This is a genomic window from Paenibacillus oryzisoli, assembly GCF_001653565.1.
In the GTDB taxonomy this organism is placed as follows: Bacteria; Bacillota; Bacilli; order Paenibacillales; family NBRC-103111; genus Paenibacillus_E; species Paenibacillus_E oryzisoli.
Genome location: NZ_LYPB01000047.1, coordinates 115344 through 172518, shown reverse-complemented (window position 1 = coordinate 172518; position 57175 = coordinate 115344). Strand labels below are relative to the sequence as shown.

Sequence of the window (57175 nt, the reverse complement as noted above, 5' to 3'; positions counted from 1 at the left end):
GCGCTGGAGGAGCCGAATGCGATGACCCGCACGTTCGGTTCTGTGAGAGGCCCATGCAACTATGCATGGGCCTACTCTATTCTTCTTGAGCACTAGTCTGTATGGTAAAATGGAGAAAGAAGAATGATTCCCACAAAGGAGTGGATGATATGCCACACACAAGACCTCCCTGTTAAGCCTTCATAATTAGCTGCTGTTCACGAGCACCTCCTTTCTTAGGTTGGAAACACGTCAATCTACGAAAAGAAAGAGGTTCTGAACATGAGTTTAATGGTAAATATACGGAAGTTATATGTGATTCAATTTTTCTCCCATCTCATTCCTGCGTATGTCATTGAGAGGCTCTATTGGGAAGAACGGGGCATGACCATTCAGATGGTTGTGTATGCGGAGATTATTTTCGCAATTACGATCGTTTTATTAGAGGTACCCACAGGTATTATCGCTGACAAATGGGGCAGAAAGCACATGCTCATCGTTGCGGCGCTCATGGGATGCTGCGAGTTTCTCATTCTCGTGTTCGCGACGGAATTCTGGCATTTTGCTCTTGTCGTATTTCTAGCGGCAGTGGGACACTCCGCGAGTAGCGGGGCAGAGCAAGCCCTACTGTATGACTCTCTTTTATCAGAGGGGAAAGAGGAATCGTTTGAGAAGATTCTAGGTCGGCTTAATGCGCTAGACATTGTCTCAATCATGATTGCTGCGCTTTGCGGAAGCTTTCTGGCAAGCCGCTTTAACTTTGAGCTGAATTACTGGATATCGCTAGGGAGCGCGGTGATTGCCCTGTGTCTCACGCTCACATTAGTTGAACCTCGTGTAGCCAATGGAAACGGAACGGATGAGCAGCCGATCCCCATTCGGACTTATATGACGGTTTCGATGCGCTTTTTCCGCGATCATCCTGGTGTGAGACTTGTGTTGTTATCTGGTATGGTGACGGGTGCTGCCATTAGCTTTATTGACGAGTTCTGGCAGACCTACTTGGATCGCTTAGGCATTCCTGTCTTCTACTTCGGGATGTTCTCTGCCGCCATTTTCGTGCTCCGTCTGCCTGGTAATCTTCTGGCTTACTGGGTCAAAGGATGGCTTAGCTACAAGTACTTGCTTACCAGTGCCATGCTGGTGTTAGCGACTAGTTTTCTGTATATTTCCCTAGTTAGAGACTATAGCGGGCTAGCCGTGATAGGTTTTATATGTTTGTTGGCAGGGGTATTGGAACCGCTAACCGCTGGATATCTGCATCATGGGATCGACTCGTCGATGCGAGCGACGCTGGGTTCTTATCAGTCACTGGGGGAGAATGCCGCGCTTAGTATGATCGGGTTGGGATTCGGTTATTTTTCTGCCAACATGGACATTTTCGGTGGGTTTGGATTTATTGCTGTGGTGATCTTTGTATTCTTGATCTATTTCTTATGGGCTACCAAAGGGAGGAACAGGAATTTGTAATAGCTGAAGGCAAAAACACCTTTCTTTGTTTGTTGGCATCATGGAGGTTACCAACAGCCGTGCAAACAAAGAAAGGTGTCGCACCTGACTTGATATTTAAGCGTATGACTCTTTAATGACAGGTTCAGTCAATTTATATCCGACGTTACGGATCGTCATGATATATTCAGGGTGACGTGCATTTTGCTCAATCTTGTCACGAAGATGAGAGATATGGACGTCAACGATGCGGGTGTCCCCGAGGAAGTGGTAGTCCCACACACCGTGAAGCAGTTGTTGTCGACTAAGTACTTTTCCACGATGTTTACAGAGGAAAAGTAGCAGTTCGAATTCTTTCGGTGTCAACTCGATTGGTGCGCCATTCATTGTTACTTCCCGTTGCTCGGCTTTGACAGAGATTTGACCGATTGCAATCGGTGCTTCTTCTGTCGTAGACGGCAAGGTCTGAATGCGGCGATGAATCGCTTGAATGCGAGAGACAAGCTCGAGCGGTGAGAAAGGCTTCGTCATGTAATCATCCGCACCATTGTCGAGTCCGGCTATTTTATCAGTAAGATCTTGCATGGCCGTTAACATAATAATCGGTACGAGGTTATTCTGGCTTCTCAACTTGCGGCATACTTGTAAGCCGTCCATTTTGGGCAGCATGAGATCGAGAACGATGAGGTCAGGACGAAATGATTGAATCGCACTGAAGACAGCTTCACCGTCGAATACGCAATGTACGTCAAAGCCGGCAAGCTTCAGGTTGAATTCAATGAGCATGGAGATGGAAGGTTCGTCATCAACAATTAATATCTTCTTTTTCATTGTTAGCAAGGCTCCTTTTAATGAAGGATAGCTCTAGTATGACGTACCTCTATCATCGTGATATTAAGATAAAGTTAACCCAGTGTTAAATTGCAATCGGGCGCAGGGTATAATAGGATAGAGAATGAGGTGAATGTATAGAGATGGCTTTTCATATTGTATTAGTAGAACCCGAAATTCCTGCGAACACAGGAAATATTTCACGCACTTGTGCGGCAACAGGTGCTCATCTTCATTTGGTGAGACCCCTTGGCTTTGACACCGATGATAAGACGCTGAAACGTGCTGGCTTAGATTATTGGCATTCAGTCAAAATTGATTATCACGATTCTTTCGATGAAGTGATGGCAGCGTACGAAGGTCATAGATTCTTCTTTGCGTCGACGAAAGCAAGCCTACGTTACTCTGATTTTGCCTTCCAAGATGGCGATTTCTTCGTGTTTGGTAAAGAGACCAAAGGGCTGCCAGAGGAACTGCTGCGTCAGCATCCGGATACTTTAATTCGGTTGCCCATGTCAGATAGCGTAAGATCATTGAATCTTTCTAACTCTGTGGCCATTATTCTATATGAAGGATTACGTCAAACGGGATTTGTAGGTCTAGAGTAGGGAGACTACAGACCTACAAATATTGGTAATTAACAGACAGGCATGACAAGAAAAGAAAGATTTTGCGGGATTCACAGAAGGAGTTTCATTATTCACGGCGAATAATATCCGTAAGCTCGATATTATAATGTTAGTCGATCTGAAATTGCCGGAATTGTAGAAGACGTCTGGGAAAAGAGAGGTGAAGTCCTATGATGAAGCCAGCTGGAGTCGTACGTAAAGTCGATCAATTGGGACGAATCGTATTACCCAAATCGTTACGTAAGCGATACCAAATGAATGAGGGAGATCCTGTCGAAATTCTAGTACAGGGAGACCATATCATTCTCGAGAGATATCGTCCGAAATGTGTGTTCTGCGGTAGCATGGAAAGTGTCAGTGAATTCAAAGAACGTTATATTTGCGGCGTTTGCGTAACTGAAATGAACCTGCTTAAGGCGAGAGCCTAGTAGTTAAAAAAAAGAAAAAGCATCGTCCTCTCCAAATGGAGAAGACGATGCTTTTTTCTTGGCTATTAAAGGCCTTTTGTTTTGTCCTCGTTATAGGAAGCCGTCAACATAGCGACGATGAATAATAGAAAAACGGAATTAACGAGCCAAAATGTGGTGGATAAACCGAACATTGCTGCACCTCCTAAAAGTTTCCGATAGAAAACTAACCTCGTAAGCGTTTCCTATACGGTTAAAGAACACTAAAGTACATAGTTAAGGCTTATTATACCCAACCATCCCCAAAAAAGAAACGAAAATTGTGTGAATAATTTGGGTCATTTGAAAAACAAGAAGTTCGTAGCAAGCGGTCGGAGTCTACCATCCGATGGGCGGTTAATGACGCTGCCACCCCAGACAAGCGTAGTTGAGCCACCGCCATCCAAGTTATAAGCATCCACAACACCTAGTTGCCCCAACTTGTCTTGCAGTTCAGCAAGCGTAGCTCCTGAATTACCGCTCTCGTCGTAGCCATCTGTGACTAGGAATAAGAGCTGGTCATGCTTGTAATTAGCCATAACGGTTCGCGCTGCGCGTGCTGGCGAGCTTTGCCACTGATACGGAATGGATGTCTTGCTGCCGTTTTTCATCAGAACAGGAACGAAGGTCGTACCCATCAGCGGGTTTAGCTTGTCGAGCTCCGACTGCGAGCTGAACTTGCCGCCGATTAACTTGCGGTCCTTGTTCAAACCGATAAAGGCTGTGTCATTGTTGGTAGGGAAGAAGCCGTTGAGATATTTTCCATTCATCACAGTCGTGTCGAGGGGATAGCGTTTGCCGCGATTATCGTCCGCGAAGCCGCCAGCGTTAATGCCAACAACAGCCCCATAGCGCGAAGCTGCGGCTAAAGTCGTTTCACTTGAGCCTAGCTTATCATTTCCCAATACGAGCTTGATCGCTTTATCACTCTTGAGGTTTACTTTAAGAGCATAACCTGAATAATGTTTTTCATTCAAAGCGAACAACTGTATATCGATATTGCCTGATGTGGCTTGGCGAATCGGACTGCCAAGCTTAGCTGTAATTCGTGCATCATAGATAAGTCCGGGTTTGGCGACTTGGGAAGCTGCGCTCTGGAGCATGGCGGTTACTTCTGCCGTGCTCTTCTCATACAGCTGGAAATATTGCTGAATAATAGTTTTCGTCTGGACCGCATCCGAATTCGCCTGCGTCAACAGGGTGTTTAACGTGGTCGTCTCTTGCGTTAGACTGATCGGTGTTGAAGCGGCCGGCGACTTAACTGGGATAGAAATATCCAGGGAGACGAAGAGCAACCAAATCAGCATACCTAGAAAGGGTGCGCAGGCCAGCAACATAACACGATTGATTTGCTGAATCGTACTCGCTGTCATTATTTCAACACATCCAGATTCTTGGTCAGCTCATCCAATTTCTTCTTGACGTCAGCGAGCTGTGTATACAGTTGATTACTGTTATCGGTCTTGCTGTTAGCGCTATCTTTGGTGAATGCCAGTAATTCATTCAATGAATCTACTTTGGCCTGCAAAGCCTTCATATCGGAGGACACACTGTCGTTCAATTGAGAGACTTGCTTCTGATAATCTTGTTGAATAACTTGTAATTGCTGCTGGGTTTGCTGTGCGATATCGGTTGATATTTGTTGCCGTAGATGTTCAGTGTACATCATCGTAGCTGTTACTCCGACTGCGATCAGCATGACCCAACCCACGAATAGGAAGACATACGTTTTCTTCTTGACCCTGGTTGCTTTCGACGTCCGGGGAAAAGAATTCGCCGTTGCGTTCTCAATGGGCATACTCATGAAAATCACCTCTTACGACTAGTATAGCATATTCCATTATTTTCTCGGAAGTTTAGATAGAATTCGCTGTTTTTCGATATTCTCCGGGGGTCATACCCGACATTTTTTTGAATACTTTACTAAAGTACTTCTCATCCTGATAACCAACCATCTCAGCAACTTGGGAAATGCGAAGATTGGGATTGCAAAGCAGCACCTTGGCCTTGCTCATCCGAATTTGTCCTAAATAATCAGAGAGGTTGACGGTAAACTCCTGTTTGAATTTGCGGGAGATATACTCACGGCTGAGATAGAAACGACTTGCGATATCCGCAAGTGAAATATCCTCATGATAATGCTTCTCTAGAAAGCTAGCGATTTCGAAAATCACATTGTTATCTTTGTGTTGACTCTCCAAATGGAGCTTGGAAACTTGAATGAGGCTGCGAGTCAACTCTTGCTGCCAGAGGGAAAGGGACAATAGGCCTTTCTCATCCAGCGTAATAATTGAGGCTGCATTATCCTCAAGAAGTAGTGACTGTATGTCTTCCTCACGGCTACCCGGTATCAATTGCTGGGTCCAGCGACGCATCATCACCCGATATTCGCCCCACCAATGTTCAAGCTGCGCGGGCGTAATGACATCACAGCTCTTGATGGCATCCATCCAGACCTGCACGATATCTTGAATCTGCTCGACATTTCCGCTGCGCAGCGCGAGATGGATTTGCTCCTCAAATTGGTGGAACGTGAGCGTTGACTGGGATCCCTTGCTCGGCAGCCAGTTGGTATGTATCCACGTTTCTTTGGTAGTCAGGTTACGCTGCCGCAAGGCATCTCGCGCTTCTTGATAGGATAGCTTCAATTGACTAGGAAAGTTATGGGAGCTGCCAATCCCGAAATCTACGCGGGCATGTAACGCGGTACGAATACCATCATTAATCGTTGCCAACAGTTCTTCAGCCTGGGATGGCGCCGACCATAAGAAGAGCACAATTTCATTCGGATTATGCAAGTGCCTGAAGGCAAAGCCGCGCTTATGTGGAACAAGAAATTCATTGCAAATATTGATCAGTGAAAAGAGGAGAAGATCGATATTTTGGCTGAATTTATTTTTGATACTAGCTTCCATCGTGTCTAAGGACAGAATAGCAACGCGGCAGGTTGCAACGCTTCTGGATAGGCGAAGTTCACGCTCCAACTGGTCAGCTACGGGCTCGTAGGTACCAGGTTCGGCAATTAATGCGGAAAGCAGCTTATCCCAGTAAATAGGTTTGAATTGGTTGACCTCGATATTCAGTTCCCGATTGGCATGTCGCATCTCCTCATCCTTGAGCCAAGTTTGAATCGCTTTGTCCAAAGCTTCATTTAATTGATCGGGATCAATCGGTTTCAAAATATAATCGGTTCCACCATACTTCACGGTGTGCCGCAATAACGAGAAGTCGTCGTGACCGCTGATGACGATGGTCTTAGCATCAGGCGCATGGCGATGCAGCCATTCCAGCAGCTTGACGCCGTTCATGATGGGCATCATCATGTCGGTCATAATAATCTCGGGATGCTCCTTGCTAACCAATGCTGTCGCAGCTTCCCCATCAGACGCTTCTAGTATGGTATCGATCCCATAGTGCTTCCAATTCACGAGTAATCGGATGGCATCGCGCACGTGTTTCTCATCATCAACGAGTAGTACTTTCATTTGGGGTAACTCCCTTTTTCATCGGAATATGGATAACGATCCGCACGCCTTGGGGATGGACATGGTCTATCTCCAAAGTGGCATTATCATTGAAATAGAGCTGGATGCGCGTCAGGACGTTGCGTAAACCGATAGAGGAATCATCGGAGGCGGATGAGGCTTTCAGTCGACTACGGACTTCATGAAGTCGTTGGTCTGTTATCCCGATTCCATTATCCGCCACAGTGAGCTTCAAAAAGTCTCCTTCTGAGGTAGCCAACTTCTCTGATTCGATGCGCAACAGACCGACCTCTTGCGAATAGCTAGGTTTAAAACCATGCTTGAAATAATTTTCGACAAGCGGTTGAAGAATCATTTTAGGAATAGAGATGGTTCCAGTTCCTTCTTCAATCTCATAAACAATATCAAATTGATGTTCAAAACGCTGCTTCTGCAGCTCCAAATACGCTTTAATATGATCAATTTCTTTGCGAAGAGGAACGACAGATTCGTTCGTGTTCATGCTGTAATGCATCATTTTAGCTAATGAATTAATAAGTGTATAAATCTTAGGGGCTTCATGCTGAAGAGCCAATGTCCCGATTGATTGCAGGGCATTATTCAGAAAATGCGGATTAATCTGCGCTTGCAGCGCCATAAGTTGATTCGATTTATTCGCTAGCTCTAACCGATATTCGCGCATCACCATGTGATTCAAATCTTGCATAAGTCCATGGAAGCGATTGGCGAGTATCCCCATCTCATCAGTTCTCGTTAACTCAATGTCGCTCTGATGATCGCCGAGTCCAGACTGGCCCGTTTGAATACGTGTGATGTAACGAATCAGTTGTTTAATCGGAGCTGTAAAACGTATGCTAATATAGACGGTACCTGCCATGACAATCAACATGGAGAACGAAAGGATAAGGGCGTTAATGAAAGTCAACTGGCGTGCGTTCTTGGTGAGCTGCTCATACGGAAGCCGCTTAACAATCGTCCAATTGAGATAGTCTGTACGCATTTTCTCATACATATTAATCCCGGCAAAAGCACCTTTCGACCATTCATAGCTGCCCTTGTCAAGGGTACTGTGAACGGCTTCCTCTCCCCAATGATCGTCTAATTGAAGTCCCCATTTACTTGGATCTGGACCGAATACGATACGTCCCGTTTCATCTAATATGTAGAGTTCCTCTTGATCATGAGTGAATAGGCCTTGCGAAATATCTGAAACGAGGTCCAAATTCAAATCAATAATAAGCTCACCAATCGATTGATTACTAGGCGAGTACATGACGTTGCGGTGCATAGAAATAACTGGCGATGGGGGAGAATAGGCAGAGAGTGACATGCCATACAAATTGTTCTGATGCTTGATTTCGAAATACACAAGCTTGCCCGCAGGGAACGGCTTCAGTCCCTCATATTTACCAACCGTGCTGACTTGAATGTCATTGTGGGTAAGAAAAGAACTGTTGCTAACGGAGGCATACAGGTAAATTTGCTTGATTTCTTTAACCGAATGTGACATGACCTGTAGACCACTCTTGATCACTTTATCGCTCTGATAGTTAATCTCGGGCTGCGTTTGAATGATCTCATAAAATTGGCCGAGCTCAGCAATATTCCTGCCTGTGTATATGGTAGAGGAGGCTTGAACCACTCCATCCAGATAGTTCACGAGATTCGTTTTACCTTGTGAAAGCAGAGCGGAATTGTTGGTCAATGTATCTTCTGTCACCTTCTGTTTGGTGAAGAAATAGGAGACGCCAAGGGAGGTAAGGAAAGGCACGAGAGTAGCAATCAGTAGAAATAAGATCAATTTATTACGAATACTGTGGCGTATCAGACATCATCATCTCGGTTTCTATAATGGGATTTTCCCCTACATTGTAGCAGGAGAGGTCAACAAATTCCACCTAATGGGTCACGATCGTCTGTGTTGTGGGGTACTGCGGCACTCTATACTTGGGGTATAGTAGCAGAATGGTAAGGGGGACTTCCCAATGAAAACAAAAAGAATGCTTTCCGGATGGCTTCAGCAATGGGTATTTATCGGGCCTGCGTTAGTCTTTTTTGGCATCGTGGTTTTGGTTCCATTTCTGATGAGCATCTATTACTCGTTTACCGAATGGAATGGCGTAACAACCAAAGTAACCTTCAATGGTCTTGAGAATTTCAAGCAAATCCTTTTCCATGATAAGGATTATCGCAATGCTTTTAACTTTACATCACGCTTGACTGTGACGAACGTGATTCTGACGAACCTTGTTGGCTTCCTACTCGCTTTACTGCTCACACAATCGCTGAAAACGAGAAATGTATTGCGTACAATCTTTTTTATGCCCAACGTCATTGGTGGGTTATTGCTCGGTTTTATCTGGCAGTTTATCTTTGTCAAAGGGTTTGCAACCCTAGGAGATCTTACGGGTATCGGTTTCTTCGAACTGCCTTGGTTAGGTGATTCACCGACAGCTTTCTGGGCAATCGTTATCGTTAGTGTGTGGCAGGGTGCTGGATATCTCATGATTATTTACATAGCTGCCTTGTCGAATGTTCCAAAGGATATGCTGGAAGCAGCTTACATTGATGGCGCATCCCGTTTGCAAGTACTAAGAAGCATCATCGTGCCGCTCATCATGCCAGCCGTCACTGTGTGCCTGTTCTTGACGATCTCGTGGTCATTCAAAATCTTTGACTTGAACTTCTCCTTAACCAAGGGCGGACCGTTCAATTCCACAGAGTCGGTGTCCATCAATATTTATCAAGAAGCATTCCGTAATAATCGGTATGGTCTAGGTACGGCCAAAGCGCTCGTATTCTTCATCGTGGTTGCCATCATTTCAACCGTCCAAGTGATGTACACCAAGCGCAAGGAGGTTGAGGTCTAATGGCTACTGTCAAAAAGTATACAGGTCGATTGTTCGCCCTTGAAGTTCTAGGCATACTAGTTGCCTTACTGTTCCTCATTCCGTTTTACTTTGTTATTGCAAATTCCTTAAAGACGTTTCCCGAATTAGCAGCAAATACAGCCAAATTGCCAAGCTCTCTTTACTTGGATAACTACACCAAGGTTTGGAGCATTATGAAGTTTCCTAAAGCGTTCTTCAACTCCTTATTCATTACCGTTTTGGCCAATGTAGGACTCGTGGTCATCTCTTCTATGGCAGCTTATCGCATGGTGAGAAAGGCAAGTCGATTCAATAACCTTGTTTTCTTAGCATTCGTTGCAGCGATGGTAATTCCATTTCAGTCAATCATGATTCCGTTAGTACGTGTTGCAAGCCAAGTGGGTTTCATGGATAGCAAGCTAGGATTAGTTGCGTGTTATTATGGATTTGGCGTTTCCTTAAATGTGTTCTTGTATCATGGCTTCATCAAATCCATTCCACTGGAAATTGAGGAGTCAGCCAAAGTTGATGGCAGCTCAGCATACGGTGTCTTTTGGAAAATTGTATTTCCACTGCTGAAGCCGATGTCGATTACCATCATCATTTTGAACAGCTTATGGATTTGGAATGACTATCTGCTTCCATCTCTCGTATTAGGTAACCCAGAGCTGCGGACTATTCCGCTTGCTACTTTCTCCTTCTTTGGACAATATACGAAACAATGGGATTTGGCGCTTGCAGGGCTAACACTCAGCGTATTGCCGATCGTCATTTTCTTCTTGTTCTTACAGAAACACATCGTAGAAGGGATTACAGCGGGTTCAGTAAAAGGATGACATAATTGCAAATATGTGCAAGATATTCCACCTTTATGTTCAATATACTCGGTGTTAAGCCAGGATGTAAGTGTTTACAATGAATCATGTAAGGAAGCAAGGCAAGAGCAAGTAAGCGAGATCACATGAAGATACAAGTTAAAGGGAGGCACTACCTACATGAAAAAATTAACGATGGTTTCAGTAGCAGCAGTATTATCTTTATCCGTACTAGCAGCTGGTTGCGGGAAAAAAGAAGAGACAGCAAGTCCTGCTCCAACGACAGGTGCATCAACTGCAACAACAACGCCTGCTGCTAGCGGCAAGCCAGTTACCATTAAAATGTTCCAATTTAAAGTAGAGATCGCAGATCAGCTTGGTAAAATGGTGCAAGAATATCAGAAGTTGAATCCGAATGTGAAAATCCAAGTCGACACTGTCGGCGGTGGAGCAGATTACGGTGCAGCGCTTCTTGCGAAGTTTAACGCAGGCGACAAACCGGACATCTTCAACAACGGTGGTTTCACGGATCTTGATAAATGGATCGATAACTTGGAAGATCTATCCGATCAACCTTGGGTGAAAGATCTTGTCGATGTTGCGAAAGAGCCAATGACAAAGGGTGGAAAACTATACGGTCAACCACTTAACCTTGAAGGATACGGCTTCCAATACAATAAAGATCTATTCGCCAAAGCAGGCATCACAGAGCTTCCAAAAACGTTCTCTCAATTAGAAGCAGCAGCTAAAAAGTTGAAAGATGCGGGAATTACTCCTTTTGAAACTGGCTATGCAGAGTGGTGGGTACTTGGTAACCATTTCGTGAACCTTCCATTTGCTTACCAGAAGGATCCGAATGCGTTCATCGATGGCCTAAACAAAGGTACAGCGAAAATTACAGGTAACGAAGTGTTCAACCAATGGGCGAAATTGTTCGACCTGCAATTGCAATATGGTAACAAAAACCCTCTACAAACGGACTACAACACACAAGTTACGGATTTCGCAACGGGTAAAGCGGCCATGACGCAACAAGGTAACTGGACACAAGTTCAAATTACCAAAACAAACCCAGACATCAAAATTGGTTTCTTGCCAATGCCGATCAGCGATGACGCAGCAGCGAACGACAAATTGTTCGTAGGCGTACCGAATAACTGGGTTGTTAACAAAAACTCTGCAGTTAAAGACGAAGCTAAGAAATTCCTGAACTGGATGGTTAGCTCGGATATCGGTAAGAAGTATATCACAGACGAATTCAAGTTTATCCCTGCTTTCAAAACCATTCCTGCTGACGAGAAAGTACTCGGACCATTAGCAGCAGACATTATCGCATACAGCAAAGCCGGTAAAACATTGAGCTGGAACTGGTTCAAATTCCCTGGTGGAGAAGCATCCAGCAAGAAGTTCGGCGATATTATGCAAGGTTATGTTGCGAAGAAGTATACGAAGGATCAAATGCTGGAAGAATTCCAGAAAACATGGGATAGCCTTAAGAAGTAACCCGAATCTAGACGTACATGAAGCCTCAGCTCCAATGCTGGGGCTTTTTGCCGTTTAACAGATATAATAATGGCTGTTACAATGAAGAGGACTGGGGGTTTACCATGAATTTAACTATCAGAGCTTGGCTGCAGAGCAGAGGGAATGCGCTTCCATTTGAGAAAAGATTATCACGCGAAGCTGTCATTTCGTTGCTTATTCATTCCATTTTTCAATTCGGAGCTTCCATGTCAGGGGTGTTTTTAAATTTATATTTGTGGCGGTTAACGCATAGTGTTGTCGTGAATGGAACCTACAGTATGATCGTGTACATTTTAACACCGATAGGGTTCGCCATTGGCGGGTATATGATTAAGAAGAAGGATCGTATGGTCGCATACCGGCTAGGTATCATATTGATTGGTCTCTTCTATTTAAGTGTGAGTATTGCTGGGGAGCGGTTGGTTGATTATTATGTGCTTTTTGCCGTATTCAATGGACTTGCTGGTGCGTTCTACTGGGTGGGCTATTTGACCCTGATGTATGATGTGTCGACGGAGCAGAACCGGATACGCTATCTCGCTTTCAATATGATGTTCTTCACAGCGGCTACGCTTGCCGGGCCAGCACTTGCAGGATTCATTATTCGAATGAAGGAAGGCTTAAGCGGATACACGATTGTCTTCTCCATTGCTTTCTTAATGTTCTTATTAGCCGCGATTATTTCACTGAAAATTAAAGCATCAGGCGGGCATCATCGTGTGTATTATTTGAAATACACCGGGCTTATTATGAAGAAAAAACAAGAGTGGTTGAAAGCGCTGCTTGGCTTCTTCGGTATGGGCTTGCTGCAGGGCACGATGTTGTTTCTACCGAACATTCTCCTATTCAAAGTACTGCCGCGCGAAGATTTAGTCGGCTATCTCGGCGTGCTCTATTCGAGTCTAAGTATCGTTATGGGGATCTTTATTTCCAAGTATGCAAACGCGGGCAGGGCTAGGCTGTATTTGACGATTTCGACGGTGGGTTATCTTGTGGGTATCTCGTGTATTTTGGGAAGCTTAAATGTATGGTCTGTGGTCGGTTTTATGATTCTATACTCGATCTTCGCACCACTGCAAGGGAATACGATGACAGGGTTCTACTACAGTCTCATCGCTAGACTACCTCTTAAGGGAGAATTGAAGGTAGAAAGCGTGGTTGTTCGGGAATTTTTCTTGAATGTGGGGCGGGTTATTTCCATTCTCATTCTCATTACCTTCGGGAGTGATTTGGATGGCGGACTTATTCCATGGATTCTACTGTTAGCCGCTTTGACGCAGTTTGGCTTGATTTGGTCGATTAAGAACCGATAGGGGTGCTCGTGTAGCACACGCATCGGGGAAACCAGAGGAGATTCTGGCCAGGCGAAGCGAATAACTGGATTGTCTGCAGCTAATTCAAGCGAAATCATCGTTTTTTCCCAAATAACTGGATTTCCTCCCGTTATTTCAGACCAATTCCGTCAAACGGGGCATTTTGAGTAAAATTAGATGTAGGAAATCCAGTTAAACTCGCTAAAGGTTGATTCTACTCGGAAATAGATGGAAAAATCCCGTTAATTTACCCCAAAGCCGGCTCTTGAGAAAGGTTACCGACCAAGAGGACGATGCAGACATTTGTCTTATTCAACTGCTAAAAGGATGATTCCCCCAGAATTCGGTTATCCTAGATGGTAGTGAATTGGAGAAGAGGGGAATTGTGCATATGGAGAAAGTAGATATTCTGATCGTCGGAGGAGGCATTGCTGGGCTTCAAGCGGCGATTCAATTAGGGAGATATGAGCATAAGGTACTTGTGGTTGACGCAGGTTACGGCCGATCCACACTATGCAAAAGCTATCATAATATACTAGGTTGGCCAGATGGGGTATCGGGGGATGAGCTGCGACGCGTTGGCAGGCTGCAAGCTGAGCGGCTAGGAGTAGCTTTTGTCCAGGATGAAATCGTCCAAGCTGTCGCCAAAGGAAGAATCGGTGACGGCTTCGAACTATGGGGAAAAAGCGGCCGGGGCTATGAAGCGAGGACGCTTCTGCTGGCAACAGGTTTAATAGATCGGATGCCTGAACTCCCGAACCTGAAGGAATGCTTAGGATTGACCGTATACGTGTGCCCCGATTGTGATGGATATGAGATCAAGGATCGCCATACAATTGTGATGGGCTCTGGTGATGCAGGAGCAGCAATGGCGATTAAGCTTCGTCATCGAACCGAGCAAATGACTTATGTGAATCACCAGCATCGGGCTGTGGGAAGTGAGCTCCTTATGGAAATGAAAAACAAAGGGATTACCTATTTGACGGAAGATCTTGCAGAGGTTGTTGTCGACACACCAGGGCAGTTCAAGGGAGTCGTGCTTCGAGATGGCACTCGTCTTCATGCGGAGCGGGGGTTTATTGCCTTCGGTGGGAATGAAGTGAAATCGGACCTCGCTCGTCAGCTTGGTGCAGAACGCATGGAGAATCGACATGTGATGACCGATCCGCGCAGTAAGATGACAAGTGTTCCATTCGTCTGGGCAGCTGGTGATATCGGCGTTCATGCGGAGCAAGTGACGATTGCGATGGGTGAAGGCTCACAAGCGGCCATTTGGATCAACAAGGCGTTGCTAAGAATGAGCGAAGAGGCGAACGTTCATCGCGTTGTAATTCGGTCCTAGTTGATGAGGGGGAAGTGATGAAGCGATAGGCGGTAGGAGAGTATACCACTATATCCGGTCATTTCGAGAATTAAGATGATCCCACAACTCTATTCGGAATAAATAAGGCTGATAATCGCTTAATTATTGTAAATAGCGTTGTGAGATAACTTTATTTTTCTCTAAATCCGATTCTGAAGGCTAGTAAGGTGATGGCACAACTCTATTATCATAACGTAGAAACTTTGGTTCAATTGGTCCAATCTATATAGATAATCAAGGTAAAGACGATGGGATCGTTACGCTCGGGAAAGCAGTAACTACGTGAGCATACTCGAGTAAGGCTTTCTCGCCCCCCGGGGTAAGATGGTAGATACCGCGGCTTTGGCGGATGAACCAACGATAGTAGTTTTGCTGCAGAAGTGAGCTCACATTCATGTTACTGGTCATTTCACGCAGTTTGCGCGGACTGAGAGGACCGTGCTGCTGCATCAAATAGGCACAATGTAGGGATTTCTCACGGTAAGCAGTCATAAGCTTCTGCTGAGAACTACCTCCGACATTGTAGTCCCCGCTGCGCTCATGAAATTCCGTCATTAACTTGCCGGAAGCTCTTTTGTTATGACGTAATGTATAAGGAGTAGGCTCACAGACGAGATCGACTGTGGGTTGTTTGCGTTTGTAGAATTGGACTGTCAGAACACCAAGTCCCAGCATGCGGCAAAGTCGACGAATATCCTCCCATTGTAAACGGTGGGGGGCTTTTCCTTTATTGGGAAGCTCGAACGCGACATAGACGTCTTGCGTAAGCCGTAACCGATCAATGCCTTGAACGAGGAGCGGGATATTAAAGCTCTTCTTTAATTCAACTATTAGGGGCGGTTCATCGCCGCGTATCGCTACTAAGTCACAATGTTTCACTTCTCCGCGGACAGTATAGCCTCGTTGTTCGAAGAAGTGTTTAATCGGTGCATACAGCTTCGTTTCGGATTGGATCGGCATGAGGGATTGTCTCCTCTTTTCGTGCGAAAAGTCTATTAGAATGGCTTTCATTATAGCATAGCTTAGGCTAAAATAGGAGGAAGAATAACTTGTACGTACAGGTTAGGAGATGAGTGATATGAGTGAGTTGTTAAATGAATGGTTGGGTAAAAGGTTTGCGTGCGCTGCAAGCGCGCATCGCGATGCAATGGGGCGATGTGCAGCGCATCGCCAGGGCGGTTCCGCCGCCGGAGCAGCTTGCTGCGTGGCTCGCGGCGGTGCAGGGGCCAGTAGCGCCTGACCAGCTGGGCGTGGAGCCAGCGCTGCAGGATGCGCTGTTCGTGCGCAACCGGTTTACGATTTTACGCTTACAGCGGCTGCTGTAAGCGGGGGATTAGTGCTCAAACCGGTTGATGGCAAGCAACTGCTGGATGCGGCCAAGAGAGCTCAGGTGGAGCTGCAGTATGAGCTGGAAATGAAGAAAAAGGCCATCGAAGGCATGCCGTTGCTTCGTCAACGCTTTTTGGAAAAGATGTAGCCGAGGAAACGATGCTGGCTAACTATGAGGGGCTTGTCTTCGATTCGGAAGATAACGAAATCGTCGTCCGTCGTCCGTAATGGTAGGGATCGGATTCATATATGCTAATCCGCAACATATTTGCCGCTCTTATCGAGATGGCCAAAGCAGCTTTGGAATTTAGACATATCATTGGAACGAACCGAGTGCTCACGTTTGGAGACACTGGCTGGCGCCGGCAAATCCCGAAGAAATTATTTTGGGAGGATTAGAGAAAGAACTCGTTTTGAAGGTAAAGCTGGGGTTGGAAAAAGAGGTACGTTATTTTGGGGAAAATTGGGGAAAGTGTCATCGAGTGTAAGTTCGTCTCCTTGGCACAGGTTCGCCTGCTTGCTATTCAAATCAGCCTTTTACTATATTGCTTCGTATGAGCGATTTGAAGTCTTAATGAGATTGCGGATCAAGTAGGTTATAGTAATCCCCAGTATTTTAGTCAATGTTTAGAAAATATACAGGATATTCACCATCGGATTACAGGAGCAGTGTATAGGTATGAAATCGGAAACCCGCTTGAGCAGTCAAGGAGCGGGTTTTCAGTTTGTGGAGGGGAGTCGTTGTTGCGGTCATCTTAAAAAACAACATAGCATCGTAAATTTCTTCATACGCATGGCAGAGCAATCGTCATATGATAATGACATTCATTGTTTGCAAGCGCATACAGATGTAGTGGAACGAATGCATTGAGCAGCTTCCCTTTGGAAAGGAGGAGGAAGTGAATAGCACGCTAAGAACACGAATTTGGCAGCTTATTTTTAGCATATAAGGAGGCTTACGATGAATAGGTATAAAGCTCTAACCAAATTGGTAAGCTTAGTCTTGGCATTTGCACTTGTGCTTTCACTTATCACCCAGTCTTTCACTTTGGCATCGACGGTTTACGCAGCGCCAGGGGACGACTTGGGTATTCTTGATGTACAAGTGAACAAGCCGGTAAAAGCAGTCGTTGATCTTAATCTTGCAACGATTGATATTTCACTGCCCTTCGGCACCCTATACCAAATGCTGAATATAACAACAAATCCGGGTGCTTCGGCGACACTTTACAGAAGCAACGAAACATCGACGATCTCTTTTGCTGCTAGCGGTATTAACAAAGGCGATGCCAAAATGGATCAATTCTCATCAAACGGAAGCACGTTGTATTATTTGAAAGTGGCTGATAAGAATAACAGCAATAACAGTCGAAAATATACCATTACGGTTACTGTAGATAGTGCGATTCCTCCTTTAACAGCTACCGTAGGACCTAACGACAAATATTCACCGCTCAATATTCAGGCTGGTGAGTCCGCCTGGGATGTGATTGGTGCATCCAGAATTGGCAGTGGCAGCGGTACGGGATCCATAGAAGGCCCAGGCAGCGCCTCATCTTACAGCGGAAAGTCGTGGACGGAATCCGTTTATGATCGTTCAGGAGACTACCCTGTGGCTTCTTCAGTTCCTGAATCCTGGCTGGGCGACAATATGTATTTGCAGACCATCGGCAAAAATGATTCGCAATCGCTTGCCAAATACGGGATTGCCAATATGCCAGGCACCGATAAACTGGGCTCTGACATTTTGCGGTATCACGAATTCCTGCCTTTCACGACCCCAGGCGGTGTGGGCAGGGACGACGGCGATCGCGGAGCAGTGAACAGCGACCGTCAGAGGCTGGAGATTAAAACAAACACCAGCGCATCCAATAGCGATGCCAATAGCGTTGGCGGCGAAATTATGACCCATCACTGGAGACTTATGCTTCCGTCGGAGACTTTAAAGTTCCAGCAGGATACGGCTCATTATCAGGCTGGGAATTTTATTAATCCCCATAGGTTTTGGCACATCTTCCAGTTGAAAGATGCAGCTGGCAACGCAAACGGCCAGCCGGTAACCACCCTTACGCTGGTTTCAAGCGGTGACAAAGGTCAACTGGAATTCAGAAATAATCCAGATGGCGACTATGCCGACAGAATAAAGCCATTGTTCACGATTCCATTTGACAAGATTGCTGATCGCTGGATAGATATCGAAGTCACGATTCTAACAGCCGATAACGGCTATGTTTACGGAAAGGTTGTTGACTTGGGGTCAAATGAAGTACTGTTCGATGGCGGTATGACAGCCGAAACCTACAGACGTCCGCAAGTGGCAGATCCGATTACCGGCAGAAAAGAAAGAGTCGATCTGCCGGCTGAAGCAGGTCAGCAAAACCGTTCCAAATGGGGACTTTACCGTGGAATGTACAATGGTGCAGGAGATGCGGACTATGCCGATGAATTCCAGGCTGCAACCATGTATATTGCGGATGTGTATTTAATTAAGAGGGACGATAACAGCTATATTTTCCCTAATGGCTGGAATCCTAATGTACAAGCAAAGGATGTTGTAGCATGGGCAAGGCCGGAAGCAATTACAGCTTCCAAGGGCACTGCGTTTAATCGTTTAGCTTTGCCTACACAGCTCGATGTAACCATGAGTACGGGCAAGACAGAAAAGGTGAACGTCACATGGAGCTCGGCGGGCTACAATCCAGACAGCATGGGGACCTATAAGGTTGAAGGCGCATTTAACGGCGCAGGTTTTACAAACAGCAAAGGGATTAAGCCTTACATCACGGTTAGTCTTTCAGAATATAAAAACTGGGCGTCAGCGCCAGGGGCTGCAATCAAGGCCGTTTCTGAAAGCGGGGGCAGCAGAGGTTTATTTATCGATGACGATTCATCCACCGCTTGGCAGGCTAACAGCTCTCTGACCAAAACACCTGCTAATCAATCTGGTTATCAATACTGGGCGGCTGTTCAATTGGGAAAACAGATCGATATTAGTAAAATTCAAGTTGAATGGACGAGCAACAGCAGCTACTTGAAGAATTATCAAGTGTATGCTACCAATAATGCGGCTGCCTATAATGAGCTTGTTGGAGGTGGGACCGTCAACGAGACTTCGAATGCAACGAGAAAACCGCTTCAGACCGCAAATGGCGCTTCCTGGATGCTAATTCCTGGGGCGGGGAAAGCGACCGCGCTCTCGAATAATGAAAAGGCTACTATCACTTTAGCTGAGCCGGTAGCAGCCCAATACGTACTTCTTGTATCAGATGTCACCCTATCGGATACGGCGGGCTCAATCAAATCCAATGAATTCAGGATTTTCGGAGAACCTTCCGGATCAAGGGCCACACTGGAAGACCTGAAAGTAGACGGAACCAGCTTAGCTGACTTCAAGCCAAGTCAAACCAGTTATACGCATACCCTTTCCAGCAGTGCATTATCATTGCCTAACGTGGAAGCGGTTGCACCTGCAGGCATGGAAGCGAAAATAGTATATCCGATTGACTATCGGAATAACCCGCTCACGATTACGGTATCAGATCCTTCAGGCGTTCTTGCTGAAACGACGTATAACATAACGTTTACTTCTCCAGATGATTTGATTCTGGTAAGTTCCTTGTCCCTCAACAAGAGCAGCTTGAATCTTGCGATTGACAAAACAGAAGAGCTTCAAGCCGAAGCATCGCCTGATGAAGCACCGAATAAGACGTTAACTTGGACATCCAGCGATGCTTCCGTGGCAACTGTTAATCAAAATGGACTTGTAACAGGTAAAAAGGCAGGTACGGCCGTGATCACTGTAACCATTGGAAGCTTGAGTAAAACTTGCACGGTTACGGTCATGGATGCTGCGGATATTCCAACGGCAACAGGTTCTGTCAACTTACTGGATCCAACTCGTTTCACACCGCAAGCGGGTGTTAATCTCAAGGTAAGCTCGGAAGCTTCTGACCATTCAGGCGTAGATGCTTTACGATCGGCGGGCAGCGGTTATTGGCGTAATCTAAGTTCAAATGCCTATAAGAGCAACTATTCGCCATCTTCACTGGCCTTAACCCTTGACTTAGGCGAGCCCAAAACGATTGATAAACTGCATCTTGAAATTCCTAATACGATCGCGAATATTCAAAAGAATGCGAAAAGATTTGAGATCTATTACTCCAATAATCCTGCGTCTTGGGCAAGTGCTCCCACGCCTTCGGATGCGGCCGACAATTATGACTGGAAGGCACATGGCTGGTCACTCGCCGGCGGTACGGAGACGGAAGGCATGTGGTCTTATGTCACTTACAACGGACAAAACTGGGGTTATGACAACAAGACATTCCTTTACCCGTTTACAGCCCGTTATGTGATGGTGAACATGGTGCTGGTTGGCCCACGGGATAATCGCATGGATGATAACAACGCGATGATGGGGCTGTCCGGCTTGAAAATTTACGGTAAAACACCAGCAACGAATACGACAGCGTTGGTACCTGCTAAGGATACCTACAGTACATGGGATCAGGTTGCACCCAAATCTACGAGCATTAGCCTTGCTAACGGGCAGACGCTCGCGAGCATCACCAAAGGCGCTACTTCGCTTCGTCCGAATGTGGATTACACGTTATCCGGTGGCACGGTTACATTTACACTCGCGTATCTTGCCAAGCTGCCACTAGGCACAAACGAATTTGCGTTTAATTTCAACAACGGTGACCCGTCCATCTATGCCTTGGACGTAACAGCTCGTGGTTATGGCATGAATGACAAGACGATTAAGATGAACGCGATTGAAGGTGTATCGCCGTATAACGTTTTGGGTGGAGCCATGGGTACCGATGAACCGGTAGAAGGCGTAACTAAGCGGATCAGAGACGCTTACCACGAATTTTACGGCGATCAGCCCCGGGCGACTGCGGCCGACGACCATGTCCAGAGCGTGTGGGACAGCATCCTGCAAAAAAATGTGTTCAAAGTGTTTGAATACGGCAGAGGTGTAAATAATGAATTTGCGGATAAGGTTCGCGATGGGGAGTACGGCCACAAGGGGGTTTTTGACCGGGATTTAGGTTATGTTGTTGGTGGTGCAGCTATCAATGACAGACAGCGAGTTGAAATTCGCCCAAGCGAAGATTCGACCCATGACTTTACCGCCTATGAAGGCGATCTGGTGAACTATGGATGGATGTGGAATATTCCTGATGGCAACCAGTGGAATCAATCGGGCTTCCGGCATATTTTCCAATTGAAAGCGACGAATGCCCAAGCAACCAATACGTTGCCGGACGGTAACACCAGCGATGAGAACGGTGCCTATATTCTCGCAATGTCGATTTCCGGAACGACCACCAGGAACCTTGTTGTGAATCATAACCGATTCGATGGCGATAAGAACCTGTTGACAATTCCGTTAAAGGAAATCGACGGCCACTGGATTAAAGTGGAGCTGAATGCGCTCATTTCAGATACCGGATGGCTGACGATTAAAATCACGGATACTGTAACCGGTAAAGTATACACCTACGACAGCCCGGATGTGTATCAAGTGTTTACGAACTCTGGCGCAACTGACGGGGTAAAGGACTTATGGAGAAGACCGCAAAAAAGTACTACTTTTGAGTCTGAGTATCCAGCTACTTTCGATCAGTATTTGCGTCCGAAGTGGGGGATTTACCGCAGCTCCAATGGTGGCACAAATTCTGCCTATGACGCTGAGCTTCAGCTTTCCGACATCACCATCAGCAAGGTGGCGACAGGGGTGTCGGCTGTAAACCTCGCACTGAATAAAAAAGCGTATAACGTAGGTCCTGCAACAGGCGCCAACGCGATCCAACTGGAAGCTGCCGGGGCAAATGGATACGGCAATGCCAACAAACTGACGAACGGCGTGCTGCAAGATCCGACCAAGTGGCCTGTAACCAACGTTACCAGTCTGAGCCAAATTGGCAATTATTCATGGTTGGGCACTGACGGAGCGAGAAAAGGCAGTTTCGTCATCGATCTTGGCCAGGCCATGGATTTCAGCCAAATTAGACTTTTTGCACAATCCACTCGGTTAAAAGGCGCAACCGTCTATGTATCCGCTGATGCCGGAAACCATGCTTCGGCGGCTGAGTTTGACGCCATGACCTTTACCCAGGTCGATAAACGCACGGATGACGGCTACACGTTTGCGACAGGCAATACGAACGGAGGCGCCGATTCGGCGGACAGCTCCTATCCGATTGATCTCGGCAAGACGTATCATGCCAGATATATCAAAGTAACGGTAGAGAATGCATCCGGCGGCAATACAGGCACGGATTTGACAGGCCCTCCGCGCCTGACACAAGTTCAAGTGTTTAATGCACCGACTTCTCCGCAGAATCTTAAGGTTGAAACCAGTGGCTCAACTAAAATGGTAAGCTGGGATGCCAATCCTGCAAGCCAAGGTTTTACGGTTTACAATGGCACGGTGTTACTTGCTGACTTACCGACAGGTACCACAAGCTATACGTTGCCGAGCAATGTGATCGATATATCCAAAGTCGCCGTAAAGTCGAAGGGAACAGACCCGTATTCTCGCAAGTCTATGATCTCAGCGCCGTCCTTACTGGCTGATGCGCAAGTTCAACCGGACAATGGTCCGAAACTGATCAACTTGAAGGTGGGCGGCATGGACATCCCGGGATTCTCGCCGGATGAGACCAGCTACAGGTACAATCTGAATCCAACGATGGCTACATTGCCGTCCGTAACAGCGGAAGCGGCTCAAGGTTTCACTGTGAAAGAAATCGTATATCCTGCTAATTACAAGACGGATCCAGTAACGATTTCAGTAGTCAGCAATCGTGATGAGAACGTCCAAAAAACGTATACTTTATTATTTGTTTTGCCTGGCGGGGAGCCAGTGACATTCCCACTGCAGAATAATCCGTATACGAAAAATTCATCTGTGCCATTATCTAGCGCCAGTGGTGCCGGATCCCAGGCAGAATGGCCTGCAAGTGTGACGGGATATGCGCAGCTGAACGGGACTACAGCGGTGGGCGATGATGTGACATTCACGCTGAGCGACATCCCGGCAGGCACAAATCAGGTGCTGTTTGGCTACAAAACCAACAATAATCGTGCAACTTTGCAGTTATCCGTTGACGGTGTGAACCAAGGCAATCCGGTAGACGAGTATGCAACTGCACAGTCCTATCCGATTCAGGATCTTGGCCAGATCGCCTTTGCAACGGCTGGCGACCATGCGTTCAAGTTTACGGTGACGGGGGCGACAGGCAGCGGTCGAACTGCTACATTCTCCTTTATTCAACTTGTGCCACTGGATAGTGCGGGTCAACCGATTTTTGTGGAGTCATTAGCACTGAACAAGAGCAGCTTGACCATCAACCAAGGCGCATCCGAGCAATTAGTAGCATTCGTATTGCCGGCTCATGCAACGAATAAGACAGTAACCTGGCAATCAAGCAATCCTGCTGTTGCAACGGTTGACGAGCAAGGCACAGTTACGGGCGTAGGGGCAGGCCAAGCGATGATCACCGCAACAATTGGCAGATTTACCGCCGAGAGTACAGTTACGGTTATTGATTCAGAAGTCCCTGTTATTGTGAGCATTTCACAGATCAACATCATGACCAAGACAGGAATAGCGCCTGAATTGCCGGCGGTAATTACAGCGGTTTACAGTGACAACTCGTCGCAACAGCTGGGTGTAACTTGGGATCACATCGACGCATCCCAATATGCTTCCGTAGGCAGCTTCAACGTGCAAGGAACTGTTATTGGCTCAATGCTTAAGGCACTGGCCAACATTACAGTTACGAATGCGGACATACCAGAGCGTTACCTTGTGAGCATTATGCCGGTTAGCATCCTGACCACAGCTGGAACGGAGCCTGTATTGCCGACGGTCGTCACAGCGGTTTACAGCGATAACTCGGTCCAACAGCTGGATGTAACTTGGGATACCATCGATGCCTCTCAATATGCATCGGCAGGTACATTCCATGTATTGGGTACGGTCTCGGGTACTTCCTTGAAGGGGGAGGCAACGGTTACGGTCACAGGATCAGGTACGGTTACACCGCCTGCATGGCCAAGTCAAGCCAGTTTGACCGTTACTAATGTGGGAGAAAGAACGGCGACGTTACAATGGACTGCAGCGGAAGCAAGTAGAGGAATAGCCAGCTATACGATTTATAGCAAAATTGGCGACGTGTATACGGAATATGCGTCGGCAGGCAATGTGCTCACGTATTCATTAACAGGCTTGACGCCGGATAAACAATATTCATTTACGATCCAGGCGGTTGACTCGGATGGAATCCGGAGCGATTACGGACCGATAGTCAGTTTCAGAACCTGGCATGATGATTCATCTTCCAACTCCAATCCGGGTCAGGGAACGACCCCTGGCAACATAACACCGCCTGTTTCGGGTTCAACCACTCATAACGGCGACATCGATCTGGAGAAAGATGCGAAAGTAACGAAAGAAACAACGAGCGATGGAGTAATGGTAACGAACATCATTGTGGATGCGGCTAAGCTGGAGAGCGCATTGGCAAATCCAATCGTCAAGATCGATGTGAGAGGCAGTGATTCCACTGTGAACGTGGGACTGCCGGGCAATGCAATTCGGAATGCGATCGGCAATCAAAGCAGCGCAGTTATTCAGATTCAAGCGAATGGCGTAAACTATGAGTTGCCAGCCAGTCTGTTTACGAACATTCCCAAAGATTCAACCGTAAGCATCACAATTTCGAAATTATCCGGTAAAACGGGAGATGAAGTTGAAGCAGCGGTGACTAGCTTGAACTCGGAACAATTAATTTCGAACCCTATCGCATTTGCGGTTTCGGTCAATGGGACAGAAATAACAGATTTCGGTGGCGTTTATGTCAATCGTACGATACGTCTGGGCACAATGACCGTTGACCCGAGCAAGGTAACGGCGGTCTGGGTTGATGCGAACAATCAGATCCACTTTGTGCCGTCACTCATCACAACGAATAACGGTATTGCCGAAATTACGATTCGTTCGCCGCACAACAGCACATACACCGTCATCCAATCCAATAAATCATTTGCGGATTTGCAAGGACATTGGGCGAAAGCGGATGTCGAACTGTTGGCGAACAAATGGATTGTAGACGGTAAGACTGACACCGGATTTGTGCCGGAAAGTCAGGTTACAAGGGCTGAATTCGCAGCGATGCTGGTTCGTTCCCTTGGGTTGGTTGAAGCGAAGACGGGTGGATTCAACGATGTACAATCGAGCGACTGGTTCGCCGGAGCCGTAGACACCGCAAAGAAAGCCGGATTAATCGACGGTTACGAAGACGGCAGCTTTATGCCGAATACGAATATCACCCGTGAGCAGATGGTAGCGATGATGATGCGGGCGATGAAAGTTGGCGGCCAAGAAGTCAAGGTCGACAACACATTATTGAATCGGTTCGCCGACCGTAAGGAAATCGGTGACTGGTCGAGGACAGCAGTCTCGCAAGCGCTGGCTGCGGGTCTCATTCAAGGCATTTCGGATAACACCTTCGCTGCGAATGAGCTTGCGACGAGGGCTCAAGCAGCTACGATCCTGAAGCGCATGCTGGAATCCTTGCAATTTATAAACTGATTTACTTCTAGACCGCCAAGCTTGCTTGGCGGTCTTTTCAGTGCCGCAAAAGCAAGGGATTTTTAAATAAAACACAGCAAACCATAAAATACCACATATTCCAATTTCAATTACTATCGTAAGATTACATTGTAAGCGCTTGCGACTTGTGGTCGGAAGACGTTCCGGCGATTGTATGTCTTATTTTCTATCTGACTATTCATTTGGAGGGAAGATAATGAAAAAAAGTCTAAAGTTGATCACGCTGAGCACCACGCTTGTCAGTTCATTCGTCATTGCAGCGACGGTTTATGCTTCTACAGTAACGATTAATTCCGATGGGCCGAACACAGGATTAAGTGCTTTGGCGATATTACAGCAATATCTGGGATCCGATCCTGTAGACGGACCTACCGATTCTGGACATTTGTATGAATCGACTTCTACGTATGTCGGCAATGTTTTGCAGATTAAGGTCGGGACCGCTTCAGACACGGCAGCTTTGGACGGCAGCAATACAGATCGCCAGCGGGTTGAAATGAAAGCCTACAAGAGCTCTCCAAGTAATGTGAAGGCAAGCCAAGGGGAGACCACAACCTACAAGTGGCAGTTCAGAGCCGTGAGCCCTTATCCAATGCCGCCATCAGGCAACTTTCATCATATCTTCCAATTGAAGGCGCAAGACGGGGATGATGGTGCACCGATTTTGACCTTCTCTTTGGAGGGGGGCTATCTCAAATTCCGACATAGTCCCATTGGCGCCACGATGGACCAAGTGGAGACCTTAGCGCAGACAGCTTTCTCCAATATTGACGGCCAGTGGGTGGAAGCATCCGTCACCGTCAAGCATACAGATAGCGGTTCCATCAACATGACACTGAAGAAATTGGATGGCACCGTGCTTATGTCCTACAGCGGAACCAAGGATAACTGGCGGGAGGGAGCTACCATTAATCGGCCGAAGTGGGGCATTTACCGCAAAATTTATGACAACATGCCGGAAGCGAAAATTCAATTCGCTAACATTCAAATTACGAAGTAAATCAGGGGGTAGCTGAAGTGTGATTAAACGGCGTTCACACCTGTGAACGCCCGTTTATCTTCATGTATCGTCCTTGGAGTGGAAGGAGCAACTATCTATGATCACAGCAAAACAAAAACGGAAAATCATTTCTGTTGGCCTTGCACTAGCGCTTATGCTGGAACTGGCTCCCTTGCCAGACGCCATGCTTTCGAAAGCTGCCGCAGCCACGCAGCAAGATATTCTGGATCCGGCTTTTATCGCTAGCCATGGTGGCAATTCGGTAACCGTTCAGGCAGATCCGAGTCGATCGCCTTATGATGTTTTTGGAGAAGCATTCGGCACGGACAACCCGGTGGAAGGCGCAACGAAAACGGCGCGCGCCATCATGGGCGAGGAAGCAGCGCGACATGTCGCCAACTACTATGACACTGTTTTGGGCAAAGATGTATTCAAAGTGGAAGTAAACGGAAGCGACTGTCTCTCTTGTTATTTGCATAATGCGACTTACAATAGCGCCACAGGGACTTGGTCAGGAGGCAATGACGACCGCCAGCGTATTGAGATCAGACCGCCGGAGGAAAGCCGGGATCGTATTGGGCTTGAAAATGATATTACCGCATATCATTGGAATCTCAAGATTGATAAAGATATCCCTAAGCCGGATGGCTTTTTCCATATTTTTCAGTATAAAGCTTATAATTCGCTGGGTGCAGGCGTTCAAAATTTGCCGCTTCACGACAAAGTGAACTTCCCTGATTTCTCGAGCTCGGAAGACGGCAATCCGATTCTGACCTTCACGATCTCATCTTCGGCGAAGCAAAATCTCGAATTCCGTTATGCCGATATCGGAACGGATGCAGGTCAGGAGACGCTGGCAAGCGTTCCGCTGAACGACATCAAAGACAGATGGTTGGACATTACGGTGAAAATTTTGAATGCCGAATACGGCTGGGTTACGATGACGATGAAAGACGCACTGACTGGCGAGGTGCTGATGTCATATAACGATCCGGATCGCGTGCTGGATATTTGGCGCAGACCGGAAATCAAATATAATGGCAACACGTTCGAAGGACCGTATCCTGCAATTCCAAACATGATCAACCGCCCGAAATGGGGCATTTACCGGAAAGCAGATAAAACGAATCCGAATGTGAGGGATGCCAAAATTTATCTCTCCGATATCACGCTGTACAAAGCAGCTACCGGCGTTTCGCCCGTGAATTTGGCTTACGGCAAGCAGGCGTACAATTTTGGCGCTACCTCCGGCAATGCCATGCAACTGGCGAATGCGCACGCTGAACGACTTGTCGATGGTGTCCAAATCGATCCGGTTGTGTATTCGAATTTAACCGCAGTACCGCAAAGCAACAATTCTGCCTTAGGCGAACTTAGCTGGATCGGTACGGAGAGCTCCAAAAAAGGCTCCGTTGTGGTGGATCTCGGGAAGAAGATGTCGTTCAGTCAGCTCAAGCTGTTTATGAAAACAGCACGGCTCAAAACGATGAATATGTGGGTATCTGATGATGAAACCGATCATACGGAGAGCACGCTTGGCACGATACCATTTAGTGCAAGCCCAGACTTTACGTACAGTGGCCCGAATAGTGGGGGCGAAGATACGGCGGATAAAACGTATACGATTGACCTGGGTACAACGCACACGTCTCGGTACATTAAGCTGTATTTTGAGAATGGCTCAGGCGCCAATGGCGCAGGGACGGCAAATGGCGTTCCAACTTTTACGATGACTGGCCCTCCTCGCCTCACCGAACTGGAAATCTATAACGCTCCGCAAAAAGCGAAAAAAATTCAAATTGCCTACACAAGCGGCCCCCAAGCAACGATTTCCTGGGATCCGGTGCCCTCGGACCATTTTGTCATCTATGATAACGGCAAAGTGCTTGTGGACAATGTAATTGGCAACAGTTATACGTTTACGAATTTGGATCCCGGAGCTGCCTACAATTTATCCGTCCGAAATGTGTACACCGATCCGTATTCGTTTAAACCACTCATGTCGGCGGAAAGCGAAACCCATGTGCTGCATACGGACGGCAGCCCCATTATTCCGAGCCCTCCGGCATCGGTCACGGTAACGGATGCAGCGGATAAAACGATTAACGTCGCATGGGAGCCTGTTGCGGACGCACAGAGCTATCGAGTGGCGCTGGTCACAGATGCCGTCGAACGCATCGTGGCGGATGAATACACGGGTAGTTCCTATCAGCTTAAAGATTTGTCTCCCGGCACGTCTTATGGCGTGAAAATTTATGCGATTCGAAGAGGAGCGTTATCCGCCCAAGCTGCCCAAGCGTCGGTGGTAACAGCCGGTATCAAACACGGATCAGACAATTTGCTCTATAACAAGGAAGTCCAGTATCCGAGAGTATGGAACGATGATACCAGCAGCTACAGCGCGAGCAAAGCGCTGGATAACAACGATGGTTCCCGATGGGTGGCATTAAAAGGCTCAACCACGGCCTGGATGATGGTGGACATTGGGGCCTTAACGCCGGTTCAGAGACTGGAGTATTATAGCTATCAGAACAAGCTGAAGAAGGTTTCGTTCTACTACGCGACAGACGGAGACGCCTTCAAGGATCCGACTAGTGCAAAATGGACGAAAATCTTGACGGACGACCGGGTCGCGCAAGGGAAGTACGGCAATCCGGCGATCACGCAAATTGCCGAGCACCTGACGCTGCCGGCCCCGGTTAATGCCAGATACATCAAGTTTACGGTCGATGAGGTCGATGGAGATATTAACGTCAACGAAGTGAAGGCGTTTGGGCCGATTTCTTTTACCGGCAATTCAGCGCTTAGCGCTTCTAATACGACGGAGTCAGGGACGTTGCTGCAATGGACAGGGGCAACCACCACGATTCCTGCTGAAAGCTATAATGTGTATCGTGACGACGAGAAAATGACGACGGTTGCTTCGAATGTTTACCAGCTTCAAGTCACAGGCTTATTGCCGGGTACTGCGTACAACTTCAGGGTCAGAGCGGTCAACGAGTCTGTCTACGGCGCTGTGTATGAGACGCTTGGCGGCTTGCCGTTGCAGGTGACGACGCTTGGCGCTTCGGCAGACACAACGCCGCCTGGCTGGGGGATGGATGCCCGATTAGCTGTATCGCAAGTGACAAGCAGCAGCGCTGTACTCACTTGGACAGGGCAACCGATAACGTCGGTATAGCAGGATATAAACTGCACGCTGTCACAAATGCAACGTACTCGAGCGAAGTTGACGCGCAGACACTGACCTATACGTTAAGCGGACTCGCTTCCGGCACTTCCTATACCTACCGAGTGCTGGCAAGGGACGCTGCGGGGAATTGGAGCATGGGCCCTGACGTGACGTTCAGCACGCCAGTTGTAGCAGATCCTGACCCTGGCCCCGGCCCCGGCCCTAGCCCAGGTCCAAGCACCACGAACGCGCCAAGCACACTTGACGCGACACCCGTGCCAGGCGAGCACGCGTACCAAGCTGTGATTTCATCGTCTGCAATCAGCAGCGGCAAGGCAAGCAGCACGACGCAGATCCGCTCGGAACTCGGGACTGTGACGTTGCCGGGCAATATGTTTGCAACCAGTGAGCTAAGTGCAGCCAACGAAGTGAAGTTGTTCCGACTGGGCTTTCGGGCTTTACGGATCATAAGGAGATCGCCGCCTACGCCGAGGAGAGTATCGCCCAACTGCTCAACCAGAAACTGATTCAAGGCAGCGGCAGCCTGTTGGAGCCATTGAAATCCGCTACGCGCGCTGAAGTCGCTGTGCTCTTGTATCGAATCTATAATCGATAATCTGAAAAAAGGCGCTCTTGACTGAATGTCAATCAGCGTCTTTTTATTGTCTTTAAATAAAGTGTAAAAAATCACAACCCTGCTGAATTTTTGCCATCCCCCAAATGGGGTTCGTTGCCTATACTGAGAGCGAGAAGATGTTCAATTCGTTCAGAAGTTACATTAAAAACAGGAACAATATCAAGGAGGGGCAACATGAAATTTGCGAATGAAAAAGTCAGTGAGATTCAAATCGCTTATATCGGTGGGGGCTCGATGTACTGGGCCAAAAATTTGATTGCGGATCTGGCGCTCGATGATCAGCTTTCAGGGACGATTCGCTTGTACGATCTTGACTATAACAAAGCATGTCACAATGAAAAATTGGGCAATTCGGTCTCTGACTACCCGGAAGCGAATGCCAAATGGCAGTATAAGGCGTATCCAACCCTGCAAGAAGCGCTGACGGGGTGCGATTTCGTCTTTATTTCAATTTTGCCGGGCACGTTTCAAGAGATGGAGTCAGATGTGCATGAGCCTGAAAAATACGGCATTTACCAAGCTGTTGGTGACACGACGGGGCCAGGCGGGCTTATCCGAGCATTGCGTACGATTCCGATGTATGTCGAATTCGCGCAAGCGATTGAACGTTACGCACCGGATGCTTGGGTGTTCAATTATACCAACCCAATGACTTTGTGTACGCGCACGCTCTACGAAGTGTTTCCGAAAATCAAGGCGTTTGGCTGCTGCCATGAGATTTTCGGTACGCAAAGCTTGCTGATCCGCATGCTGAAGGACATGGAGGGTATTGATGGGTTGCACCGCGATCAGATTAAAGTGAACGTGCTGGGTCTGAATCATTTTACCTGGATTGATCAAGCGACCTATCTCGGTACAGACCTGCTGCCAATGTACAGCAAATTTGTGGATCGTTACTATGAGACAGGCTTCGAGCACAACAAAGATGCTTGGAAGACGAATCCGTACACCTCAGCAAATCGCGTGAAATTTGATTTGTTCCGGCGTTACGGCGTCATTGCGGCTGCGGGGGATCGTCATTTGGCGGAGTTCATGCCGCCTTGGTATTTGAAAGATCCGGACACGGTATACGACTGGAAGTTCGGTCTGACGACGGTGCAAAGCCGGGTTGAAAAGAATGCGGCTACGGCGGACTATTACGGCAAGCTGCTATCCGGTGAAGAGAAGCTGCCGCTGAAAGCCTCCGGCGAAGAAGAGGTGCGGCAACTGAAAGGTTTGATCGGCCTACAATCGTTCGTGACTAACGTTAATGTGCCGAACGTCGGGCAAATGAAGGGCATTCCGCACGGCGTGGTCGTGGAGACGAATGCTGTTTTTTCAGCAAACTCCCTGCGTCCTGTCTATGCGGGTGAGCTCCCGCTTCCTGTTCATAACCAAGTGTTGCAGCACGCGATGAATCAGGAGCTGATTCTCCAAGCTGCACTGAAGAAGGACAAAGCTCTTGCGTTACAAGCGTTCGTCAGCGATCCGCTGGTAACGATCGGAGTGACTCAGGCGGAGGCGTTGTTCGAACGCATGCTGCAAAATACGAAGGCTTACTTGCCAGGTTGGAAGCTGTAAAGGCGACACTGCGATGAGTACGGGACTTAAACTGGGAGAAGAAGCTGGCAAAAAAGACAGAACCCAGCCATATAGCGATGCCGTCATGATCGATTCAGAGGACGGGCGCGCCATCAGGCGGATGATTTTCAAATTGGCGGGACCTTCGCTGACAGAAATGCTGCTGATTAATCTGACCCAGATGATTATGATGATTTTCGTCGGTCATCTGGGTTCCACATCTGTGGCAGCTGTGGGATTCACGAGCCAAATCTACGCATTGATGACAGTTTGTTTTGCGGCGCTCAATACCGGCACGACCGTTATTGTCGCCCGTTCCGTCGGCAGCGGCCGGAGGGAAGACGCCAATCGAGCAGCAGGACAGTCGCTGCTGCTCGGCACGATGCTCTCTTTGCTTATTATGTTCGCAGGGCTTCTCTATGGCGAAAAGTTGCTGTTTATGATGGGGGCAAATGAGGATGTTGTGCAGGAGGGCCTGACGTATGCTCGGTTGATGTTTATCTCGATTGCTTTTTCGAGCATTTCGTCTTCTTTATCTGCGATTTTACGCGGAGCGGGCGATACGCGTACACCGATGAAGATCAACGTCCTGGCTGCGTATTTGACAGTTTCGTTAGGCTTTGTACTTATTTACGGCCATCTCGGCATTCCGGTATTGGGCACGACAGGCGCAGCTGCAGCGACCCTCATCGTTCAGTTCGGGGCGATGCTGGTCTTTCTATTGGTCATGTTCAGCGGCAAGTTCGATCTTGCCTTAAGCTGGCGGGAAATAAGCCATTTTGATAAAAAGATGATCAGCCGCATGCTGAGTATCGGCATCCCGGCGAGTCTGGAGCAGCTCGTCATGCGGCTAGGTATCATGACATTCGTCAAGATCGGCGCCGGACTCGGCACCACAGCGATTGCTGCCTCTCAGTTGGTCACGAACGTGATCGGCCTGTCCTTCATGCCGGGGGCGGCTTTTGCTATCGCGGCCTCAACGCTTGTCGGACAGTCGCTCGGCGTCGGCAAAGCGGAACTTGCAGAGCGATACGTAAGGCAGATCCGCAAGTACGGCATGGCGCTAGCTGGCGTAATCGGCGCGATCTTCATCGTATTCGCGCCGCAAATTTTAAGCTTGTATACGAACGATGCCACCATGATCCGCGAAGGCACCTGGGCACTTCGCATCGTCGGTTTTATTCAAGTATCTCAGATCTCCCAGTTCATTGTGGGCGGCGCTTTGCGCGGAGCGGGCGATACTCGCTATCCGCTCTATTCCACGATGATCGGCGTCTGGGGCGTTCGGGTCGTGCTCAGCTATGTGTTCGTGTATGTTTTCGGCTGGGGCATGATCGGTTTATGGAGCGCGGTCGCTTGTGATCAATTTCTGCGTTCTCATCTGATTTATCTTCGGTATCAACGCATGGCGTGGAAAAAACTAAAGGTGTAAAAGAACGGAAGGAGTAGCTTAATGGCGATTACGTTTGATCAGGCAACACAAACGTTTCATCTGCAAGGAAAAGCATCCAGTTACATTATGCAGCTGGTTTCACCTGGTTATCTGGCGCACGTCCACTGGGGTGCGAGGGTGCGAGGAACGAACATCGGCAGTTTGCTTATGCGCAGACGCCGCTGTTCCTTCTCCCCGTCAACGGATCCGAACGATCTGTCGCTATCGCTGGATACGCTGCCGCAAGAATACCCAGCCTTTGGCGGGAGCGACTTCCGTATGCCGGCGTATCAGGTGCAGACCGAGAACGGCGCAACGGTGAGCGAGCTGTTATATGCCTCGCACCGGATCTATTCCGGGAAGCCGAAGCTGGAAGGGCTGCCCGCCACCTATGTGGAGTCGGTAAGCGAAGCGGAGAGCTTGGAAATTACGCTATCCGATGCGATTATCGGTTTGAACGTCATCCTGACCTATACCGTCTATCGCGATATGGACGCGATTGTGCGTTCCGCCCGTTTTGTCCATGAGGGCGAAGTGCCAATCAAACTGCTTAGGGCGCTTAGCTGTAGTCTGGACTTACCGCACGCAGAATTCGAGGAGCTGCATCTATCGGGCACGTGGGCGCGCGAGCGGCATATCGAAAGACGTCCGCTGAGTGCAGGAGGGACGGTCATCGAGAGCCGCCGCGGCAGCAGCAGCCATTCGCTTAATCCATTTATCGCGCTGTTGTCCCCAGACGCCGATGAGGATCACGGGGATGTCTATGGCTTCAGCCTCGTATACAGCGGCAGCTTTCTCGCTCAAGCGGAGGTGGATCCTTACGGCACTACCAGAGTCGCAATGGGGATCAACCCTTTTGATTTCAGCTGGCTGTTGGAACCCGGCGAACAGTTCCAGACGCCGGAAGCGGTAATGGTCTACTCTGCGGAAGGGCTTGGCGGTATGTCGCAGACGTATCATCGGTTGTACCGCACGCGGCTATGCCGGGGGGTGTTCCGTGATCGCCATCGTCCAATTCTGATCAACAATTGGGAAGCGACGTATTTTCATTTTAACGCGGATAAAATTGAAGCCCTTGCGGTGGAAGGCCGGAAGCTCGGCTTGGAGCTGCTTGTGCTGGACGACGGCTGGTTCGGCAAGCGCGACAGCGATGCCAGCTCGCTAGGTGATTGGTTCGTCGACACTACCAAGCTGCCCGGCGGCATGGCGGATTTGGCCGAGCGCGTCAAGGCACAAGAACTGGCCTTCGGCCTTTGGTTCGAGCCAGAGATGGTATCGCCGGACAGCGAGTTGTATCGCGCGCACCCTGACTGGTGCCTTCATGTCCCGGGGCGGCGCAGAACCGAAGGTCGGAAGCAACTGGTGCTGGATTTCTCCCGCCGAGATGTGCAGGAATACATTGTGCAGGCGCTTAGCGACATCTTGGCAAGCAGTCCCATCACCTATGTGAAGTGGGATATGAACCGCAACATGACGGAGATCGGCTCGGCGCTGCTGCGGCCAGCGCGTCAGCGGGAAACCGCACATCGGTACATACTCGGACTTTATGACGTCCTTGAGCGTCTGACAACTGCGTTCCCGCACGTGTTGTTCGAAAGCTGCTCGGGCGGAGGCGGAAGATTCGATCCCGGGATGCTCTACTACATGCCGCAGACGTGGACGAGCGACAATACCGACGCCGTGGAGCGATTGAAAATTCAGTACGGCACGAGCCTCGTCTACCCAATTTCCACGATGGGTGCGCATGTCTCCGCCGTGCCGAATCATCAGGTGCATCGCACGACGCCGTTGGCCATGCGCGGACATGCGGCGATGTCGGGCAATTTCGGGTATGAGCTCGATTTGACGACAATTGGCGAGGACGATAAAGAATTGATGAAGCGGCAGGTTGCCCTGTATAAGGAGCTTCGTTCGCTGATCCAATTTGGAGTGTTTCACAGACTGTTAAGTCCGTTTGAAGGCAATGAGACGGCCTGGATGTTCGTGGCAGAAGATGGTAAGGAAGCGCTCGTCGCTTACTTTCAGGTGCTCGCGAAGCCGAACCCGCCGCTCAAGAAGCTGAAGCTGAAGGGGCTGGCCGCGGATCGCAATTACCTGGTTGCCGATCCGGATGCGCCGGAGGAGCCGACGGAGCGCTGGGGCGGCGATGAGTTAATGGGGATCGGCATCCATCTGCCTGTTTGGAAGGGTGACCTCCGAAGCCGACTATACCGAATACACATGGAGGAATAAGCGATGATTAAGTTGAGGCTGACGGATTTGCTGGATAAAAAAAGTGGGCATATCCTGCAGGATGTGCTACCAGGCGCCTATTTAAGTTCGGGTGGCTTGTCATTTGCCAAGCGGGGAGAGCGCAGCCATACGAATGATGGTCCTGAAGGCAGAGATTATCACGTGCATGGCGATTGTGAGGCTTTTATTATTTTACAGGGAAGTGGAACAATGGAATTGAATGGGGAGCATATCCCGGTCGCTACCGGGGATATCTTGATTGTAGAGCCTGGCGAGGATCATCATCTGAACTCCAGCTCCGAAGACCCGATTGTCACTGTCTGGTGCCATGCAGGTCCGTCCCCGCATAAGAACCAACAGAAGGGTGATGCCCAATGAGCGTTCAACTAACGACCGAGAACCATACATTTACCGTAAACGGAGAGTTTGTTGGCGTGGATATCTCCTTGCTAAGCGAAAAGCTGGAGGAAAATCTGCACCTCATTACGCTCCGCTTAAATTCCGAAGCTTCGTTTACACCTTCGCCGCTTAGTATAGAGTGGTCGCAGCCGGCGTGGGATATTCAGGCAGGCTGGACGCCCGCGATGGACCGCAACCGCAGCTTCAAGGCGGATTGGATGCGCGGCTGGCGCTCGAACGCGGCGGCATCGGCGCCGGTTTATGCACTGTATAACAGTGCCGGCCGCAATAGGCTCACGTTCGCTTATTCTGATGCACTGAACACGGTTCAGTATCGGGCCGCGATCAGCGAAGAGACGGCGAATTTCTACTGCCGCATTCAGCTCTTTACGGAGGCGGCCGTGCCGATGCAGGCGTATGAAGCCAAATTGCTCGTGGATACGCGGGATTTGCCGTACTACGAGTGTCTGCAAGGCGTCCAGGCTTGGTGGAGCGCGATGGCGGCCTATACGCCGGCGTTTGTGCCGGAAACGGCAAAAGAGCCTATGTATTCGACGTGGTACAGCATGCACCAGCATGTGACGGACCGAAAAATTGAGGAGCAGTGCCGCCTTGCAAAGGAACTAGGCATGGAAGCGGTCATTGTGGATGATGGCTGGCAGACAGAAGACCACGGCAGAGGCTACGCCTATTGCGGCGACTGGGAGACCTATGATGGCAAGTTTCCCGATATGAAGCGCCATGTGGATGCCATTCACGATCTTGGCATGAAGTTTATTTTATGGTACTCGGTGCCTTTCATCGGCAAGTACAGCAAGGTCTGGGATCGCTTCAAGGATAAAATATTGCGTTACAATGAGAATCATGGCGCCGCTGTGTTGGATCCGCGTTACCCTGACGTGCGCGAGTACATCATCGGGAAATATGAAGCGGCTGTCCGGGAGTGGGGGCTTGACGGGTTCAAGCTGGACTTCATCGACACGTTCTATTCGCCAGAGCTACAGCTGGCTTCTACGACGCCAGGCAAAGATTACGAGTCGATTCCGGAAGCGGTTGACCGTCTGCTTACCGATTCCATCGCTCGCCTGCGCGAGCTGAAGCCTGAGATCATGGTTGAATTCCGCCAGATGTACATAGGCCCTGCAATGCGCAAATATGGCAACATGTTCCGGGCATCGGACTGCCCGAACGACAGCATCCAGAATCGGGTGAGGACGATCGATCTGCGCCTGCTCTGCGGGAATACGGCTGCTCATGCGGATATGATCATGTGGCATCCGGACGAACCGGTGGAGAGCGCAGCGCTGCAAATGATCAACATTTTATTCTCTGTTCCGCAAATTTCGGTGGAATTGGACCGGGTTCCGTCGCAACATCTTGCTATGCTGAGACATTGGCTTTCTTTTTATAAAAAGCATCGGGATCTGCTCTTGGAAGGCCGCTTGGCGCCGCGCAATCCGGAGCTGCTCTATCCGCTCGTGCAATCGGTGCGCGGCGATCAAGGCATTGTGGTGACGTATCATGACCGATTGGTGCCGCTGGAGACAGGCAGTTCCGAGCGGACGTGGTTCATCGTCAACGGAAGGCGAGAGGATGGTCTCTATCTCGAGGTGACGGGGGATGTGCCGACCCAGACGCGGGTAGAGATTGCCGATTGCTGCGGACAGGTGCTTCACACCGAAGTCTTGACGCTGGCGAAAGGGATTCATGCGCTTGCCATTCCGGCATCCGGGCTGGCGACAATTCAGCTTGACCAGTAATACTCAAAATCAAGGAGGAACGTCAATGGACTACAAAGCAGATGAAAACCGATACGGCGAAATGCCATATCGGAAGACGGGGAAGAGCGGACTGAAGCTTCCGCCAATTTCGCTTGGCCTCTGGCATAATTTCGGGGGAACGGACTTGTTGGAGAACAGCCGCGCGCTGGCGCGCCGCGCATTCGACCTAGGAGTTACACACTTTGACTTGGCAAATAATTACGGGCCGCCGCCGGGCTCGGCGGAAGAGACCTTCGGTCAGATTTTGAAGAAAGACTTGCATCCGTACCGCGATGAGCTGATTATCGCCTCGAAAGCGGGATATCGGATGTGGGATGGCCCTTATGGGGAGCGCGGCTCCCGGAAGAGCATGCTGTCGAGTCTGGATCAGAGCTTGAAGCGCATGGGGCTCGAGTATGTGGATATTTTCTATTCGCACCGCTTTGATGCGGAAACGCAGCTGGAAGAAACGATGAGCGCACTGGACCAGGCTGTCCGTCAGGGCAAAGCGCTCTATGTCGGCGTATCCAATTACAATGCCGAGCAAACAGCGGAGGCGGCTGTCATTCTCAAACGTCTCGGCACGCCGTTCGTCATTCATCAAGTGCATTACTCGATGTTTGAGCGAAGGCTGGAGCAAGGGCTCCAGGATGTACTGACGCACGAGGGTATCGGCTCTATAGCGTACAGCCCGCTGGCGCGCGGCTTGCTCACCGACCGGTATCTCAAGGAGATCCCAGCGGATTCCCGCGCGGCGGGAGGCAGCGTCTTCTTGCGTCCCGAAGACATTACGGAGGAGAAGCTTGGCAAATCGCGCAAGCTGAATGAGCTGGCCGCTGAACGCGGTCAAAGTCTGGCACAGATGGCGCTCGCTTGGGTGCTGCGCAAAGGGCTTGTCACGTCCGCGTTGATCGGCGCGAGCAAAGTGCAGCAACTGGAGGATAACATAGCGGCTATTCGCAACTTACATTTTACGGATGAAGAGTTGGCCCTTATCGATCAAATTTTGGCTGACTAAGCAAGGGAAGCGGGCAACGAGCATCAGCACCGAAAGGACGACACTGTTCCTTCGGTGCTGATGCATTTCAAAGCATTTACGCTAAGGAGGAGTTGAACCACGATGGCTAGGTTAACGAAAGAGACATTTACGGAACAAATCATGCAGATGCCTGTGCTGGACACCCATACCCACCTGATCGGGGATCGACTGTGCGCAGCGGATTTCTGGGAAATCGCACATTATTTCTGGCTATTCCGCGAAATGCAGGCGGCGGGATATCCGGCAAATGCCGCCGAGCTGCCGGAGGAGGAAAGGATCGCGGCCTTCCTCGACGCCTACAAAGCAACGAGAAATACGCTGATGAATATCGCGTTTACGCATATTTGCAAGGATCTGTACGACATCGAGATCCGTGACCGTGCGTCTGTGCTGGCTCTGGATGCGGCCGTGAAGCGATCGGCGCAGCAGGCGGGCTGGGCGCAGCATGTTGCAGACCGAATGCAAGCCCAGGCCTTCGTCGTGAATATTCCGGAGCATGCGGCATTTCTGGGCATGCGCAAGCCGGCGATTCTGCTTCCGCGCATTGACGGCAAGCTGGGGGAATGGACCCGCACGGTCGTTGAATCGAGCGATCCGATCGAAACCTTCGCACATGTACGCGAAACGCTGGCAAACCTGCTGGACACGTACCAAGCGATGGGCTGTCGGGGCATCATGACTACGCTGCCGCGTCTGGCGATTAGCGCGAACCAGCCAATCACACTCGCGCCGGGTTGCAGCCGAGACGAAGTCATGCTCCAGCTGCTGCATGAGATTGGCGCCGAGGCTGCGCAGAGAGGGCTTCTTGTCCAATTGTTCCTTGGCGTGGAACGCTCATGGTGCGGCACCGCTGTGCCGGCGAACGATCCGGAACGGATCTTGAAGCTGACCGCGCTATTCGAGCGGTATGCGTGTTCGTTCGAGCTCGTCGTCGCCTCCGAGATCAACAATCTGGACATTGTACAGGCGGCGTGGAACTTCCCGAACGTTCATGTTGGCGGCCATTGGTGGTTTAACTTTCGCTCCAGCACGTATCGCGACAGCATGCAGTATAGACTGGAGGCGCTGCCAGCGATGAAAAGCTCGCTCATCGTCTCCGACGCCCGCTGCATCGAATGGAGCTACGGCAAAATCATGGTAATCAAGCGGCTGGCAGGTGAGTTTCTGTGGCAGCAGATCGAGGCCGGTTGGATTGAGCAGGAGACAGCGCTGCAGATCGGCGAGGATTGGCTGTACCGAAGCGCCGCCAAGCGCTACGGTTGGGAGACATAGCGCGGGTTCCCCGCGCTTTTCTACTTTTCAAAGCCGGTCCTTGATCGTAAAAAAACACAATTCGCAGTAAGTTTCACCATCGCTGACACGCGCCATCCCCTGTAAGATGAAGAGGTAAACATGCTGCAGCATACACGAAGGGGAGGAGAATATGGCCAGTAAAATTCAGGCATCCGATCGAAGCAATTATACGTTCTCATCACAACGACAGAAGTGGGTTTTCATGCGAAAGCATTGGCCGATCTATGTCATTTCCATTCCGGGAATCATTTATTTCCTGCTCTTTAAATATATCCCGCTGTTCGGTTCCATGATCGCTTTTCAGAACTACAACATCTTCAAAGGGATTAAGAACAGCCCGTGGGTGGGACTGGACAACTTTCAACGGATGTTCCAGTACACAGAGTTTTTGCAGATTTTGAAGAATACGATTCTTATTGGTTTGTATGATTTATGCTTTGCTTTTCCGATTCCGATCATATTGGCGCTGCTGATTAATGAATTGCGCCTAATGGCTTATAAACGAGTCGTTCAAACCGTGGTGTATATGCCGCACTTCCTGTCCTGGGTTATCGTTGGTGGGGTCGTCGTCGGGGTGCTCTCACCGTCAACGGGGATCGTGAACCATGTCCTGGGGCTCTTCGGAATCGACCCGATCTATTTTCTTGGGGAAAATGAATATATTCGACCGATTCTGATCGCCTCCGGCGTATGGAAGGACAGCGGTTGGGGCACGATTATTTATTTGGCGGCAATGGCTGGTATTAACCCGGACTTGTACGAAGCCGCTCAAATTGACGGAGCCAGTCGGCTGCGGCAAGTGACTGCGATTACAATTCCTAGCATCTTGGGAACTATCGTCATCCTGTTTCTGCTGCATATCGGAAACTTTTTGGATTTCGGATTTGAACGCGTATTCGTTTTCCTGAATCCACTGAATAATCAGAACGGTGAAATTATCGATACGTTCGTTTATCGAGCAGGTCTTGTTGATCGCCAATACAGCTATACGACGGCGATCGGGCTGTTCAAGTCCGTTGTCGGCTTATTGCTTATCATGTCCAGCAACATATTTAGCAAGAAATTAACGGGCGAAGGCTTGTATTAAACCGGCACTTGAAGGAGGATTTCGCCGATGATTATGACAAGAGGGCATAAAATTTTTAATATTGTAAATATTGTTCTGTTGGGGCTCTTGGGCCTCAGTATGATTCTTCCCCTGCTCAACATTATTGCACAGTCGTTCAGCAACAATGTGGCGATTAATGCTGGAGCAGTAGGGATATGGCCGGTCGGTTTCACAACAGGCAGCTATAAGCTGATTATGAAGGATCCGACGATTTGGACCGGCTTTCGCAACAGCGTCATCATTACGGTTTTCGGGACGCTGATCAATCTGGTTATGACGACAACGTTGGCTTATCCGCTATCCCGGCCGGAGTATCTGTATCGGAAGGTTATTCTGATTATGGTGTTAATTACACTCATTTTCAGCGCTCCGCTGATTCCGAACTATTTGTTGGTGAAGCAGTTGGGTCTCCTAAATACGTTATGGGCGTTAATGCTGCCGATGGCGATCAGCTCGTTTAATTTGTTCGTCATGCGCTCCTTTTTCGTCAATCTGCCCGTCGAGCTGCTCGATTCTGCCAAAATTGACGGGTGCGGGGAGTTTCGTATATTGTGGAAGATCGTGCTTCCTTTATCCAAGCCAGCCATGGCGACAATGGGCATCATGTATGCCGTCGCACACTGGAATCGGTATGCCGACGCTGTGTATTACATCAACGTTCGGCAATGGATTCCTTTGCAGGTGCGTTTGCGAGAAATTGTCTTCACCGACCAGTTCGGCCAATCCGACGTTACTTCGGAGCTGCTGATGTTTTTGTCGCCGGAAGGCATTAAGATGGCGGTCATTGTTGTAGCAACAGTGCCGATCCTTCTTGTGTATCCGTTCTTGCAAAAGCATTTCATTCAAGGGATGATGGTTGGCTCTGTAAAGTCGTAACTTTCAATAAACAAAAAAACGCAAGAAAATACATGAGTATCGTAAAATTACCAATTCCCAAGCTTTCGGCGTCTGTATAAGATGAAATTGGAAACGCGTTCATCCACAATATGTTCAGAAAGAAGGGGGTTCTTTTGAAAAAGACAGCAGGGATCGTGCTTGCAGGATTGCTGACCGTTAGTACTGTTTTGGCAGGGTGTTCTACCGGCAATCCCGCAAACTCGTCGCCGCCGGCTTCGGCGGCTCCAACGGAAGCGGTGAAGAAGCCGCCGACGAAGTTCTCGATTTCTTATCCCACCACGTCGAATACTGGCTACCACACCCGGGTTGACATTAACAACGACAAGTGGGTTAAGAAATTGGAAGAGCTCACGAATACAGATTTGACTGTCAAAGTCGTCGAAACAAGCAAAATGGGTATCATGTTTGCCAGCAACGAAATCCCTGATGTAGTGGGGAGCTTGGGCACAGCGACGGATAGCGCGATGTCAGGCTCCGTTGAAGCAGGCATGTTCCAGCCGCTGGACGATTTGCTGAAGCAGAACGCGCCGAATTTGATGAAGAACGTACCGAAGGAAGCTTGGGATGCGGTCTCGTACAACGGCAAAATTTACGGCATTCCGAACTGGCTCAACAATCCGTCGCGACGCACAACGTTCATTCGATCAGATTTGCTGGAGAAAGCAGGTCTTCAACCGCCGAAAACCGTGGACGAATTTCTGAATGTGCTCCGCAAATTTAAAGAGATGGGTGTCAAGTTTCCGTACGGAGGCAGGGAGAATCTGAAGTACGCCGATACGATTCTCGGTGCTTACGACGTACTGCCGTATAAGGAGCAGTTTGAGGTCGTGAACGGCCAAGTGGTACCGAAATTTTTTGATGTCGAGAATATGACCAAGGCGTTAACTGTTTACAAAACAATGTTGGACGAAGGCTTGATGGCGAAAGAGTTCGCAACGGTTTCGTCAACGGATTGGCTGAAGTCGATTCGGTCCGGAGAAGTGGGTATTTGGTCATCCAATCTCGTTTCCTTGAACGATTTCCGCACGAACATTCCAAACGCGGTGCAAGGCGCCAAGGTTGATGTTATTCCGTCGCCTATCGGGCCTGAGGGCAAAGGCGGCTATCTGATGTATTTGCCAGTGACGAGTGCGCACTATATCAACAAGAATGTGAAGCCGGAGACAGCTGCGGCGATTGTGAAGTATTTTGACTGGATGTCTTCGGACGAAGCGTACAAGTTCTTCACTTACGGCGTTGAAGGGGATACGTACACAGTTGTTGATGGCAAAATCAATTACAAGGAGCCGACCACGAAGGAAGGTCTGGAAGAGCAGGACTTCCGAGGCACGCTTCATTCCGCACACGAGAGTACGGTGAACAGGCTGAAAATGCAGTCGGACCCGAACGGCCCTTACATTTTGAATGCGTTTGACAAGATTTTGGCGAAGGAAGGGCTCTCCGGAATCGGCTTTGCGCCAGATCTCGTGGCGAATGCGAAGTTCCCGGATGCCGCTTCGCCAGGCTCAGACGCGCCGCCGAAGATCATTATTGATCATATGATTAAAATGATTTACGGTAAAGAACCGATCTCCGATTGGCCGAAAGTGATTGAAGAGTACAAGAGCAAAGGCGGCAACGAGATCATCAAAGAAGCTACAGAGCGTTACAACGCCAAGAAAGGCGTATTGCATCTCGGCAAGCTGTAGAGCGAAAGGCTCAAATCGCAAGAAATGACAACCTAACATAAGGAATCACATACAAATATTATGAAAACATCCTATAATAAAGTTGTAATGTAACCGTTTTCAAATACAGATGAAAGCAGGGGTTGTATGAAAAAAGTTCTTAGTTTATCCATGGCCGTAATACTCACCGCCGCTGTGCTTCCGGCTTGTTCATCGAACAAAAGCTCGGAAAGCGGATCATCCGCCCAACCGTCGGCCAGCACGAATGTCAAGAAAGAGGCGACGAAGTTTTCGATGGTGCTTCCCACGACCGTCAGCACAGGCTACCATACGCGCGTTCCTGACATTAACAAGGATAAATGGGTGCTGAAGTTGGAGGAGATGACCAACACGGACGTTGATCTTAAGGTGCTGGAGGATTCCAAGTTCGGCTTAATGTTTGCAGGCAATGACATTCCGGATGTTGTTGGAAGTATCGGGGGCCCAGGCAGTAAATCCATGTCCGGTTCCGTTGAAAACGGCGTGTTTATGCCGCTGGATGATTTACTGCAGAAGTATGCGCCGAATTTGATGAAGCAAGTTCCTAAGGCGGCTTGGGACACGGTGTCCTATCAAGGCAAAATTTACGCAGTTCCTGAGTTCTTAAGCAACCCTTCCCGTCGCGGAACTTACATGAGAACCGACTTGTTGGAGAAGACGGGGCTTCCAGCGCCGAAAACAGTCGACGAGTTCCTGAATGTGTTAAGAGCGTTCAAGAAGCTGGGTGTCGAGCAGCCTTATCAAATGCGGGAAAACTTCAAATATGCCGATGTCATTCTTGGCGCATTCGATGTTCTTCCGTACAAAGACCAGTTCGAGCTTGTGAACGGCCAGATCGTACCGAAATTCTTCGATGTCGAAAATATGGAAAAAGCGCTTACCGTCTACAAAACGATGTATGACGAGGGCTTGATCTCCAAGGAGTTTGCAACGATTTCCTCAACAGATTTCGGCAAGAGCATCGAGTCTGGCAAAGCGGGCAGCTGGTCGCAGAACGGATCAGGTTTGCCAGGCTACCGTACGAAGATTCAACAAGCGGTTCCTGGATCCAAAGTTGATATCATTCCATCGCCGAAAGGGCCAGAAGGAAAAGGCGGTTATTTCTTCTATTCGCCGGTGATTCGCTCCTTCTTCGTAAATAAAAATGTGAAGCCTGAGAAGGCTGCGGATATTATTAAAACGTTTGACTGGATGGTAACGCCAGAAGCGGAAACTTTCTTCTCCGTAGGGATTGAAGGCGATACCTATACGAAAGACAGCAGCGGAGCAATTAACTACAAATTCCCGAAAACAGCCGAAGAGACGGATGAGGAAGGCTGGCGCAGCGGCACGCTGTGGGCCGTGCACGATTCTACCTACAACAAGATGAGACTGCAACTTGACGACAACGGCAAAACAACGCTCAAAGCGTTCAATGACGTTTTATCGAAAGAGGGCTTGTCGGGCATCGGGTTCTATCCGGAGCTTAGCACATTCTCCAAATATCCGGATTTGGCTGCGCCACAACCTGACGTTGGCCCGAAAGTGGTCGTCGATCATATGATCAAAATGATTTACGGCAAGGAACCGATTTCGGACTGGCCGAAGGTCATCGAGGAATATAAGAGCAAGGGCGGCAACGACATTATTAAAGAAGCGACAGATCGCTGGAACAAGAAGGATGGCGCTATCCTGATTGATAGGAAGTAAAACAGAGAGAGCCTGGGGCATGATATGCCCTAGGCTATTCTGGCTATTGGGCAGAATTCGTAAAAAAAGACATAGCTGCGTAAGAATTTGCCTTCCTGATTCGTCGTAATATTTTATAATGAAGGCAATATTCGACAGGGAGGAGTGTGAAGGTGATGGCAAGTCTTGCAGAACGAATGCTCCCGGCTCCGCGCGAAGGCGGGTTTCGCATGGAGGGATACTGGGTTTGGTGCGGGTCGGTTGTCCAAGGAGAGGATGGACGGTATCACATGTTTGCTTCTCGATGGCCGAAAACGTTGCCGATGCATCCAGGCTGGCTGGTAGCGTCCGAGATTGTAAGGGCTGTATCTGATACGCCGGAGGGGCCGTATGCGTTTGAAGAGGTTGTTCTGCCTGGCAGAGGTGCGGAATACTGGGATGGCCGCAGCACACATAACCCGCACATTGTGAAGCATGACGATCATTATCTGCTGTATTATATGGGATCGACCCATCCGTTAGCGGATCAGGTCCCTGGCGATGGGTTTGGACTGGAGGATCCTCGCTGCATCGTTGCCCGTTCGAATAAACGAGTCGGACTAGCGGTAGCGAAGAGTGTCTACGGGCCATGGAGGCGCTTCGATCAACCGATTCTTCCGGTTCGGCCCGGGCACTTCGACAGCTACCTGACCTCGAATCCGGCGCCGTGCATTCACGAGGATGGTTCGGTGCTGCTCGTCTACAAAGCGCGTGAGTATGAAGGCAACATACATGGGGGAATGACGATTGGAGCGGCAGCTGCGGAACATTGGCAGGGACCGTACCATGTTATATCGGAGGAACCAATTTTCCCGCCGGCCAAATTTCATATTGAAGATCCTTTTATATGGAAAACTGCCGATGGTTACGAATTAATAGCCAAAGACATGGAAGGGACGCTCTGTGGGGAGAAGCATGGCGGCATTCATGCCGTTTCATCCAATGGCCGGGATTGGCGCTTGGCGGAGGAACCGCAAGCGTATTCACGGACGGTTCGGTGGGATGACGGCAACGTTCAGACAATGGGGAACTTGGAGCGGCCGTTCCTGCTGTTTCAGAATGGACGGGCTACTCACCTGTTTGCGGCCGTCGCAGACGGGCCGGGAGGCTTCCGGCATGCAGAGAACACGTGGAACATGGTGATTCCACTTCAAGCTTAGGAGGATGGACAGAAGATGAAGGCAATACTCGTTGGTTTAGGTTCTGCCGGTTTTAGCTGGTACAAACGGCTGAGAGAAAGAGGGTTGCTCGCTGCCGTGGTGGAAGTCGATCCTTCCATGAAGGAGAAGATGGGGGACGATCCGTTTCCTTTTTATACGTCACTGGAGGAAGCGCTGGATAAGACTCGTGCGGATTTTCTCGTGAATGTGACGTCGCCTATGATGCATACGAAGGTAAATGCGGCTGCTTTTGACCGTGGGCTCGCTGTCCTATGCGAGAAACCGATCTCCTTTAATTATCAGGATTCAATTCAGATTGTGGCGCGAGCGGCACGGGAACGCATCCCTTTCATGATTGCGGAGAATTATCGAAGAATGCCTTATATTCGCAAAACAAAGCAGCTGATCGACGCGGGAGCCATTGGCGCCTTGTCGTCGCTGGACATTCAATTTTACCGCTACCATCAAGTTCAGCGACGATATACGGTTCGCATTCTTGACGATATTGGTGTTCATCATTTTGATTTGCTTCGCTATTTTACAGGAAAGGAAGGAACAGCGATTCAGGCAAAGCTGTTCAATCCGGTGAACGGCTGGCTGGAAGAGGGAGCCACTCTGAATGCCTATGCGTTTATCGAGCTGGAAGGTGGCATTACAGCGGCCTATCAGGCGTCAATTGCATCCAAGGGCACGGAGACGCCATGGAGCGGCAATTGGCGTATTGAAGGCACAGAGGGCGCACTCGAAGTAAGGGACAAGGAGATATACGTTATCCGTGATCAAACATGCATCAAGGTCGAGGACTTTAGCGGCATTGACGAAACGGATACATTGACTGAGTTTTTAGCGTCGCTGCAGGAGCAGCGCGAATCGGAAACCAGCGGTCAAGATTATCTCAAAACGCAAGCGCTGGTTCACTATGCGTGTGTGGCAAGCGATACGGGACTAACGCAAACAATTCATGTTCCGCAGATTACGGAGAACGGAGAGATCACAACATGATGGCAACAGGCTGGTCACTAGCAGCGCCGGGCATCTGGCGCATGTCCCTCCAGGCAGCAAAGGGAATTACGCCGCTTTCTTTCATGAAAGCGCAGCCTCGCGAGACTGCGCTGAAGCAAATGCCGGACGTGCAACCGCCGTTTGACTGGGAACAGGTTCACATTGAAGAAATCCGTGATGGCCTGATCGTTTCCTTCCCGCTGACAACAGCGGAGAAGCTGTATGGAACGGGGTTGCAACTGATGCGCATGAATCAGCGGGGCAGAACCCGTTACCTTCGGGTCAATAGCGATCCGAAGCAGGACACGGGCGAAACGCATGCGCCGGTTCCGTTCTATGCGAGCGACCGCGGCTACGGCGTCCTGGTAGATACGTCCCGGATCGTGACGATGCATTGCGGCTCGACCTTGGAATTGGCGGACACGTGCCCCGAGCATGTCCGCGACCGCAACACTGACGCGGGTTGGACGGCAACGCCGCGAGCCGCCCGCGTCGAGCTTAGGCTGCCGAGCGAAGGCGCTGATGTCTACGTCTTCGGCGGGCCCTCCTTAGGGGACGTAGTGGCCCGCTACAATTTGTTCTGCGGAGGCGGCGTCCTTCCGCCGAAATGGGGACTCGGCTTCTGGCACCGCGTGCCGACGCTGTACACCGACGAGCAGGTACTGGACGAAGCGGAGCAGTTCCGTGTACGCGGCATCCCCTGTGATGTGATCGGGCTTGAACCGGGCTGGCACAGCCAGAGCTATCCGGTCAGCTATGAATGGGAAGCAAGCCGATTCCCGTCGCCGGGGACGTTCGTGCAGCAGCTTCGCGCAAAAGGTATGCGCGTGAATTTGTGGGAGCATCCTTTTGTCTCGCCGAATAGTAAAAGCTACGAAAAGCTGCGCCCTTACGCTGGCAGCCATACCGTGTGGGGCGGCATTGCGCCCGATTATGCGATGGCCGAAGCTGTTGAGCAATACAAACATGTGCATGAAACGGAGCATGTCAACTTGGGCGTGTCCGGCTATAAGCTCGATGAGTGCGATGGCAGCGAGTTGACGCGCAATTCGTGGATGTTCCCGGCGCATGCCAAGTTTCCTTCAGGACTCGACGGCGAGCAAATGAGGCAACTGTACGGCCTGATGTTCCAGAAGATGACGAGCGACCTATATCGAAGCAAAAACCAGCGAACGTACGGTCTCGTGCGGGCATCGGGTGCGGCGGCTTCAACGATGCCGTATGTGCTCTATTCGGATTTGTACGATCATAAGCAGTTCGTTCGGGCGCTGTGCAACGCTTCGTTCAGCGGGCTGTTGTGGACGCCGGAAGTACGCCGAGCGGTCAGCGCAGAAGATTGGGTGCGGCGCATGCAGACGGTGTGCTTCTCTTCGCTGGCCATGTTGAATGCATGGGGAGACGGGACGAAGCCATGGTCTTACCCCGAAGTGGAAAGCATCGTGCGCCATTACATTGAGCTGCGGATGAGGCTTCTGCCCTATTTATATACGGTCTTTGCCGCCTATAGGGAAACCGGGATTCCTCCTTTTCGGGCAATGCCGCTGGTGATGTCGCCAGCGGAGATCGCGGCGGCGGAAGGCCATCTGGCTGAGTTCGAACAGGAAGTTTTAAATACAACCGACGCCGCTTACGGCAAGAAAACGGTCCGCGAATGGGACGATCAATATATGATGGGCGATTCCCTCTTGATTGCACCTCTCGTAGCCGGAGAGACGGAGCGGGATGTGCTGCTGCCTGCTGGTGTCTGGTATGGACTGGAAACCGGCAGGCGTTATGAGGGCGGACGAATCGTGCTGATTCATGCAGGGCTTGAATCGATGCCAATCTTCGTGCGCAGCGGATCCGTCATTCCGATGATGCCGAGCCTGCTGCATGTGCCAGAGTCCGGCAGCCCTGTTCCTCTGACCTTCGTCCATTTCGGCGAAGAGGCAGGTGAAGGTACGCTGTATGACGATGACGGCGAGACGTTCGCGTACGAGGAAGGTGCTTGCAGCTGGTGGAAGGCGCGGGTAACCCGGCAGCCTGACGGAAGTTACGCCGGCGAGCTTTTCGGCGACAATCAGGCTGTTCCACAGTCCTACAGCACCATATCGTGGAAATTCGCACAAACCCGCTTGTAGCGTGGGGCGAGCACCGAACTGCAGGTTCCATGTACGCGGGATTTCGCGTTGTGGAACCTGTCTCTGTAAGGTATCATTAAAGGCATCGTTCGTACACATGATTAAAGGGGGGCTGGGTATGCATGTATTAATCGTAGATGATGAACCTGTTATACGCAGAGGGCTGGTCAAGATGGCGGAATTGTACAACCCTTCTTTTACCAAGATTCAAACAGCCGAGAATGGCGAAGCAGCATTGGCCAGCATCAAGGCCCTCGAGCCAGATCTGGTACTGACGGACATTCGCATGCCGAAAATGGACGGACTGGAGCTGTGCCGCATTCTGCACCGGGACTATCCGCACATTAAGGTGGTCGTTATTTCCGGCTACAACGATTTTGATTACGCGCAGAAAAGCATGAACTATGGCGTTCGGTACTATTTGCTCAAACCGGCGACCAAATCAGATGTGCATGCGATGATTGATCAATTGATCAAAAAAACGTCACAAAACTACTTGCCTCCGTCCCGCTTCATTGAATGGATGGATGAGCTGGAACAGCGCGTCTGGGGGCTGCAAAGCGAAGAGTTAAAGAGCCTAATGCACCGCTGGAGAGAACATTGCCTGTCGACCGAGTTAACCTTAGCCCAGCTGAAAGAGCTGTTGGACGATTGTCATATGGTACTTGTAAAGCGGTTACAAGCACGCAATTACTCTCCGACCGTGCTGCCGAATTATTTGCAGGCGGACCGTACGGAGGATGCGCTCGATAGCTTTGAGCAAGGGATTCAGGAGATGGTGAAGGGGCTTCAGACAGCGCGGAGCGGCATCTACAAAGATCCGTTGGAGGAAGCCAAGGTGTATATCGACACCCATCTCTCGGAGGACATCTCGCTGGATGATGTGGCGGCCATGGTGGGCTTGACTCCGACATATTTCAGCTCTCTTTTTAAAAAACTAACCCAAGAAACGTTCGTCCATTACCGCATTAATAAACGCATGGAGAAAGCGAAAGAAATGCTCATGATACCTCATATCCGCATCGTGGATGTGGCTGCTGAGGTCGGATACGACGATTATCCGCATTTTACGAAAACGTTCAAAAAAGTAGTAGGTCAATCGCCATCCGAATTCCGAGCAGGCTTGGGGATAAAATGAGAATCCAGGGGCTAACGAAGAAAATCGTTGTCTATTTTTTGATTGTCATTATTTTTTCCTTGAGCAGTGTTGGTGTGATCACCTACATGACAACCTCCAGCGAGTTGGATGAAATGGTTGAAAATCAGATGAACCAGATTGTCGGCAACGCAGTTCACCATACCGATTTATATTTATTAGATTATGAACGCACAATCGTCTCACTGCTGACAAACCGCCAGATCATGGAATTTATTGATATGCCGGTCAACCGCGAGGAGTACGATTTCTATATGTTTCGCAGCAATATCCGCAATTTCAGCGTAGAACCCTTGTTTATACGAAATCCGAAGTTGACGGCGATTTATTTGATCAGCGATAAGCTGAATGCGCTTTATTACTATAACGGCGTGAATGAGCAGTCTTTTCAGAAAAACGATATTCAAAAGCAACGGGACTATTTTCTTGCCAACACAAGGGCTGACGGAAGTCTGACGATGTTGAACCATACGATTATTGAGGGGCAAGAAAATCAAATGCTTACGGTGGTGCGCCGCATCCGCGGGTTTACCTCCCCCGATTTGAACGGACTCCTCGCCATCGAGATGAGATCTGCCGACCTATCGGCGCTCTGGAAAGGGATTGATTTGGGCAAGTATGGCTACATGTTCATTCTCGATGGTCGAGGGAATTACGTGTATCACCCGGAGAGCAGCAAAGTCGGGAAGCGTGCGCCGGCGACTTTTATACAAAGGCTCGAAGCATCGGGTACGCACTCGTTCGTGGATGATTTTGAAGGGGACGAGCGATTGTATGTGAGCCGTACGTCCGATTACTCGGGCTGGCAGTTGATCGTCTCCATGCCTTTGAGCGAGCTGCGCAAGCCGATTATGAACATCCGCACGACGACAATTGTTGTGGGGATTCTGACCCTGATTCTTGCAATGCTCTTGGCGTTCCGGTTCGGCAGGTCGCTGGCGAAGCCGATTCAGACGCTCAAGTCTGGCATGCGGGAGACGGAGAAGGGGAACTGGGCGATGATCCCGCTGCCTCCGCACCGGGACGAAATCGTAGAATTGATGGTTCGGTACAATGTGATGGTGACAAGGCTATCCGAAGCCGTTGACCGCGTGGTGCAGGTTGAAATCAGCAACTCTGAGATTCGAATGGAACGTCAGAAAGCGGAGTATCAATCCCTGCAGCTGCAGATCAATCCACATTTTATGTACAACACACTCGAGACCATTGTTTGCTATGCCACGATTCAAGAATCAGAAGAGATATCTGAAATTGTGAAGGCATTGGCGTACATGCTGCGTTACTCGGTTCAAACGAATCTCGAGGAGATTACCGTTGCTAACGAATTGAAGCATGTTTTGTATTATATTGTTGTTCTGAAGCACAGAATCGGCCGTGATTTCGAGATTGATGTAGCAATAAAACCGGAGTATCTGCTTCATGTCATGGTTCGTTTGACCCTCCAGCCTTTAGTCGAAAATGTGTTTCAACATGCCTTTCCTGACGGGTTGGAAGATTATCACTTCGTTCGCATTGACGGAGGCGTTATTGACGGGATTTTCTGGATCAGTGTTGAGGATAATGGATCAGGGATGACGGAGGCCAAATTAACGCAGCTCCAAGCGAAATTGAATGCAAATCGGTTGGCGGATACAGATGAAGCAGGCAAAAAGGGTGGCATAGGTGTGCTGAACGTCCATCGCCGTATTCAAATGGTCTATGGAGAGAGCTATGGACTCAAGATTGAAAGCGTGGCTGAGCAAGGGACCAAAATGATCATGGTGATGCCTGCATCGCCTAAACAGAGTGATAAGCCAAATGTTGGATAGGGGGCGTATTCTTGAACAATCGTGAGAAACTGTGGTATCTGCAGCCTGCTAAGTTGTGGGTGGAGGCGCTTCCGATCGGAAACGGTCGGTTAGGCGGGATGATTTTCGGTCACGTACAGGAGGAACGCATTCAGTTAAATGAAGATTCCATCTGGTACGGAGGTCCTAAGGATGGGATTAATCCCGATGGTTCCCGTCATTTGGAGGGAATTCGGGAGATGCTTTTTGAAGGGAAGGTGGAGGAGGCCACGCGATTAACGCGAATGGCTCTTTTCTCCACGCCAAAATATTATAATCCGTATCAACCTTTGGGAGACCTGAGGCTTTATTTTCATGACCAAAAGGGTGAAGTAGAAGCGTATCGGCGAGAGTTGGATGTCAAGAATGCCATAGCTCGGACGAGCTATAAGGTAGGTGGAATTACCTATCGTCGTACGATGTATGCCAGTTACCCTGATCAAGTGATTGTTATCCGACTGGCATGTGATCAACCAGGGCAGCTGAACTTCTCGGCGAATCTGAATCGCAGACCCTACGAGGGAGAATCAGGCAGGTTATCTGCTGACAGCATCTGGATGGGCGGCGAATGTGGGAAGCACGGTGTCGAATATGCCTGTGTGCTGAAAGCAAAAGCTGAGGGCGGCACTGTCTCTGTCATTGGTGACTTCTTGTCTGTAGAAGGGGCCAGTTCCGTGACGTTGCTGCTTGCTGCAGCGAGTACCTTTCGTGAGTCGAACCCATTAGCTGCCTGTCAGCTGCATATCGCGGCCGCAGAGCAGTTTAATTCGGAAGAACTAGAGCACCGGCATATTCAGGATTATCAGCGTTTGTTCAATCGGGTGAGTCTGCAACTCACTGAGCATGACCCGTTAGACGCCTTGCCTACGGATCAACGGCTGAAGCTGCTGCAAGAATCACATGCGCATGTGGATGTTGGATTGATGGAGCTGTACTTTCACTTCGGGCGGTATTTGCTAATCGCGAGCTCCCGTCCTGGCTGCTTGCCGGCGAACCTGCAGGGAATCTGGAATGACAGTTTTACACCGCCTTGGGAGTCCAAATACACAATCAATATCAATACGCAAATGAACTATTGGCCAGCTGAAGTATGTGGACTATCCGAGTGTCACCAGCCCTTATTTGATCATATTGAACGCATGCAAGTGAGTGGTCGGCAAACCGCAAGAGAGCTATATGGCTGCTCTGGTTTCGTCGCCCATCACAACACGAATATTTGGGGAGAAACAAGACCAGAGGGTTTATTTCCGACTTGCGTCATATGGCCGATGGGAGCGGCTTGGTTAAGTCTACATCTGTGGGAGCAGTTTCTGTTTACGGCGGATAAGGATTTCTTACGGGGGAGAGCATACCCGATCTTGAAGGAAGCCGCGGCTTTCTTCGTAGATTATTTGGTGGAGGCGCCGAATGGACTGCTTGTGACAGGTCCCTCGGTCTCACCCGAGAATGTATACCTATTAACGGATGGGACTAGAGGGGCATTGACGATGGGGCCGGCTATGGATTCACAGATAATCCATGCCCTGTTCACGGCATGTATCCAGAGCTGTGAGCAGCTTCAAGTGGATGCGGAGTTCCGGGATCAGCTCGCTGCGCTGCTAGCGCGGCTGCCTAAGCCTCAGATCGGCAAACACGGGCAGATCATGGAATGGTTAGAGGACTATGCGGAGGAAGATCCAGGGCATCGTCATATTTCACAGTTGTTTGCGCTGCATCCTGGCACACAAATCAGCCCTCATCGCACGCCGGAATTAGCCATGGCTGCTGCTGCGACCCTAGAGCGCCGGTTGGCACACGGAGGCGGGCATACGGGCTGGAGCAGCGCCTGGATCGTTAATATGTACGCAAGACTTGAGGATGGCGAACAGTCGCATGCGCACTTGAGTCATATGCTGCGCAAGTCAACATATCCCAACCTTTTTGATGCCCATCCTCCTTTTCAAATAGACGGTAATTTCGGGGCTACGGCTGGTATCGTGGAGATGCTGCTGCAGTCACATGCGGATGAGCTAAGTTTGCTCCCTGCTCTGCCGTCTGCGTGGTCACAAGGGGCTGTGAGCGGCTTGAGAGGTCGTAATGGGTATGTGATTGATCTTAGGTGGTCCGAAGGCCGATTATCGGAAGCAGTTATACATGCTGCGTGTTCTGGCACTTGTAGAGTACGCACGGGCGAAGCTGTTCAGGTGCGTTGTGACGGAGAAGACATACGGGTGGACAGAGATCATACGGTTATAGAATTTCAAGTTGAAGCGGGCTCCACGTATCACATTTTCAGAAAATAGGGAACGTTGACTGTGATTCCTAGTCATTTCCATTTTCATAAATCGATCTGAGAGAATTCCGTGACAATTAAAAATTTCGGGCAAGTTATCCCTCATGGGTGCATAGGATTGTAGTACACAATTCACCATCACGAGCTGACCTATTGCCATTAAAGGCAGCAGTGAAAGGAGGTACCCATGGACATATTCAAAAGAATTTCAGAGCATCGTACGGAGAAGGATTCATTGAGCTGGACCGGTACGTTCGCGGAGTACATAGAATTGCTTCGCAGTAATCCTGGACTCGCAAGAACTGCGCATTCGAGGGTCTATGACATGATTGCTTCGCAAGGTATCAACGATCAAGTTGGCCACAAATCCTACAAATTTTTCAACCAAGAGATCTTTGGCCTGGATCGTGCCGTTGAGAAGCTAGTGGAAGAATATTTCCACTCCGCTGCCCGTCGATTGGATGTTCGCAAACGTATTTTGTTGCTAATGGGTCCTGTAAGCGGTGGGAAATCCACAATCGTGACCATGCTGAAACGTGGGTTAGAGCAGTTTGCCAAAACAGATCTAGGGGCTGTCTACGCGATCAAAGGGTGTCCGATGCATGAAGAACCGCTACATTTAATTCCGATGGAGTTGCGACCAGAGATTGAGCGCGAGTTAAATGTGAAAATTGAAGGCAGCTTATGCCCATCGTGCCAAATGCGATTGAAAACGGAGTACAACGGTTGTATTGAAGATGTGCATGTGGAGCGTGTTTTTGTTTCCGAGGAAGGCCGGGTAGGGATTGGTACGTTCAGTCCTTCAGACCCCAAATCGCAGGATATCGCAGACTTAACGGGAAGCATTGACTTTTCAACGATTACAGAGTTCGGTTCAGAGTCAGATCCGCGGGCGTATCGCTTCGATGGGGAGCTGAATAAGGCGAATAGGGGGATCATGGAGTTCCAGGAAATGCTGAAGTGTGATGAGAAATTCCTCTGGAATCTACTCTCACTTACACAAGAGGGGAATTTCAAAGCGGGTCGCTTCGCCCTAATTAGTGCCGACGAGTTGATTATCGCCCATACGAATGAAACCGAGTATAAGTCCTTTATCGCGAATAAGAAAAATGAGGCCTTACAGTCTCGTATGATTGTTATGCCGATCCCTTATAATCTGCGTGTATCCGATGAAGAGAAAATTTACTACAAACTTATCGGACAGAGTGATATGTCACACATCCATATTGCACCCCATGCGCTGCGTGTGGCCGCAATCTTCTCGATTCTGACGCGTTTGAAGGAAACGAAGAAGCAAGGGATGGATTTGATCAAGAAAATGCGCATGTACGACGGGGAAGTTGTCGAGGGTTACAAAGAGGCAGATCTGAAGGAAATGCAGAATGAGTATCAAGAAGAAGGCATGAGCGGCATTGATCCGCGGTATGTTATTAACCGAATTTCAAGCGCCTTGATCCGTCAGGATCTTCAATGTATCAATGCCCTAGATGTGCTGCGAGCTTTGAAAGACGGGCTGGATCAGCATCCATCCATTACGAAGGATGAGCGGGAGCGATTCCTCAATTTCATCTCGGTTGCCCGTAAGGAATACGACGATATTGCCAAGAAAGAAGTGCAGAAAGCGTTCGTCTACTCCTTCGAGGAGTCGGCTAGAACTATTTTCGACAACTACTTGGATAATATTGAAGCGTACTGCAATTGGGGTAAAATCAAGGATCCGCTGACTGGCGAGGAAATGGATCCAGATGAGCGCCTCATGCGTTCAATTGAAGAGCAGATTGGCATCTCGGAGAATGCGAAGAAAGCGTTCCGCGAAGAAATATTGATCCGCATCTCCTCGTACTCACGCAAGGGCAGAAGATTCGAATATAACAGTCACGAACGGCTGCGCGAGGCGATTGAGAAGAAACTATTCACTGATCTGAAGGACATCGTGAAGATTACGACCTCTACGAAAACACCAGACGAGAAGCAATTGAAGAAAATTAATGATGTGACGAAGCAGCTCATCGATGAGCACGGATATTGCCCGGTTT

The 57175-nt window shown here is 49.3% G+C and carries 39 protein-coding genes (1 of these 39 running past the window's edge); 32 read left to right on the top strand and 7 right to left on the bottom strand.

Annotated features, from left to right (window positions below):
• Positions 1-261: 261 nt before the first annotated feature.
• Positions 262-1449, top strand: coding sequence for an MFS transporter (locus A8708_RS04810; protein ID WP_068662379.1), 1188 nt, complete (start codon positions 262-264; stop codon positions 1447-1449).
• A 96-nt stretch (positions 1450-1545) separates the two neighbouring features.
• Here the strand turns inward: A8708_RS04810 and A8708_RS04805 are convergent, their stop codons facing one another.
• Positions 1546-2259, bottom strand: a complete 714-nt coding sequence (locus A8708_RS04805) for a response regulator transcription factor (protein WP_068662378.1) — start codon at positions 2257-2259, stop codon at positions 1546-1548.
• A 143-nt stretch (positions 2260-2402) separates the two neighbouring features.
• Here A8708_RS04805 and trmL point away from each other — a divergent pair, with 143 nt between their 5' ends.
• Both trmL and A8708_RS04795 read left to right on the top strand, forming a co-directional pair.
• Positions 2403-2867, top strand: coding sequence for a tRNA (uridine(34)/cytosine(34)/5-carboxymethylaminomethyluridine(34)-2'-O)-methyltransferase TrmL (gene trmL / locus A8708_RS04800; protein WP_068662377.1), 465 nt, complete (start codon positions 2403-2405; stop codon positions 2865-2867).
• A gap of 194 nt (positions 2868-3061) precedes the next feature.
• Positions 3062-3316, top strand: a complete 255-nt coding sequence (locus A8708_RS04795; RefSeq protein ID WP_056624765.1) for an AbrB/MazE/SpoVT family DNA-binding domain-containing protein — start codon at positions 3062-3064, stop codon at positions 3314-3316.
• Positions 3317-3633: 317 nt separating this feature from the next.
• Here A8708_RS04795 and A8708_RS04790 read toward each other — a convergent pair whose 3' ends face one another.
• The 4 genes from A8708_RS04790 to A8708_RS04775 are packed head-to-tail and all read right to left on the bottom strand — an operon-like array spanning position 3634 to position 8620.
• Complete coding sequence (locus A8708_RS04790) at positions 3634-4707, bottom strand: phosphodiester glycosidase family protein (RefSeq protein ID WP_068662376.1); 1074 nt, start codon at positions 4705-4707, stop codon at positions 3634-3636.
• Positions 4707-5138: a hypothetical protein gene (locus A8708_RS04785; protein WP_068662375.1), complete on the bottom strand. Its 432-nt coding sequence runs from the start codon at positions 5136-5138 to the stop codon at positions 4707-4709. Before A8708_RS04785 ends, A8708_RS04790 begins: the two co-directional genes overlap by 1 nt.
• A gap of 52 nt (positions 5139-5190) precedes the next feature.
• Positions 5191-6819, bottom strand: a complete 1629-nt coding sequence (locus A8708_RS04780) for a response regulator (protein WP_068662374.1) — start codon at positions 6817-6819, stop codon at positions 5191-5193.
• Positions 6800-8620 (bottom strand): cache domain-containing sensor histidine kinase, encoded by a 1821-nt coding sequence (locus A8708_RS04775; protein WP_082927276.1) that lies wholly within the window; start codon positions 8618-8620, stop codon positions 6800-6802. Before A8708_RS04775 ends, A8708_RS04780 begins: the two co-directional genes overlap by 20 nt.
• A 184-nt stretch (positions 8621-8804) precedes the next feature.
• On the opposite strand from A8708_RS04775, the gene A8708_RS04770 reads away from it, so the two are divergent.
• From A8708_RS04770 to A8708_RS04750, 5 genes are all read left to right on the top strand, one after another.
• Positions 8805-9689 carry a carbohydrate ABC transporter permease gene (locus A8708_RS04770; RefSeq protein WP_068662372.1) on the top strand — a complete coding sequence of 295 codons (885 nt, stop codon included), beginning with the start codon at positions 8805-8807 and terminating at the stop codon, positions 9687-9689.
• Positions 9689-10525, top strand: coding sequence for a carbohydrate ABC transporter permease (locus A8708_RS04765; RefSeq protein ID WP_068662371.1), 837 nt, complete (start codon positions 9689-9691; stop codon positions 10523-10525). The genes A8708_RS04770 and A8708_RS04765 overlap by 1 nt, the downstream gene beginning before the upstream one ends.
• Positions 10526-10684: 159 nt before the next feature.
• Entirely contained in the window at positions 10685-12007 is a 1323-nt protein-coding gene (locus A8708_RS04760) for an ABC transporter substrate-binding protein (protein ID WP_068662370.1), read from the top strand.
• Between the two features lie 104 nt (positions 12008-12111).
• Positions 12112-13341: an MFS transporter gene (locus A8708_RS04755; protein WP_068662369.1), complete on the top strand. Its 1230-nt coding sequence runs from the start codon at positions 12112-12114 to the stop codon at positions 13339-13341.
• A 391-nt stretch (positions 13342-13732) separates the two neighbouring features.
• Complete coding sequence (locus tag A8708_RS04750) at positions 13733-14683, top strand: NAD(P)/FAD-dependent oxidoreductase (RefSeq protein ID WP_068662368.1); 951 nt, start codon at positions 13733-13735, stop codon at positions 14681-14683.
• 255 nt (positions 14684-14938) lie between these two features.
• Here the strand turns inward: A8708_RS04750 and A8708_RS04745 are convergent, their stop codons facing one another.
• Positions 14939-15664 (bottom strand): DUF2161 domain-containing phosphodiesterase, encoded by a 726-nt coding sequence (locus A8708_RS04745; RefSeq protein ID WP_068662367.1) that lies wholly within the window; start codon positions 15662-15664, stop codon positions 14939-14941.
• Between the two features lie 134 nt (positions 15665-15798).
• Between A8708_RS04745 and A8708_RS04740 the strand changes: the two genes are divergently transcribed.
• From A8708_RS04740 to A8708_RS04720, 6 genes are all read left to right on the top strand, one after another.
• Positions 15799-16029, top strand: coding sequence for a hypothetical protein (locus tag A8708_RS04740; protein ID WP_068662366.1), 231 nt, complete (start codon positions 15799-15801; stop codon positions 16027-16029).
• Positions 16030-16040: 11 nt separating this feature from the next.
• Positions 16041-16181: a hypothetical protein gene (locus tag A8708_RS35235; protein ID WP_157264543.1), complete on the top strand. Its 141-nt coding sequence runs from the start codon at positions 16041-16043 to the stop codon at positions 16179-16181.
• Between the two features lie 101 nt (positions 16182-16282).
• A complete protein-coding gene (locus A8708_RS36020; RefSeq protein ID WP_204787464.1) occupies positions 16283-16432 on the top strand; it encodes a hypothetical protein in 150 nt (49 codons plus the stop codon).
• Positions 16433-16994: 562 nt separating this feature from the next.
• Positions 16995-25640 carry an Ig-like domain-containing protein gene (locus A8708_RS04730; protein WP_068662364.1) on the top strand — a complete coding sequence of 2882 codons (8646 nt, stop codon included), beginning with the start codon at positions 16995-16997 and terminating at the stop codon, positions 25638-25640.
• Between the two features lie 217 nt (positions 25641-25857).
• Positions 25858-26661 (top strand): heparin lyase I family protein, encoded by an 804-nt coding sequence (locus A8708_RS04725; protein WP_068662363.1) that lies wholly within the window; start codon positions 25858-25860, stop codon positions 26659-26661.
• A 97-nt stretch (positions 26662-26758) separates the two neighbouring features.
• A complete protein-coding gene (locus A8708_RS04720) occupies positions 26759-29842 on the top strand; it encodes a fibronectin type III domain-containing protein (RefSeq protein ID WP_068662362.1) in 3084 nt (1027 codons plus the stop codon).
• Positions 29843-29948: 106 nt separating this feature from the next.
• On the opposite strand, the gene A8708_RS36015 is transcribed toward A8708_RS04720, so the two are convergent.
• The gene (locus A8708_RS36015) at positions 29949-30524 is read right to left on the bottom strand and encodes a hypothetical protein (RefSeq protein WP_068662361.1); all 576 of its coding nucleotides are present in this window, start codon (positions 30522-30524) and stop codon (positions 29949-29951) included.
• 120 nt (positions 30525-30644) lie between these two features.
• Here A8708_RS36015 and A8708_RS04710 point away from each other — a divergent pair, with 120 nt between their 5' ends.
• The 18 genes from A8708_RS04710 to A8708_RS04625 all read left to right on the top strand — a co-directional run.
• A complete protein-coding gene (locus A8708_RS04710) occupies positions 30645-32030 on the top strand; it encodes a family 4 glycosyl hydrolase (protein WP_068662360.1) in 1386 nt (461 codons plus the stop codon).
• 13 nt (positions 32031-32043) lie between these two features.
• The gene (locus tag A8708_RS04705; protein ID WP_082927274.1) at positions 32044-33462 is read left to right on the top strand and encodes an MATE family efflux transporter; all 1419 of its coding nucleotides are present in this window, start codon (positions 32044-32046) and stop codon (positions 33460-33462) included.
• 21 nt (positions 33463-33483) lie between these two features.
• Positions 33484-35694, top strand: coding sequence for an alpha-galactosidase (locus A8708_RS04700; protein WP_068662359.1), 2211 nt, complete (start codon positions 33484-33486; stop codon positions 35692-35694).
• A gap of 3 nt (positions 35695-35697) precedes the next feature.
• Positions 35698-36072 carry a cupin domain-containing protein gene (locus A8708_RS04695; RefSeq protein ID WP_068662358.1) on the top strand — a complete coding sequence of 125 codons (375 nt, stop codon included), beginning with the start codon at positions 35698-35700 and terminating at the stop codon, positions 36070-36072.
• Positions 36069-37853 (top strand): glycoside hydrolase family 36 protein, encoded by a 1785-nt coding sequence (locus tag A8708_RS04690; protein WP_068662357.1) that lies wholly within the window; start codon positions 36069-36071, stop codon positions 37851-37853. The genes A8708_RS04695 and A8708_RS04690 overlap by 4 nt, the downstream gene beginning before the upstream one ends.
• Before the next feature lie 25 nt (positions 37854-37878).
• The gene (locus A8708_RS04685) at positions 37879-38871 is read left to right on the top strand and encodes an aldo/keto reductase (protein ID WP_068662356.1); all 993 of its coding nucleotides are present in this window, start codon (positions 37879-37881) and stop codon (positions 38869-38871) included.
• 102 nt (positions 38872-38973) lie between these two features.
• The gene (locus A8708_RS04680; RefSeq protein WP_068662355.1) at positions 38974-40164 is read left to right on the top strand and encodes a hypothetical protein; all 1191 of its coding nucleotides are present in this window, start codon (positions 38974-38976) and stop codon (positions 40162-40164) included.
• A 151-nt stretch (positions 40165-40315) separates the two neighbouring features.
• Positions 40316-41272, top strand: a complete 957-nt coding sequence (locus A8708_RS04675; protein ID WP_068662354.1) for an ABC transporter permease — start codon at positions 40316-40318, stop codon at positions 41270-41272.
• 27 nt (positions 41273-41299) lie between these two features.
• A complete protein-coding gene (locus A8708_RS04670; RefSeq protein WP_068662353.1) occupies positions 41300-42169 on the top strand; it encodes a carbohydrate ABC transporter permease in 870 nt (289 codons plus the stop codon).
• Positions 42170-42303: 134 nt separating this feature from the next.
• On the top strand, positions 42304-43878 hold the full coding sequence (locus tag A8708_RS04665; protein WP_068662352.1) for an extracellular solute-binding protein: 1575 nt from the start codon (positions 42304-42306) through the stop codon (positions 43876-43878).
• Between the two features lie 150 nt (positions 43879-44028).
• A complete protein-coding gene (locus A8708_RS04660) occupies positions 44029-45585 on the top strand; it encodes a type 2 periplasmic-binding domain-containing protein (RefSeq protein ID WP_239696535.1) in 1557 nt (518 codons plus the stop codon).
• Positions 45586-45740: 155 nt separating this feature from the next.
• On the top strand, positions 45741-46763 hold the full coding sequence (locus A8708_RS04655; protein ID WP_204787463.1) for a glycoside hydrolase family protein: 1023 nt from the start codon (positions 45741-45743) through the stop codon (positions 46761-46763).
• 15 nt (positions 46764-46778) lie between these two features.
• On the top strand, positions 46779-47765 hold the full coding sequence (locus A8708_RS04650) for a Gfo/Idh/MocA family protein (protein WP_068662350.1): 987 nt from the start codon (positions 46779-46781) through the stop codon (positions 47763-47765).
• The gene (locus tag A8708_RS04645) at positions 47762-49885 is read left to right on the top strand and encodes a glycoside hydrolase family 31 protein (protein WP_068662349.1); all 2124 of its coding nucleotides are present in this window, start codon (positions 47762-47764) and stop codon (positions 49883-49885) included. Before A8708_RS04650 ends, A8708_RS04645 begins: the two co-directional genes overlap by 4 nt.
• Before the next feature lie 118 nt (positions 49886-50003).
• Positions 50004-51023 carry a response regulator transcription factor gene (locus A8708_RS04640; RefSeq protein ID WP_068662348.1) on the top strand — a complete coding sequence of 340 codons (1020 nt, stop codon included), beginning with the start codon at positions 50004-50006 and terminating at the stop codon, positions 51021-51023.
• Complete coding sequence (locus A8708_RS04635) at positions 51020-52849, top strand: sensor histidine kinase (protein WP_068662347.1); 1830 nt, start codon at positions 51020-51022, stop codon at positions 52847-52849. The genes A8708_RS04640 and A8708_RS04635 overlap by 4 nt, the downstream gene beginning before the upstream one ends.
• 11 nt (positions 52850-52860) lie before the next feature.
• The gene (locus tag A8708_RS04630; RefSeq protein ID WP_082927273.1) at positions 52861-55149 is read left to right on the top strand and encodes a glycoside hydrolase family 95 protein; all 2289 of its coding nucleotides are present in this window, start codon (positions 52861-52863) and stop codon (positions 55147-55149) included.
• Positions 55150-55326: 177 nt separating this feature from the next.
• On the top strand, positions 55327-57175 hold the 5' portion of the coding sequence (locus A8708_RS04625) for a PrkA family serine protein kinase (RefSeq protein ID WP_068662345.1). It continues 47 nt past the right edge of the window; the window shows 1849 of its 1896 coding nt (coding positions 1-1849); its start codon is at positions 55327-55329; the stop codon falls past the right edge of the window.

Coding starts and splice junctions, on each gene's coding strand:
- A8708_RS04810 (WP_068662379.1), top strand. CDS start 262: ATGAGTTTAATGGTAAATATACGGAAGTTATATGTGATTCAATTTTTC.
- A8708_RS04805 (WP_068662378.1), bottom strand. CDS start 2,259: ATGAAAAAGAAGATATTAATTGTTGATGACGAACCTTCCATCTCCATG.
- trmL (WP_068662377.1), top strand. CDS start 2,403: ATGGCTTTTCATATTGTATTAGTAGAACCCGAAATTCCTGCGAACACA.
- A8708_RS04795 (WP_056624765.1), top strand. CDS start 3,062: ATGAAGCCAGCTGGAGTCGTACGTAAAGTCGATCAATTGGGACGAATC.
- A8708_RS04790 (WP_068662376.1), bottom strand. CDS start 4,707: ATGACAGCGAGTACGATTCAGCAAATCAATCGTGTTATGTTGCTGGCC.
- A8708_RS04785 (WP_068662375.1), bottom strand. CDS start 5,138: ATGAGTATGCCCATTGAGAACGCAACGGCGAATTCTTTTCCCCGGACG.
- A8708_RS04780 (WP_068662374.1), bottom strand. CDS start 6,819: ATGAAAGTACTACTCGTTGATGATGAGAAACACGTGCGCGATGCCATC.
- A8708_RS04770 (WP_068662372.1), top strand. CDS start 8,805: ATGAAAACAAAAAGAATGCTTTCCGGATGGCTTCAGCAATGGGTATTT.
- A8708_RS04765 (WP_068662371.1), top strand. CDS start 9,689: ATGGCTACTGTCAAAAAGTATACAGGTCGATTGTTCGCCCTTGAAGTT.
- A8708_RS04760 (WP_068662370.1), top strand. CDS start 10,685: ATGAAAAAATTAACGATGGTTTCAGTAGCAGCAGTATTATCTTTATCC.
- A8708_RS04755 (WP_068662369.1), top strand. CDS start 12,112: ATGAATTTAACTATCAGAGCTTGGCTGCAGAGCAGAGGGAATGCGCTT.
- A8708_RS04750 (WP_068662368.1), top strand. CDS start 13,733: ATGGAGAAAGTAGATATTCTGATCGTCGGAGGAGGCATTGCTGGGCTT.
- A8708_RS04745 (WP_068662367.1), bottom strand. CDS start 15,664: ATGCCGATCCAATCCGAAACGAAGCTGTATGCACCGATTAAACACTTC.
- A8708_RS04740 (WP_068662366.1), top strand. CDS start 15,799: ATGAATGGTTGGGTAAAAGGTTTGCGTGCGCTGCAAGCGCGCATCGCG.
- A8708_RS36020 (WP_204787464.1), top strand. CDS start 16,283: ATGCTAATCCGCAACATATTTGCCGCTCTTATCGAGATGGCCAAAGCA.
- A8708_RS04730 (WP_068662364.1), top strand. CDS start 16,995: ATGAATAGGTATAAAGCTCTAACCAAATTGGTAAGCTTAGTCTTGGCA.
- A8708_RS04725 (WP_068662363.1), top strand. CDS start 25,858: ATGAAAAAAAGTCTAAAGTTGATCACGCTGAGCACCACGCTTGTCAGT.
- A8708_RS04720 (WP_068662362.1), top strand. CDS start 26,759: ATGATCACAGCAAAACAAAAACGGAAAATCATTTCTGTTGGCCTTGCA.
- A8708_RS04710 (WP_068662360.1), top strand. CDS start 30,645: ATGAAATTTGCGAATGAAAAAGTCAGTGAGATTCAAATCGCTTATATC.
- A8708_RS04705 (WP_082927274.1), top strand. CDS start 32,044: ATGAGTACGGGACTTAAACTGGGAGAAGAAGCTGGCAAAAAAGACAGA.
- A8708_RS04700 (WP_068662359.1), top strand. CDS start 33,484: ATGGCGATTACGTTTGATCAGGCAACACAAACGTTTCATCTGCAAGGA.
- A8708_RS04695 (WP_068662358.1), top strand. CDS start 35,698: ATGATTAAGTTGAGGCTGACGGATTTGCTGGATAAAAAAAGTGGGCAT.
- A8708_RS04690 (WP_068662357.1), top strand. CDS start 36,069: ATGAGCGTTCAACTAACGACCGAGAACCATACATTTACCGTAAACGGA.
- A8708_RS04685 (WP_068662356.1), top strand. CDS start 37,879: ATGGACTACAAAGCAGATGAAAACCGATACGGCGAAATGCCATATCGG.
- A8708_RS04680 (WP_068662355.1), top strand. CDS start 38,974: ATGGCTAGGTTAACGAAAGAGACATTTACGGAACAAATCATGCAGATG.
- A8708_RS04675 (WP_068662354.1), top strand. CDS start 40,316: ATGGCCAGTAAAATTCAGGCATCCGATCGAAGCAATTATACGTTCTCA.
- A8708_RS04670 (WP_068662353.1), top strand. CDS start 41,300: ATGATTATGACAAGAGGGCATAAAATTTTTAATATTGTAAATATTGTT.
- A8708_RS04660 (WP_239696535.1), top strand. CDS start 44,029: ATGGCCGTAATACTCACCGCCGCTGTGCTTCCGGCTTGTTCATCGAAC.
- A8708_RS04655 (WP_204787463.1), top strand. CDS start 45,741: ATGGCAAGTCTTGCAGAACGAATGCTCCCGGCTCCGCGCGAAGGCGGG.
- A8708_RS04650 (WP_068662350.1), top strand. CDS start 46,779: ATGAAGGCAATACTCGTTGGTTTAGGTTCTGCCGGTTTTAGCTGGTAC.
- A8708_RS04645 (WP_068662349.1), top strand. CDS start 47,762: ATGATGGCAACAGGCTGGTCACTAGCAGCGCCGGGCATCTGGCGCATG.
- A8708_RS04640 (WP_068662348.1), top strand. CDS start 50,004: ATGCATGTATTAATCGTAGATGATGAACCTGTTATACGCAGAGGGCTG.
- A8708_RS04635 (WP_068662347.1), top strand. CDS start 51,020: ATGAGAATCCAGGGGCTAACGAAGAAAATCGTTGTCTATTTTTTGATT.